The following is a 57,671-nucleotide window of genomic DNA, read 5'->3' on the forward strand; positions in this document are numbered from 1 at the left end:
TAGGCCGATGCTTTAAAGGCAAACATGCCGCTATTCCACAGGTAACTGCCGCTATCCACATAGCGCTTAGCAGTTTCTAGGTTGGGCTTTTCAACAAACTCAGCAACCTGAAGTGCACCCTCTACAATGCCGGCGCCTACCTCACTACCAGTTTGGATATAACCATATCCGGTGTGCGGCTCGGTTGGCACAATACCAAAGGTGACCAACTTGCCATGCTCGGCTAGCTTAGCCGCCTTTTCGATTGCAACGTGGAAAGCCGCTTCATTCTGAATTAGGTGGTCGGCAGCCAACACTAACAAGGTTGGGTCTTCGCCATCTTTCATTGCGTGCAACGCTGCCAACGCAATAGCAGGCGCGGTGTTGCGGCCAAAGGGTTCAAGCAGAATACCATCGTGTGCCACACCAGCTTGGCGGAGTTGCTCGGCAGCTAAAAAGCGGTGGTCTTCATTACACACCAAAATTGGCTTAGCCAAGCCTTCAACACCCTCAAGGCGCGATAGCGTAGCCTGCAACATGGTCTCGTTCCCTGCCAGCTTCAAAAACTGTTTTGGCAACGCCTTACGCGACATCGGCCATAAACGCGAGCCAGAGCCACCCGCCATAACAATAGGTTTCATCTGATATTCCTTTGTTTAGGCAGCCATTCCCGCAGTTTGTTAGCGGGAACCTAGCCTAGGTATTAACTAAATTCTATTCTCGTAAAACCAAACGTTTCCCAAACCTTCACCAAACCCGTCATTCCCGCGTAGGCGGGAATCTAGTTTCCCAAACCTTCGGTTTGTAAAACCTACGCCAACCCGTCATTCCCGCAGTCTTTTAGCGGGAATCTAGTTTCCCAAACCTTCGGTTTGTAAAACCTACGCCAACCCGGTCATTCCCGCAGTCTTTTAGCGGGAATCTAGTTTCCCAAACCTTCGGTTTGTAAAACCTACGCCAAATCGTTGGCTGCACGGCTCTGCCGGGCAACATGTATCACCCTTAAATCTGCGGATTACGCTTCACGTAATCAACATACCAAGCAACGGTTTTTGCCACACCCTCGGCTAATGGCGTATCCGGTTTATAACCTGTTACCTGCTCTAACCGCGTGGTATCGGCGTAGGTCACTGGTACATCACCAGGCTGAATATCCATAAAGTTCTTTACGGCTTCTTTACCAGCAGCTTTTTCAATCTCGCGGATAAACTCCATCAAATCAACCGGCTGAGAGTTACCGATGTTAAACACCTGATAAGGCGCTGAACTTTGTGCTGGCGATGAGCGCTTTACCGAAGCGTCTGCTACCGGTGGGCAAGCAGCGGTTTTCAACACACCATCTACAATATCGTCGATATAAGTGAAGTCGCGGCGCATATTGCCGTGGTTAAACACCTTAATAGGCTGATCATTCAAAATGGCTTTGGTAAACAAGAAAGGCGCCATATCTGGGCGACCCCATGGGCCATACACGGTAAAGAAGCGCAAACCCGTGGTAGGAATGTTGTATAAGTGGCTATACGAATGCGCCATCACCTCGTTCGACTTCTTCGTTGCGGCATACAACGAAACAGGGTGATCGACACCATGATCTTCCGAGAATGGCTGCACCTCATTTTCGCCATACACCGAGCTAGACGACGCATACACCAAATGCTTAACCTGCTGCTGACGCGCCAACTCAAGAATATTGCCAAAACCGACTAGGTTTGAATCCACATAGGCATTAGGGTTTTCGAGCGAATAACGCACACCGGCCTGCGCAGCCATATGCAAGATCACATCAAACTGATGCTTTTCAGCTAACTCGGCCATACCCGCACGGTTTTCAACGCCTAGCTCAATAAATTCAAAGTTTTCAACCCCAGCCAAACGCTCTAAGCGGTCGTGCTTGTACTGAACATTGTAATAGTCGTTAAGGTTATCGATACCCACAACCAAGTGGCCTTCCTTAACTAAACGAAGCGCAACTTCGCATCCAATAAAGCCGGCAGTACCGGTTACGAGGTATTTCACTTTAGTACCTTTCCTATTCCATGGCAGCGAGCAATGTAACACAACTCAATTAATGTTTAACACTAGTGGTGAAGTAGGCTCACGCCCGCTCAATCACTGCCAAATTATCTTTGAAATACGCTTTCACGTTCTCATGCACATTTTCATCAGCCAGCAAAGCCGCTTCACTTAACCAACGGTACTCGCCATGTTCTTTAGTTGGCAATATCAAATCAGCTTGCTTAACTCGTAGCTCGTAGCCAAACACCAAATAGTGCTGCGACACATCATCGCCAACGTGCGAGTCTTCGTACAGGTGCTCAAACATACCAATAAAGGTCGCATCACTAGGCGAAGAGCCCTGTCCTAACTCTTTTAAACTAAGTCGCTGAAACGCTTCGGCAAAACGTTCGTCTTTAACAATTCGGCCACCCGGCACAAACCAATAACCCTGTGCAGGTTTGTTGGTACGCAAGCCAACAAGAAGTTCACTTTGCTCATTGCGCACAACAAAATCGATCGACACCAGTGGCGTCGATTTAACAACCGTTTTAAAGTCTTCGAATGGCAGCATATTTTCTAAGATTACTATTTTCTAAAAGAGTCTTGATTCGCCAAAAACCACTGATAGGTTTCAGCCAAGCCTTCTTTCAGCTGAATACTCGCCTGCCAACCCAACGCTTTTAGGCGCGATACATCCATAAGCTTGCGTGGCGTACCATCTGGCTTCGATGTATCCCATACGATTTCGCCTTCAAAACCAACCACTTCGGCTACTGTTTCGGTCAGCTCTTTAATGGTGCAGTCGATGCCTGTACCCACGTTAATATGGCTAAGCATTTCTTGCGTGTTGGCCTCGTAGGTTTCTGAGTCCAAGTTCATAACGAACACAGAAGCAGCTGCCATATCATCAACATGCAAGAACTCACGCATTGGCGAGCCAGTGCCCCAGGCCATTACCTCTTTGTCGCCATTTAACTTGGCTTCATGGAAGCGGCGCAGCAGTGCCGGAATCACATGCGAGTTTTCTGGGTGGAAGTTGTCGTTCTCGCCATACAGGTTAGTAGGCATTACTGAGCGATAATCGACACCATATTGGCGGTTATAGCTTTCGCACATTTTGATGCCAGCAATCTTGGCGATCGCGTATGGCTCATTGGTTGGCTCAAGCACGCCGGTTAGCAGTGCATCTTCGCGCATTGGCTGTTCGGCGAACTTTGGGTAAATACAAGAAGAGCCCAAAAACAACAACTGTTTCACGCCCGCTTTAAAAGCACCGTGAATAATGTTGTTTTGAATGGTCAAGTTTTCGTAGATAAACTCAGCTGGGTAAGTGTTATTTGCAATAATGCCGCCCACTTTTGCCGCAGCAAGGTAAACCCGATCAACCTGCTCTTGTTCAAAAAACTCAAACACGGCTTGTTGGTCGAGCAAGTTCAGTTCGTCACGCGAACGCGTGACAACTTCTACATTACCTTGTTGGCTTTCTAGCTGGCGAACAATCGCCGAACCTACCATGCCGCGATGGCCTGCTACAAAAACCTTCATTTAGCGCTCCAAAGCTACCGATACATTATGACCGTGCTTTTTAAGCAAGGCATGCTGTTTGGCTTTGTCTAGATCTGCTCTAACCATTTCGGCGCACATTTCTTCAACGGTGATTTCTGGCACCCAACCTAGCTTCTCTTTTGCTTTAGCAGGGTCGCCAAGTAGTGTTTCTACTTCAGCAGGGCGGAAGTAACGCGGATCAACACGCACAATCACATCACCAACGGTTACCTCTGGAGCGTCATCACCATTTACTGCTACAACTGTGGCAATCTCGTCCACACCCTCGCCAGTAAATTCAAGCTCGATGCCCAGTTCTTTGGCGCTCAAACGCACAAAATCACGTACCGAGATCTGCTTTCCAGTGGCGATCACAAAGTCTTCTGGATTATCCTGCTGAAGCATCATCCACTGCATGCGCACGTAATCTTTAGCATGGCCCCAGTCACGCAGCGCATCCATATTGCCTAGGTGCAAACACTGCTCTAAGCCTTGTGCAATGTTTGCCAAAGCACGAGTAATTTTGCGAGTTACAAAGGTTTCACCGCGTCGGGGCGATTCGTGGTTAAACAGAATACCGTTGCAAGCATACATGCCGTAAGACTCACGGTAGTTAACCGTAATCCAATAAGCATACATTTTTGCCACAGCGTATGGAGAGCGCGGCCAAAATGGCGTGGTTTCTTTCTGCGGTACTTCTTGAACTTCACCAAAAAGCTCAGAAGTTGAAGCTTGGTAGAACTTAGTCTTTTTTTCTAAGCCCAAAAAGCGAATTGCCTCTAACAAACGCAATGTACCCAGAGCATCTACATCAGCTGTATATTCAGGTGATTCAAACGAAACCGCTACGTGCGACTGCGCACCTAGGTTATAGATTTCGTCTGGCTCAACTTCTCGAACAATTCGAATAAGGTTCGATGAGTCGGTTAGATCGCCATAGTGCAAATGAAACTTTGGGTTTGGCTCGTGAGGATCTTGATAAATATGGTCTACACGCTCAGTATTAAAAGACGACGCACGGCGCTTAATACCGTGAACTTCGTAGCCTTTCTCGAGCAAAAATTCCGCCAAATATGATCCGTCTTGGCCGGTTACACCGGTAATAAGAGCCACTTTCGCCTTAGACATTAGACTTCCCTAATTTGTGTTTAATTAACTGTTTTGAAAAATGGTAGATGAAGCGTGGATTTTGCTTTAAATAGCGCTTCCATAACCTTTTTGGTTCAGACAGAAGCCTGAATAACCACTCTAAACCAACACGTTGCATCCACTTCGGTGCGTGTTTTTTACTACCAGCAATAAAATCGAAAGCCGCCCCAACACCCAGCATTACGCAGCTCAACTTTTCTTTATGGTCAGCCATCCAGAACTCTTGCTTTGGGCAGCCAATACCAACAAAAAGGACATTCACACCAGAATCATTAATTTGCTGACAGACTTCCGCATCTTCTTCAGCTGTAAGTGGCCGAAATGGCGGCGAATACGCATAGACAACCTCTGCACTTGGGTTGTCTTCAATAATTCTCGCCTTAACTTTATCAAGTACGCTTTGGTTGAAACCACCATAAAGGCCAATCTTAATGTCTGAACTAGGCATGGCACAAAGCGCATTCATCAAATCTTGCCCACGTACTTGTTCTGTGTCTTTGCGGCCTAACAGTTGTTTCGCCCAAAAAATAGGACGACCATCAGCGACAACCAAATCTGCACTATTTACGACATCGGCAAACATTGAAGAATCAAACACTTCCATGCACATATGCACATTAGATACACACACGTAACTGCCAGTTTTGGATGTGGCTAAAGATACTACACGATCTAATTTTTGCTGAAACGAACCAACATTCACCAGCATTGAAATAACTTTTTGCTTTTTAGTTGCCACGTTGTTTCCTGTTTTCTTCAATCGCTTCAGCATAAATTGCCTCTAGCATTTCCAAATTCTTTTCCGGCGTGTATTTTGCTTCGTATTCAGCACGAGCATTACGACCCATTTCACGTGCCTTTTCTGGGTTAGCTAATAACCAATTAACCTTTTCAGCTAGATCTTCTGCATTGCCAGGCTCAAAGTGCAAGCCCGTAACACCATCCTCAACAATTTCCGCCATGCTGCCTAAGCGTGAACATACGACTGGAGTGCCGCAAGCAAAGGCCTCAACAATTACAAGGCCAAACGACTCTAAACAGATAGATGGTACAACTACCAACACAGAGCGCTTCATCGCACCTAAAACTTCTGATCTGTTTCGTTTTCCCTTGAAAACGAGATTTTTACAAAAATTGGGCTCACCTTCACCATAAACATGTACCTCAGAGTTAATCTGAATAGATGCTGCGCCCAATACAGCCAAGCCCTTTTCTGGAGAAAGGCGCCCAACAAAAACAACTCCTTTGCGTGATAACTGTTCGAAGCCTGGATCGTAAACAAAGTTGGGCTTAACTCTAATTAGGCTGCTATGTAAGCCGCCTGAAATGGCCTTACTTTTATAGAAGTTTGTCAGTGCTATAAACAGTGCCACCTTTCTATTCCAAAAATTGATTGCTCGAAAAAATTTAATCATGCTTACTAAAATGATTGTCCCAACCAACGACCCTCGATAAACCCTATCTCGTATGCTCCAGAGGTGCCGTCCCTCAAGACCACTAAGCACTACTTTTCCTTTACTCATCAAAGTAGCTGTTGGGCAAAAGATGCGGTAGTTATGCAAAGTAAAAACAACCGGAATTCCATATTTTTTACAGAAGAAAAAAACCGATGGCGAGATCAAAGGAAAAAAGTTGTGTACATGGACGACATCTACACCTGAGTGTTTCGCTATCTTGGCGATTCGATGGCCAAAAGGTGAAAAAAACAAATATAGTGACACCAGCAATTTTGCTGCCAAGCCATGTATTTGATCATTGCCTACTCGCACAGTTTTTACTGCATAACCTTTCGATGTTCGCAAAAGCTCACTTTCTTGAGCAACGACAAGATCTTCCCCACCGAAAATCTGATAAGCATTGTGAACAACTAGTACTTTTTTCATTTAATTAAACTACAGTTTCAATTTGGAGAGAATTCGGTAGTAAGCTCTTCTAGGTAATGAGAACTTCGCTCTAAACTGCTTTTCAACCTTGGGGTCTACTACAACGTCATCTGGAAGAATGAAATCAGTTTTACCACTCTGGTCTAGAACTGTCCTAAACCGTTTATCCATACCGGTAGTATGAGTTGCATCAGCGGTGAACCCAGCGCTTTCAACTTTTGATACCGTGGGAAAAACGTCATACATTTTGTTTTTAAACTGCGCATAACAAAAACGAATGGCCCAAGAGCTAATCTTGCCGTCTCTATAATCCCTAAGCATTTTGACTAAGTCACTACCGCCACGCTTAAACTCTTTCTGCGCTTTAGGATCCGCAAGAAATTCATCTAGATCCGGCATATCCCAGTCAACTTTATCCCATCGATCTTTCCATGTAGCCCAGCCCCAGGATGCTGCACGCAAACCCGCCACGATATCCGAAGCATTAGAGCCCAAGCCCTTTAAGTCATAGGAAAACCCCGAAACACTCCATACTAGCCTGTTGTACCTGTATTTTTCTAAACATTTGTTCATAAACACAAGGAAGTTATCAGAAACGACCAAATCATCTTCGACTACGATAACGCTACCATACTCATCAAGAACCGCATCAACACCTGTTACTATTGAATTAGCTAGCCCCATATTTACATGGGATTCGTGTACTACCACAGACGCAAAACCACTTACAGTCCGTAAATACCTTCGAACAGCATCTACGCTTTCCTTATCACTCTCGTTTCTAGCTCCATCTGAAAACACTATTAAATCTGTTTCATCAGCACCAGTGCAGGACTTGAGGCTTTCGATACAATCTTTCGCCAACTCGCACCTTTTGTAAACAAAAACAACAACCGGAGTCATTTCATCCTACCAGACCGAATAAATCGATGTAATTAAAAACCCCAAATGGTAAAAATACCACGCCATCCCAAAACGAGAAACCATATTCGAAAGGAGACATCTCCATTCTAAAGTTCATATAAAATATAGAAGAAAAAAACAGAACAAATAGCGCCAGAAACTTGCCCAGTGAGTTCAACGAAACAGCACTTAATAAGAAATAAAATGGGATCCACCTCAGAAAATCCATATAAAAATAGTACCTAAGGCTCAAGAATTCAGAATAATGAGAAACCACTAGAAACCCAACAAAAGAAAAATAAGCATAAACTAACACCAATTTCCTGCTACCACTTTCAGTGCCAGCCTTATTCCTGAGCGCAAAAGACATCCCCAAAAGCAATATGAGATCAAAAGACTTTACTACCCAAGAAACACTTCCATCATCTATATAAAGCCGAGAAGCCTGACCAAAAATAAAAAAAGAAACAATATATATTACAGCTACTACGCCACCTAAAAAAAACGCAGCAAAAATCGAAAATAACAACCCTTCATCTCTCAGCTTCCTCGATACTAATACCACCCCTAATAAAAAAAGAGGAAGAAAAACAAAAACTGAGTTGTGAGTCAAAAACGCCAAAATAAAAAACAAAAACATTCGCTTATTTCGCCCTTCAAAAAAGAACAAAAATGAAAGCAAAAGAAGAACGCACGCGATGTATTGCCTTATAAGATTAAGTGCTTGAGAAAACAAAATACCAAAAAATATAAAAAAAACTAAAACTAGAACAACGTCGTCGGAATAACTTACAGCAAGAACATTCAACAAAATTTTCGCGACAAACAAAGCACTTAAATAATAGATAATAAAAGTTACTGTAGCTACAAAATAAGACTCACTCCCCCCCGTCAAAACTGACAAAATATAGGAGAAAAAGTGGTATAAGGGCTCCGTAAGCTTCGCCCTATAATCATAAGAAAAGTAGTCAAAATACCCAAAATACAAAAAATCGGCATAATCTTCCAAATACCAAGCAAGGTCTCCTTCAACAACCTTACTTAAATTCACCACTGAAAAAAATACCACTAAAAAGGAAGTAGCTAAAAATGAATACTTTACGTCCTTATTAATCATAGACACAACAAACAAAAAAAAGGAAAGAACTACTGGAAAAAGCCACCCAACAGGTAATAAAAATAAAAATATAAGCAGCGCTACTCGATTTGAAATCACTTGCGTTGACTGCATAAAACCACCAAGGAGCATAAGCGCAAAATATATGAAACCGAAAAAAAAGAAATATAATCTAAAGGGTTCAAATTTCTACCTTTTACCACTCTAAATAACAAATGAAAAGGAGGAGCAAGGTTTAAAAAAACGAACTTCCAAGTAAAACCATACCGATCTATGTAACTAGAATTCACTCTAATGGCTTTTTTCAGAAGCTGCTTTAACGTATTGCGAGCTGGGTGTAACACCCTTACATTACTATCATAGCTAATTGAGAGCCCCATGCTAGAAGCCAATTTATTCCATGCAACATCTCCCCCAGACATCCTAGTAGCATCAAATAAACCAACAACCTCGAATAGTCTCTTCCGCACTATCAGGTTTGCAGTTACGCAGTAACCATTTTTAACATTTTCCAATTGATTGAAGGCAAAGGCACGATCATAGGCCTCAACTAACTTTTTTGACTTGCCCTCCGAAAAAATATCAACTGGCCCAGTAATCCTGTCTATATTTTCTACTTCCATTATTGCAACTGCGCTAGCAATCCAATCAGCAGCTGGAATACAATCAGAGTCAGTAAACGCTATCACGTCACCCTGAGCTATTTTAATACCACTATTTCTCGCAGCATACGAACCAGGCTGCCATTCAGAAATATACTTGACTCCAGGCATGGGGTTAGGAGGTGTAGAAGCAACATCATTATTTACTACTATGATTTCAAAAGAATCCTTTGGATAGCTCTGGTTACGAAGGGCATGCAAACACTTATCTAATCTCTCCCAATCCTGATAAGTAGGAATTATTACACTTACAAACATTATTTGCGCCTCATATCATTGTAAGATTCATACAGCCGACAGAGTTCGTAAAGCCTAGCCCGTGTCAACACTATATCAGGGCTTCTTTTAAGCTTACCATCATCATATGAATTTAGTTGAAGTAGAAGCCATCTTTCAAACGTACTCTCGTCAAACTCGGGCAGACATAACAAAGCCTCACAAATTTCAAATCCAGATGGGTTATATAGCAATCCATATCTATTGTACTCCATCTCTTTCAACAAACTTTCGCCACGAACCGAACTTACTAGTCTATCCACCAATTTCCTCAAACCATGAATATGATATAACTTTGCGAACGGCAGCATGTTAAATCCCTGATACCCGACAGAACGCTCCCTCTGCTTATTCCAACCTTTTGAAATGACATATGCTTGACACGCATCCTCGAATACATCCTTTAAAGAATAATTAAACTTTTTAAAAAATGAATCGTGAACAATGACTCCATCTCGGTAAAACCGAGTACGAGGCAATACATTCATACAGAACAATTTACATTTTTCTTCTGCACCATCTGTATCCTTCAACTGACTGGCTACATACGCGAACCACAACTGTTGATTGAAAGTCCTCCCCAATCCCTTATCACGCCCTTGCAAGTCAACTTCATGCCATGCGCAATTCTTCAAATCAAATGAATGACACTTAAACAATTCCTCGGCTTTTAGATAAAGCTCACCTCTATTAAGAACTTTTGATGAAAAGATAAGGCTTTCCATAACCCATGCTTGACCAATAAGACCATTAGTCTTCGATTTCCCGGGCACATCTCTGAAATAGTATGCAACACCATAGGGGGTAGCAGCAGATGACATCAAGTAATTAGCAGCATTATTTGCAGCTTCTAAATACTGATCGTAGCCGTTTTTAACTAGCCAGCACAACATATACAACATATATGCTGTACTCCTAACAGGAGTCTCTCTATCAAAGTGAGGCCCATTATTGGAGCATTCAAAGCTTCCATCCATTGCTTGTGGCAAGTTACACAATGCAACACGCTCAAGTAGTAACTTTACTTCTTCTATTTTCAACACTGATCAAATACCAAAAGACAAAAAACAAAACACAAATATTTATTACAAGTCCTACCAATGAAATCACTGCAACCATATGCACTGCACTGAAAGAACTTAACACAAAAAATACAATCACGGCTGATCTAGAAAGGAGCTTAAGAGTTGAAATATAGAAATTGAATTGAGCCTTATCTAACATCAAGAATACATTAGGGACCAAACACACCACAAACATAGACGATGACCATAAAGCAACCCAAACCATATACTCTCCTGCTTTACTCCATTTTTCTGAAAAAACAGCCTCTAGTGCCCATTCACCAAAAGCAAATACTAAAACCGTGAGCAGTAAACCCAAAACAATTTTCAAAAATACTAACTTTAACAACTCCTTACTTATCTTTTCGCGTTTAGACCACTTAGAAACCATAAATGGAAATAAAGAGTCAACTAAGGACTTTGACAACACTGACATAGGCATCACTAGGATTAGCTTTACCAATGCATAGTAGCCAGCAGCCTCAGCAGACCAAAAAACACCTAGAACAATAATAGGAGCACCTTGGGAAACCAAATTTATAAAACCTTCAGTAGCTTTGAAAACAGGCAATTTCCAGTATTTTCTCAGAAAACTACAAACACCAGCCAAATTAACTTTAGAAGCAGTATAAAAATTCCTTTCTCTACGAAAGTAAAACAACGCAGTAAGGACATAAATTAAAAAACCAAAAACATTACCTAATGCCGCAAAAACACCACTGGAATAAAAATATGACACCCAAACCCTAAAGAAGACAGTAGAGATGGCGCAAAACAAAAGACACTTAACATGCAACCTCGTAAATCTCAGGAATATAATAGACTGCTCACAAACCTGATATAATGCGATCACAAAAACAAAAACCCAAAGACTTAAAAAGTACACCCAAAATGATAGAGTTATCCCTCTAAAATCCAGATAAAACCAAATCGGAACAACCACAACTATAATAGCCAAAACACTCAACAAGCCAGAACCGAAGGCTAAGCTATAAATCGACTCTCTTCTGTTTTCCAAGGGTATTGAATATGCAAAGGAAAAACATGCCAAAGGTAGCATCCAGCCCAAAAGGGTAGTCATCTCATTTAGCAGACCAAACTCACTTGGCGAGAGGATCTTCGCTACAAGGATTCCACCAATAAATAATACAATTTGAGAAGCAGCGCTTGAAGTTAATATAGCTATAAACCTTTTTAGCATATGCCCTCACTCAATACACTGCTGACTACGAGCTAGTACTAACGATATAAAACACATAAAAATCAACATACCAGCCGGCGCCTGCATACTAAAATCAACTGTTGAGTGGAATGCCATATAAATAATCGCCATTAAGCCAGCAAAGGCCGCGCCTCGCTCAAGCCTGCCTCGTTTAGTCATAGCAGTTAGTTGCTGCCAAGCGATGGCAATTAGCATTACAAGCAGCATTAGCACTACAGGTGCACCGAGTTCGGCTACGAACTGTAGGTAGTCATTATGGGCATGGTCATAAAAGCCAAAGTAAACAGCGGGTTGGTAATTTGGGAAGGTAGAATAGAAACTGCCTGCGCCAGTGCCAGTTAACCAGTATTGCTCTAGCATTGGCATTGAATCGATTACCACTTCATCACGTGCTTCACTAGCGAAGCTGGTAGTTTCTAGGCGTTCGCGTACTTTGTCGATGCCGAATACGGCGCCTACTATGGCAATGTCTAATATAAATATTGAAATAATCAGGGTTTTGAAATGTACCGGCTTGTTGCGGTAGAAGAATAAGGCGTATAAACCAACCATGGTTAGTGCAGCGAAGAAGCCAGCATTACCCATGCGGGATTTGGTGAGTATGAGCGCGATAATCATCACAATGGCGCTTAGGCGAATGATGATTTTGCTGCTTAGTACAAACTCGTAGAAACCCCTTAGCTTTTGGCGCCAGTTGGTGTCTTCGCGTTCGGTTTTCATTTCGTACATTAACAGGCCGAGTGCGGCGGCAATACACAAGCCCATATAGTTGGCTAGGTGGTTGTGGTAAATAAAGCTGCCGTTGGCTCTGTCGGTTAATGGTGCTACGAACAGCCAGCCTAAGCTGCCGTCTAGTAGTATTTCGAGCGAGGCGTAGCCTGCTTGAATTAAGCCACTTAGAACAATTATTTGCATTAACCGCTTAATGCGTGACTTTTTATTTACATATATAAGTAGTAACCAAGCCCACATGGTGTAGCTTATGCCTCTTAATAGGCTAATTTGGCTTTGGGCTGGGTCTAGGCTGATGGCGCCTGAAATAGAGTTAGGTGCTATGGGTAGGGTTTGAATAAATACCCAAAGCTGGGTAATGGCTAGTGGTGCGAGCAGCCAGTAGGCTTTTTTGTTTTGTGGCAGTAGTGGTTTAGTGCCGCGCCATGCGTTGAATAGGTGCAAGGCGAAAGTGATGGCAATGAGCAGCTGCAGTAAAGACCAAGCCCAGGGCCGGTTGGAGCCAAATGGAATGGGTACCCAGATGATAAGGGCGCATAGAATAACGAAAATAATGCGGCTCATGGTACGTTCCGTTGTGTTGGCCGGGGGTTTTGTAGCTTGTTTAACTAGACTCCCGCCTTCGCGGGAGTGACGCTTTTGCCTTGTGGCGATACTCGTCTGCAACCTCGCTTCGCGAGAGTTACAGACCTACGCTAGTTCATGTAACTAGACTCCCGCCTTCGCGGGAGTGACACACATACGCTAGTTTGTGTAACTAGACTCCCGCCTTCGCGGGAGTGACGCTCGGGTTTTAGTTAGGCGATGCGGTGTTGCCGCCGTTGCCTGAGCCTGCGCCGATGCCAATGCTACCTGGGCGGGTTGGCACGGTTGGCTGTGCTGGTGTTGCAGGGGTAGCTGGTGCTGCGGCTACGGTTTCTGCTGGTGTTGCTGGCTCGCCTGCTGCTGGTGTATCACCACCGGCTGCTGTCGTTGCTTCTGGGTTCAACGCTGCTACGGCTTGCTGGCCTACGTTGTTTGCTTGGGCAACGGCTACTAGTGAGTCGTTGTCAACGCCTTGCTGCTGAGCTGCGGTAAGTGCCGATGCAACTTCTGCATCACTCGCGCCAGCGGCTTTAGAGCCTTTTACTACCGCGTTTACCGTTGCTACGGCGTCGTCGTTGCTGCCGCCTTCGGCTTTAACAGTTGCTACGCTTGCACGGGCTACGGCTGCTGTTAGCTCGGCGTTACCAGCTACGGCTGCTGAAGAGGTTTCAGCCACTGCTAGCACTGCTGCGCGGTCACCAGATTTAACCGCTGCACGTGTTGCACCCGCAACTGCTTTTTCAACTGCTTCGGCATTGCCTGTTGCAGCCGCTGCTTGCACAGCAGTAAGGGTAATTTGTTGTAGGCTTACAATTTCACCGCCAGCTTCTGCGTTAGCTGCGGCTTGTACTACAGCAGCTTCTACGTATAGGTCGGCAATGGTTGGGTTGGCAGCAATAGCTTGCTCGAGTGCTTGCTCAATGCTTAAGCCTTGCTCTAGGTAGCTTGCAAGTGTGGCGTTAGTGGTAACGTCTGCAGCACTTGCAGATACTGCGATACCGGTACCTGCAACGGTCAATGTTGCAGCAATCAGCCCTGAAATAAGTTTGCGGTTCATATCATCCCCTGACGGCGTAGTAAATTGTTATCGGTGCGTAGCATAACAATGAAATCGGTGTCTAACAAGCCACCTTTAAACACTGTTACAAAAGGTTCACAGTGGCGCTCATCCCGCGCCAGCCGCCTGTTTACAAGTGCTGCGCAGGTACTGCTAGCAGCCTTGACGCCAAACATTTGACGGCTTTTATTGAAAGTTTTCATTGGCATGGTAGCACGCCTAAAGCAACTATTGCCTCTTACCAAGCATTTCTTTTTTCTGTTAATAAATAATGCGGGCCGGTGGCACAATGGCACGCCCTTGTACCATGTCTACATTCAGCTGGCGGCAGTGCTCTACCAAGGTTATGTCTTGAACTTGGTTAACAATTACCAACATAGAAGCACTGTGCGCCATATTAATAATGGTGCGCAAGAATTCACCTTCTATGTCTTCTTCTAAAATTTGCTGCACAAAGCCTGCATCTAGCTTTATGAAGTCTACATTCAAGTTATGCCAGTAGCGCATGGAATTTAGGCTGGTGCCAAACTTATCAATACACACCTTGGCGCCTAGGCGAGTCACTTCGTTAATAAAGTGCCTTGCTGCGGTAAGCGCTTTAGTAATGGCTTGCTCGCTAATTTCTATTACCAACTGTCGCTCTTTTAATGCTGGCTCAAACTTGCGCAACATTGTCAGGAACTCTTGGCTTTCAAGTGTTTGTGGGCAAATATTAATGGCAAAGCAGTTATTGGTGGTAAGGGCGCTGGTTAATGCTCGGTTGAGTACTGCCATATCTAATTGTGGGCCCATACCGAAGCGGTCGGCCATGGCAAACATGGCGTTTACGTCTATGTCTTGTGCGGTATAAAAGCGGGCAAATAATTCACCGTAACTGGTCGCTTTGGCGCTAATTTCGGCGCTGTATTGAACATCTAACCCTAGCTGGCCATTGTCTACCAACCCAGAAATTAGGCTATGCCAATTAATACTTGCGCCTGCTAGCGGCTCGTAACTTTCTATCAGTGCTTGGTTGGTTGGCTCTTGTTCGCGCAGGGTTAACTTGGCATCAATGGCCATCATGGCCTCGGAAAAGTCACTAGCACCCCGGCAATCTACGGCGGCAATTACAAAGCAGCGTGCATGGCTTGGTTCAATAAAGTTAAGTTGCTGCTCTACATGAACTAACTTGGCATGATTCACTTCTACACTGCTTGGTAAAAGCAATGCAATTTCAGCGCCGTTTAAGCGGTAGCAGGTCGGTTCCGCAAACGCTGCGCACAGTTTGGTGGCCGCCGCTTTTAACGTTTCATTAGCGGCTTGCCTGCCTATGCGGTTGTTTAGTTCACTTAGGTTAAATAGTCGTATTACTACAATTCGCCGAGCCGCTTGTTTTTCGTTTGGTTCGCGCTGCAGGGCGGCTAGAAATGCTCTGCGGTTCATGCCGCCAGTTAGTGGGTCGGCAAATAGTTTTTTCTGTAGCTGATCGGCGTGCTCACTTTGCTCTTGGTAGGTTTGTTTAATTGCCGCCACCATGCGGTTGAGCGCGTTCACTACGTTCACAAATTCTTTGGTGTGGCTTTTTGCTTGCGCAGTTTCAAACTGCCTGCTCATTACGTTTTCGGCTAGTTTGTTAATGGCATTTAGTGGGTTTAACAAGTTTGAGGCAAACATGCTAAAGCCCAATACCGCTAGCGCTAGCACTATTAGGTAACCCATAAGTAGCGCTTGCGTTTGGCTCCATAGCTGCGAGTACACCACATCTAAACTTGGGCTTACCACTACCACCCCGTATGGCACCCAACCGTCGGATATCTCGGCGCCAGCTTGTACTTCGGCAAGGGGCACCAGTGCCTTAAACCATTTAGGCACCGAAACTGAAACTTGGCTTGTTTGCCCGGCTATTTGGCTACCATCACGAGCCACTACTTCTATCGAGCTGTAGGCGCCGTTGTCGAATACGGCATTTACGCGCGTTTGCACGGCGGGCAAGTTGTTTTCGCTAACCGCCTTCGACAGCGTTAACGCCAAACTAGAAGCAGTATTTTGGCTGTCTTGCTGCACTTGCTGCTGCAAGAAATCACGCGCATTGGTGACCGAAATAAACAATGTGAGTAAAAAACCAGCCAGTACTATTATAAGTAGCATGCCAAATAGCTGGCTACGAAGGGTTAGCGTTTGTTTTTGTGTCATTCGTTAGTCCTTTAAAGGTTGAACCCCTCGGGTAATTTTTCTAGTACCGCTCGCCACTTTGGCACACCTGCGTGCCCTACCACCTCACCGCCAAGGCCGGCTTCACCAGCCAACCAAAAGCCCTGTGCATTAAAGCTGTAAACTGGTATTAAGTCGGTGCGCTCATTGGCGGGTTTAATCTCTTCTATTAGGTTGTCTAAAACTAGCGGTGCGCCCTGTTCTGGTATGTATATCAACACCATATGCGCCTGATTCCAAGCCGGCGCATCTACATACATTAATCTCAACACCTCTGGATCTACACCCAATAGCAGCAAGGTCATGTATTTGCCAATTACATAGTCTTCGCAGTCACCTGCACCTACAATGAGTGCCTCGAAGGGTGTGGCCCAGTAATCTTCGTATTGCCACAACTGCGCATCGGTTTGGTATGCCAGTTGTGCGTTAAAAAAATCATTCACCGCCTCTAGTTGCTGGGGTAATGGCTTACCTTGCAGCCGCTTTATGGTTCGCTCCCAACTGGCAATACGCGCCACCGACCACCCCGGATAAGTTTGCCTTAGCTCGCGCCAAATCTGGTTATTAAAGCCACTAAATGGTTGTGGCACCGTGGCACTTACCATTAGCCATGCCGATGCCAATCCTATTAGTGCCGCTTGTGTTAGTGCTTTTATCCGCAATGGCGCGCCCTAGTAACTACCTACTACGTTGAAGTTTACTCACGTTAATAGCATTTCGAGCAAAGTTAGCTTGGCGGTTACAAAATGCTGATTTCTTATTAAGTCTAGCCAAATGTTTGTCGGCGTTTGTTAAAAAGTCTGAAGCCTCATTAGCATTTGTTTACCTTATGTAACTATGCAACGGTGATTTTGCCGCTATACTAACGCGCTTTCTACCATCATTAGGTAGCAAACATGCGCCCTGAAATGGGTTTCAAGCAATGGTCGATTTACCGCCGCGTTTGCGCTACGATGGCCTCTAGGTCTAGAAGGACTACTTGCTAGCAACATGTTTGCACTGTAAAGGGAACGCATACTAAACATGCCTTTTAATTCACGAAAAGCATCTCAGTGGCTACCACTGGTTAGGCTCATCGACATCGCCTGTATTTTTTTTGGGCTTGTTGTGGCCGTTTATCTTCGTGGTTTGGAGTTCAACCTTTCCTACCTCGCCGTTCTGGGTGTAGCGTTATTTACCTACCTGTACGTGGCCGAAGCATTAAACCTTTATACGTCGGCTAACCGCATGGCAAACCTAGCCCGCTTAGCTCGCATTAGTGCCGCGTTTTGTATTGCTTATATTGCTGTGGTTACGGCACTATTTTTCTTTAAGGCATCGGAAGAGTTTTCACGTTTAGCGCTGACTATTTGGTTCTTGATGTCGCTCTTCGCGCTTAATTTGTGGCGTTTTATTCACAACCGAGTGTTAATGGCTTTGCGCCGCGCAGGCTACTTTCAGCGCCGAGCAGCCATTTATGGGCTAACCGATGCCGGCTTACAAATTGAAGACGAAATCATTAATAACGATGCTCTAGGCATTCAGTTTATTGGCTTCTACGACGACCGAGCCCCCGAGCGTTTCACCGAGTTACATGCCGCGCAGCTACTAGGCGACGCCGAACAACTACTGGCCGACGCCGAGCGCGGCGACATAGATGTACTCTACCTAGCTATACCGTTTGTTGCCGATGTGCGCATTAAACAAATTATGCAGCGCCTGGGTAACTCCACGCTCGACATCCACCTGGTATTCGACCACGAGCTGTTAGACCTAATGCATGGCACAGTCACCGACTTCGGGCCGGTGACTACTGTGTCGGTTTTCGACACGCCGTACAGTGGCAGCATGGCAATTATCAAACGCACGGAAGATATAGTATTATCCATAGCGTTTATTTTGGCGTCTGCTCTACCAATGTTAGTCATTTATTTGGCGGTCAAATTAACGTCACCTGGGCCGGGTATCTTTAAACAGCGTCGATATGGCATGAATGGCGAGCCGATCGAAGTTTGGAAGTTCCGCTCGATGACTACGCAAGATAATGGTAGCAAGGTAGCGCAAGCAACCAAGAATGACCCCCGCATTACGCCTGTGGGTAGGTTTATTCGCAAAACCTCGTTAGACGAACTGCCGCAGTTTTTTAATGTGTTAACTGGGCAAATGTCTATTGTGGGCCCACGCCCGCATGCGGTGGCGCATAACGAGTTGTATCGCCAACAAATTCCGTATTACATGATTCGCCACAAGGTAAAGCCTGGCATTACGGGCTGGGCACAAGTTAATGGCTGGCGTGGCGAAACGGATCAGTTGTACAAAATGGAGCGTCGCATTGAACATGATTTGTATTACATGCGTCATTGGTCGCTGTTTCTGGATTTAAAGATCGTGTTTTTAACGTTCTTTAAAGGATTTATTGGAAAAAACACTTATTAAATGGAGCCCCCATGAAGCTGTTACCCCTTTCTATTCTTGCTGTATCTAGCCTGGCAGCGGCAGAGTTTGCACCCGATGCAATTTCTGTTGCTGGCGGTGATTTAACGCCTACTTTGCTAAGCAAGGCTGGCTTTGCGCAAACTGGCGACAACGGCGAAACGTCGGTTTCTTTGGCACCAGCGGTAAACTACACCTTGGTTAGCGGCGCGAGCACTTACACAGTAAATGCTGGCTTAGACGCAGGCCACATTGCTGGCGATGGCTACAGCGAAAACTACCTAGACGGCTTTGCTAATGGCGAAGGCTTGTTCGACTTATCTGCTTCTACGCGCTTAATTGCTGCAGCCGGTGTAGTAGTAGAAAGCGACGGTACGGCCGTTGCAGGCTTTGATGCCAAAACAACCGTTTCTGCTGGTGGTGGCGTACAGCTAGGCGACGAAGCAGCATCAGACCTTGTTGTGGTAACTCGCCTTGGTGTGGAAGCGGTTTCTTTTGATACCGACGCACGCGAAGCCGAAGAAAGCTTTGCAGTGAATGCTCTGATCGAATCAAACTACCGTTTAGATGCTACACTTGCTTTATTAGCAAATGTAAGCGCTAGCAGCACTACGTTTGAAGAGAACGACACAGCCGATTCAGTTGATTATGCTGCCGAAGCCGGTGTTGCTTGGGTTGGCGTTGCTATGTCGGAAGGTTCTTTCTTGGTTGGTGTGAAAGGTGATTCCTTTGCCAATAACTCAGCGGCAGACTACTCAAACATTACTGTGAAGCTAAACAATGTGTGGACACCCACCGAACTGTTAGCGGTAACACTTAATGCGTCGCATGTACCAACTGGTGTTAAAGCCGACGAAACCATTCTTGGTTTAAGTGCAAACTACGCGGTTGCTAGCAACCTAGGTGTAAGCGCTGGTGTGACACACACGCTAGACGACTCTACCGAAGCAAAACTAGGCGCGCTGTATAGCTTCCGCCGCAATGTTCAACTAGGCGGTGGTTTTACGCATACAGCACCTGAAACAGGTGATGCAACCAACGCTGTTGAATTAACTTTAAATGTTGGTTTGTAAGGAGTAACCCTTGATAAGACTTATCTGTATCGTCTTATCGCTGGTGATCTCAGGTTTGGCCCTCGCCGAGGGCCAAACTGATTACCGCTTAGCAGCTGGCGATGAAATTTCTATACAAGTATTTGGCCAAGACGACCTGAGTTTGGAACTGTCGCTAGGTGAAAGTGGTGTTATCAACTACCCATTTTTGGGTGAAATTCAAATTGCTGGCAGAACAACCCGCGAGATTGAACAGGAAATCACGGCGGGCCTAAAAGGCGATTATTTGATTGACCCTGCTGTTCAGGTGCAAATTATTGCTTACCGGCCGTTTTTTATTTTTGGCGAAGTGAAACGCCCTGGTAGCTACCCTTACCAACCAGGCCTAACTATTACACAGGCCGTGGCATTGGCGGGTGGTTTTACGGAACGTGCCTCTAATAATGCCATTACGGTGTACCCAAAAGACAGTGCCGAAGCACTCGAAAGCGCGCCACTTAACCGACCTGTCGCACCTGGCGACACCATTGATGTAGGCCGTCGCTTCTTTTAGGAATAGTTATGCAGCAAGAAAAAATTCAACAACCGCCGGCGGAAGAACTCATTGATTTGCGGGCGATTTGGAACACTATTAACGCTTACAAATGGCGTTTATTGTCTTTGTCACTCCTGGTTACCTTTATTGCTGGGTTGGTTGTACTTCAGGTTACGCCTACCTATCGTGCTACCTCCACGCTGTTAATCGAGTCGGAGCGCAATAATTTATTGTCTATCGAAGAAGTGGTTGGCATAGACACCAGTAAAAAAGAGTATTTTCAAACTCAGTTTGAGGTGCTTAAAAGCTCAGCCATAGCCCAACGCGTAGTAGACGAACTTCAGCTCGATGAACATGAGCTATTTATTGGCACGGGCGAGCCAACGGGTTGGCAGGCTACTTTGCGTGGCATCTTTTCGTTTATTCCCGAGCCTGTTACCGAGGCATTGTCGGCTGAAGAGCAAGCGGCAGAAAACCGCCAAACCGCCATAGATGTATTAAGGGAAAACCTTTCTATTTCACCTATTCGCAACACCCAGTTGGTGAAAATTTCTTTTGAGTCGCCAGACCCAGAACTTGCGGCACGTATTGCCGATGAGGTTGGCGTTCAATATATCGAAGCAGATCTAGAGTCGCGCGTTGAAAAAACGGAAGAAGCCAACGCTTGGCTGGAGGAGCGCTTAGAGGAGCTTTCGGTTGAGTTGAATAGCTCTGAAAACGCACTCAACGCCTTTCGCCAAGAAAACGATATTGTAGACGTAGAAGGCATTAAAGGCTTGGTCAGCCAAGAGCTAGTGGATTTGTCGCAGCGTATTTCGCGTGCCGAAGACCGCCTAAACCAAGCTGAACTAGTGTATGGCGTTATTCAAGCCAACCGCGACCAGCCAGTGGAAGTTCTCAAAAACATTGGTGAACTAGCTAGCGAGGGTTCAGTTAGTGCGGTAAACAACGAGCTGGTTAGAGCCCGGGCGCAGTTTGAAGAGCTTTCTAAGGTTTATGGCCCTAAGCACCCTCGTATTTTGGGTGTTCAGGCACAAATTAACTCGCTGGATGCCGAGCTTACCGCGGCAATTCGCGAGCTAGTCAATAATGCCGAGCGCGATGTTCTTAGCGCTCGTGAAGAAGTTAATGTACTGCGCCGCCAGTTAACTGACACGCGTGCCGACTACCAAGCGCTTACAGCGCAAGAGTCGCAGTATCGTAGGTTGTTACGCGCTGTGGAAACGAATCGAGGGTTGTACGATACCTTCTTGTCTCGCATTAAAGAAACCGAGCTAGCCGGTGATTTTGGCAACGCCATCGCGCGCTTTACCGACCGAGCGGTCACACCAAAGTTCCCAGTTAAACCAAATAAGAAACTAGTGGTTGCGTTAGCGTTTGTTGGCACACTCGGATTGGGTATTGTGGTGGTATTCCTACTAGACGCCCTAAACGATACCGTGCGCTCGAAAGACGACGTGGAGCAAAAACTACAACAGCGTGTGCTTTCAGCCTTGCCAGAGCTAAAAATTGGCCGCAAAAAGGTACTTTCGCCGTACCAGTTCTTCGATGCCAATACGCCGAACTTTGCCGAAGCGGTGCGCACCATGCGTACGGCATTAACCCTAAGCAAGCGCGAGAAGAACAGCAAAATTATTGCCGTTACCTCAACATTGCCTAACGAAGGCAAGTCGACTGTATCTGCCAACCTAGCCATTGCACTAGGCCAAATGCAAAGCACCCTGTTAATAGACGCCGACCTTCGCAAACCAAGCTTGGGCAAACGCTTCGACATAGACCAGTTCAACGCTGGTTTAACGGATATGATCAACGGCGATGCCGAGCTAAGTGAGTGCATTGTTCGCGATGAAAAAGATACGATCGACATTTTGCCAGCCGGCCAGTTTACGCCAAACCCGCTTGAGTTACTGAGTAGCGAAGCGTTTGCCACTGTGCTTAATTCGCTACGCGAACACTACGACCGCATTATTATCGATACGCCACCTGCTATGGCGGTGTCGGATCCACTAATCATTGCTGAACATGCAGATGCCGTTTTATACGTAGTGAAGGAAGACAGCACACGCTTGAAACCTGCACAAGAAGGCATTAGCCGCGTAATTGAAGCACATGGCCGGGTAGCTGGCGTAGTATTGAACACCGTAGCCGCCAAGCGCAGCAAAACCTATGAGTACGGATACGGCTACGGCGCGGGTTACGGAGATAATTACAAGTAGGTTTTACGAACCAAAGGTTCGGAAAACATTGACCGGTGGCGATACAGATCTCCACACAACACCAATGGTGCACGATGATCGATTTACACTCGCATATTATTCCGGGCATCGATGATGGTGCTCGAAGCATTGAAGACAGCATTGCTCTGTTGGAGCAAAGCGCTCAACAAGGGGTGAGCAAAATACTGTTCACCCCTCATATTACGCCACGTGCGTTCGACAACGACTCCTACAGCATTACCACAGCATTTACTGCTCACGAATCGGCGTTACGCTCGGTTGCCGGTATAGAAGTCGCCTTCGCCTGCGAGGCACGTATTCATGCCGACTTACCATTCGCCATCAGCAGCGGCCAAGTACCGCTAATTAAAGGCCACAATGGTAATAAGTACTTACTTCTGGAACTACCTACTCGCGAAATACCTGTTGCCACAGACTTGGTAGTCGACTGGTTATTAGATGAAGGCATTACCCCAATTATTGCGCATCCAGAGCGCAATACGGTAATACAAAACAAGCCAGGTGAGTTGCGTAAGCTTGTGCGCAAGGGGTGCATGTCGCAAATTACAGCAGGTTCTTTACTTGGCAAATTCGGCCCAACGGCGCAAGAAAGCGGCTGGACGTTTATTGAGAAAGAACTTGCTCATATAGTTGCAAGCGACACGCACAATTTGCAGTACCGGCCTAACCTAATGAGCGATGCACGCACTGCCGTAGCCGAAAAGCTTGGCGAAAGCGTGGCTGAAGCTTATTTTATTACTACTCCAAAATTGATTAGCGAAGGAATGTTCAACCAATGGTAAAGCGCATTGGCATTGTGGCGCTGGCAGCGCTTACGTTAGTAACCATTTACTTATCTTGGCAGTGGGGCACGGCTAACCTTTACTACAAAAAAGCCGACTACTACTTAACCTACTGGCAGGATGGTGGTGATGTAGAAGCAAACATTTACCAAGACGCGGTAGATGCCATCAATGTGGCGCTCAATCGCCACCCTCAGCACCCGCACTACCTAAATGTGCGCGCCAAAATTTACCAGTGGGGCGCGTTTAGCAATATGGCAGACCCGGCTGAACTGTTAACGGCTGCCAAAGCGGATTTTTTACGTGCTACCGAGTTGCGCCCACTCTGGCCTATTACCTGGATGGACCTTGCACAAGTTGAGGTAGACTTGGCTGGTGGCGAGTTTACCGAGCAAGCGCAGGCCTATTTTGATCAAGCGAACGAAGTGGGCCCCTACCTACACGAGTTGCTGCAAACTGAACTAGCATTGCTAACCCGCGTGTGGCCACAACTCTCTACCGATTATCAGCAGCACTACTATCAAAAAGTAGAAGCCGTGAAAGGCAACTACAAACTAATTCGCTTTGCCTTCGAGGACGCCAAAGCAAAAGACCGCCTGCGCGGCATTTGCACGTTCACCTTACTGGATGAAGATATGCAGAGTGTTCGGGATGGCTGGTTATACCGCAACTACTGCACAGGCTAGTTACATTTCTATGCGAACAAAATGATACGCTGGCTCCTCGTAGGGGTGAGCCGCTTTGAGCGCTTGTAGTACGGCATTGCGAAGATGCTCTGGGCAAAGCATTTCTACTTTTACCTCTTCTACGCGCTCTAATGCACCAGGCTCGCCAATAAATGGGTTAGCACTGGCCATTGGCTTAAACTGCCCTGTGCCAGCATACTCGAATGCACAGTGCTCGTAATCACCCTGTGTACCCGCCCCTGCCTCAAACAATGCCAGCTTAACCTGTTCTTTATGAGTAACCGGTACATACACCACTAATTGCAACACTTTAACGCTCCTGCAAGTTTGTTCAGCTAGTTGATGCTACCATTGCGACACATTTTACCGCGAGGGAGCATGATGAAAAACTTATCACTCATTAGCATACTGCTAAGCCTGTTTGTATTAACTGCCTGCGCAACGCAGGGCGCGAACAAACAAGCCAAGAATTTTTGGCAAGCAGTAGAGCAAGAAAACTTCGACGCCGCCGCTCGGCTCACTATCAACCCGTCGCCAACCAAATTGCGCCTGCTTACTGCGCCGGTGCGTGGCATGAGTGCTGAAATGATCGACAGCAAGGTAGAAGGTGACAAAGCAGTGGTACTTACCAAGCTTGTGGGCAATGGCAATAGCGAATACCTGATGACCATTATGGTTAAACACGACGGCGCCTGGCTGATTGATGACCAAGCAATGCTAAAAAGCGCAGTCACCTATCGCCTTAACCGCTTTGCTAGCGAAGTAAGCGTAGAAGCAAGTGCTGTGCTCGAGCAAGCCATGCAAGACTTAGAAGACAGCTGGCAGGACATTCAGCGCGAGCTAGAGAAACAAGCAAAATAACTCTGCTTAGCCAATATTAGAGCAATGAACTGGGCAAGCGCTGGTTAACTTATTGATTTTTATGGGTTTTGCCAATTTTTTTCCAAATATCCCTAGACAACCCCAATAAAATCAGTAACATAGCCAGCGCTTTCCACGGAGGAGTGGCAGAGCGGTTGAATGCACCGGTCTTGAAAACCGGCGAGGGTTAACGCCCTCCGCGAGTTCGAATCTCGCCTCCTCCGCCATTTACTACTTTTATTAGTAGCTTTTTGGTTTATTAATTCAATACATCAAAACTAGTTACAATAAACAGTAGAGCTCTCGCGATTACCCTGCGTAATCAACTCTTTAGGAGGAGTGGCAGAGCGGTTGAATGCACCGGTCTTGAAAACCGGCGAGGGTTAACGCCCTCCGCGAGTTCGAATCTCGCCTCCTCCGCCATTTAGTAAAACAGTCAACTCAATAGCACGTCATCCTAGCAAAGCACAATCGGTTCCACGCCGTTCAACATATATTAAAAGATTTTGCAATTAGACACAGTACTTCAGCTAATTACTAAAGCACTCTCACAGCAACCCTGAAAGCAGAAACTGGGATCGAAACTCCTTTACATCTGCATCTAAGAAACTCAAGGCTGCACCACCAAGCAACACATGCAACTCTGTCCAACTCCCATGAATGGTAATACCTAAGAGAAGTGAAGTAGCACTTAAAAACACTAGCCTCCTACTGACCTTAGTGCTTCTTACTCTTATTGGCTAATCAAAACTATATCCACCACATTGAGTTACAAAGCCATTCATACCTCTCCAAGAAACCGCCGTAACATCGCCACATTACAACCTAGACTCCCAACATAAGCGAGCCAAGTTTACTTAAAGAACACTCGATCAATTGGACTCGCCAGTTTCGTTAAACAATAAAAAAGACGTCGAGCATTATGCACGACGCCTATAAATCCTAACTGGCTAAGTATTTACTTAAGTCAGTTTATTAACGACAGCTAGCAGGTAAATACCTAGACTCAATACCGTTTGTTGATGCTGTTTGACAACGCCAGCCCAAAATTGGGTTGTTTGAAGCTCGCGCAAAATCTGCGGCAATCGCTGGTGTTGTCAAGCTTGCATCAGTATACGGAACAAACTCAAGGTTCACATTGGCACCTAACTGAGAGATGTTTTGCGCTTCTACAGTAATAACACCAGCCGCTGAAGTACTAACGGAAGCGACATACTGTGAGGTTGTTGCACCTTCACCACAGCCGAATGAGTCAGCAGCTGTCGGAGCACTTACAAAACCTGTCTGCGAGGCTTCCGATATAGCAGTTCTGCAAGTTGACGCAGCAAGCACTACTTCTGACACCTTAGCACGCGCCGTATAGTCTTGATATGCTGGCAACGCTACCGCTGCTAGAATACCGATAATTGCAACAACGATCATTAGTTCGATAAGAGTGAAGCCTTTTTGAGCTTTCATAATTTAACTCCAATTTTCTTTATTTGATGTGCGTTCTGCACTGGACGAGTAACAATATACAACTAGCATGCCAACTTCCAAAGCCCCCAATTACTGGCATTTTGTTGAGCACTTTAGGTAAATATCGTCACTAGCTGTCGATTACTGACAAACTTTGTCAACACTAGGGTTACAGAGCCAGTTTTGTAACCTAGAGTCGAGTACTAGGTTTCAATTTAGTAGAAAACGACGGTTTCACACCAGATTTAGCGCGATGCGCTAGACTCAAAATTTAATCAAGCTACTATGTAAGCCTTAGTTAGGGGCGAGGTTAAGATGTCTAGTTTCACAGGGTTACCAAAGCGTTTATTCGAACTTGCAGTCGTTGACGAGAAAAAGCTAGTTGAAGCAGTTGATGCCGCAAGGCAAAAAAAGTTGTCTCTGGTTAGCCTACTGGTTGAAGAGTATGGCGCGAGCGCTAAAGACGTTGCCATGGCTGCTGCTGAAGAGTTTGGTATGCCGTGGTTCGACCTTACTACTTTTGACTTCACTCAATGGCCTGAAAACCTTGTCGATAGCAAACTGATTGAAAAGCACAAAGCACTGCCGTTATTAAAACGTGGCAACCGGCTGTATGTTGCGATATCAGACCCTAGCAACCAAGTTGGCTTAGATGAGATTAAGTTCAATACTGGCTTAACGGTCGACGGCATTCTAGTTGAACATAACAAGCTAGCACAGGCGCTCGAAAAGGCGTTAGATGACACGCCAGCCTCACTTGGTGACTTCGATGACGATGAGCTCTCCGGCATTGAAGCGGCAGAGCAAGAGGACAGAGACGCACAACAAGATTCCGCTGATGCCGCCAATGATGCGCCGGTAGTAAAGTTCATCAACCAAATGCTGTTATCCGCTATTAAAAAGGGTGCCTCAGACCTGCACTTTGAACCCTATGAACGCTCTTATCGTGTTCGCTTTCGTATTGATGGCGTGCTAGAAACCATGAGCAAGCCGCCTATCGCCTTGTCACCCAAGATATCGGCTCGTTTAAAAGTACTGTCTAGCATGGACATCGCCGAGCGCCGAGTTCCGCAAGATGGCCGCATCAAGCTTAAAATATCAAAAACCAAATCAATCGACTTTCGTGTCAACACATTGCCTACTTTGTGGGGCGAGAAAATTGTTTTACGTATACTAGATTCCAGCTCAGCCAAGATGGGGATTGATGCGCTCGGTTATGAAGAGGTGCAGAAAGAGATGTACCTAAATGCCTTGTCGAAACCACAAGGCATGATTCTAGTGACTGGCCCAACGGGGTCGGGCAAAACGGTATCCCTCTATACTGGCTTAAATATTCTCAATACCGAGGGAGTCAACATCTCTACAGCAGAAGACCCTGTTGAGATCAACTTAGAAGGTATTAACCAGGTTAACGTTTCGCAGAAGGTGGGCTTGGATTTCGCACAGGCACTTCGTGCCTTCCTTCGCCAAGACCCAGATGTGGTAATGGTTGGTGAGATTCGTGACCTGGAAACCGCCGGCATTGCAATTAAAGCAGCACAAACGGGTCACTTGGTGCTCAGCACTTTGCACACTAACAGTGCGGCAGAAACTTTAACTCGTTTACAAAACATGGGCGTACCGTCGTTCAACCTTGCCACGACTGTAAACCTAATTATCGCCCAGCGCTTAGCACGCAGGTTGTGCAAACATTGCAAGAAGAAAGCTGATATACCAAAAGAAGCGCTTCTGAAAGAAGGCTTCACTGAAGAGCTGTTAGAGGCTGCGCAAATTTACGAACCTATAGGCTGTGAGCAATGCAATAAAGGCTACAAAGGCCGTGTTGGTATTTATGAGGTGGTAAAAGTGACGCCGGCCATATCCAAGATTATTATGGATGAAGGTAACGCTATTACACTTAACGAACAGTTTCAGCGTGAAGGATTTAATAACCTTCGCCAATCCGGTTTAATGAAAGTGGCACAAGGGGTTACCAGTTTGCAAGAAGCAAACCGTGTAACCACTGAGTAAGGAGTCGATTTATGACAGAAGCAAAGCAGTTACAGTTTGCTTATAACGGCACTGACCGCCGTGGTAACAAGGTCAAAGGTGTAATTTCGGCTCCTAGTGCAGCAGCAGCAAAAGTTTTACTGCGCAAACAAGGCATGAAAACCGCCTCAGTTAAGCCGAAAGGCAAAGAAATTAACCTTAGCTTTGGCAATAAGGTTGGCAGCGAAGACATTACGATTTTTGTTCGCCAAATGGCGACCATGATGAAAGCAGGTGTACCACTTGTCCAAGCATTTGACATTGTTGCGGACGGCCTGAAGAAACCCGAAATGCAAAAGATGGTACGTCAAATTCGCGACGACGTTTCTGCTGGAGGCACTTTTGGCTCGGCCCTACGCGCGCATCCCAAACATTTTGATGATTTATTTTGTTCTTTAGTTGAAGCCGGCGAGCAATCAGGTGCACTTGAGACAATGTTAGACCGCATCGCGCTTTATAAAGAAAAGAATGAATCAGTTAAGAAAAAAGTTAAAAGTGCAATGACCTACCCAATAACTGTTCTTGTCGTTGCAGCCGTTGTAACAGCAATTTTGTTAATCAAAGTAGTGCCTACTTTTGAAGAACTATTCAGCAGCTTTGGTGCTGACTTACCTGCACCAACAAAAATGGCCATCGCAGCTTCCGAATGGATGCAATCCTCTTGGCTATTTATCCTTATAGGAATAGGTGCTTGTGGGTTTGCTTTTTCGCAAGGTATGCAAAGATCTGAATCATTCAAACACTCTGTACAACGCTTATCATTAAAATTGCCTGTTTTCGGAAAAATATTCGATGTAAGTGCAATTGCTCGGTATTGCCGCACTATGTCAACTACTTTTGCAGCGGGGGTACCGTTAGTAGATGCGCTCGAATCGGCAGCAAGCGCAACGGGAAACATTGTCCACGAATCCGCTATCATGCAAATTAAGGAAGACGTTTCTTCTGGTACGGAACTAAACGTAGCAATGAGACATCAGCCTGTATTTCCAGTGATTGCTGTGCAAATGGTTGCCATTGGAGAACAATCTGGTGCTTTGGATACCATGCTAGAAAAAGCCGCCATCATGTTTGAAGAAGAGGTTGATTCACTTGTGGGGAGTCTCACAGCTATGCTTGAACCTATGATCATGTCATTTTTGGGCGTGGTCGTTGGTGGGCTGGTTATCTCGATGTACCTACCAATCTTCCAGATCGGCCAGGTTGTCTAATGCTAGAAATAATTATCGCCCTCATCCTTGGCGGCTTAGTTGGTTCGTTTTTGAACGTAGTTGCGCACCGCCTGCCAGTAATGATGAAGCGTGAGTGGGTGGCGGAGTGTGCCGAGATAGACGGTGCCAAAGTTGAGTATGCTGATGAGTACCCAGAGCGCTTTAATATTGCAGTGCCTGCCTCACGCTGTCCTAAATGCAATAGTCAAATAAAGCCTTGGTTTAACATTCCGGTATTCGGCTGGTTAATGCTGCGCGGTAAGTGTAACGACTGCTCGGCGCCTATTTCAGCCCGCTACCCTATTGTTGAGGGTGTTACGGCTATTTTAAGTGCTGCCACTGTTTGGCAGTTTGGCGCCACACTTGAAGGGTTATTCTGGTTGGGGTTTGTTTGGTCGCTGGTAGCACTCACACTTATCGACCTAGATGAAATGATTCTACCCGATAAGATTACCTTGCCACTTGTATGGGCCGGTATTCTTTGGCATTTATGGTCACAAACGCTGCCACTCGAAACCGTTATTATTGGTGCCATGGCTGGATACTTGTCATTGTGGTCGGTGTACTGGCTCTTTAAGCTGATCACGGGCAAAGAAGGCATGGGCTATGGCGACTTTAAGTTGTTTGCCGCCTTTGGTGCTTGGTTTGGCTGGGAAGCTTTACCTCTGATTATTCTTCTGTCTGCCGCCGCCGGTGCGGTGATAGGGTTAATTCAGCAACGCATTCGAGCAGGTCAACCTATGGCGTTTGGCCCTTACCTTTGTGTTGCCGCCATTGTTTATTTGTTCTTTGGAGAGCAAATTATGGCCTGGTACTTGGGTAGCATGTTCTAATTCTCAAGATTGGCACTGGGCAAAGGTAAAATGATTGTTGGATTAACCGGCGGTATCGCCTCTGGCAAGTCTGTTGCGAGCGCTGAGCTAGAGCGCTTAGGCTGCTGCATTGTTGATACTGATGTACTGGCGCGTGAAGTGGTTGCTGCAGGCTCAGAAGGGCTTGCAAGGCTTGTAGACTGCTTTGGCGAACAGATACTGACCGATGAACGAGCGCTCAATCGCCCTGCCCTGCGCGAACTGATCTTTGCCGATGCTACAGTTCGAGAACAAGTGGAATCCATTGTTCACCCGTTGGTGTACCAGCGCATGGATGAACTACTTGCCACACCCACTGATGCCTACCATGTGTTGGTTAGCCCACTTCTTGTGGAAAAAGGCCAATACAAACGTTGTGACCGAGTGCTGTTAATTGATGTACCTGAGTCAGTACAAGTTGAACGGGTTATGGCACGCGATGGGGTGAGTGAAGCACAAGCGCAGAAAACCTTATCAGTACAAGCATCAAGGCAGCAGCGTTTGGCAGTAGCAACCGATGTCATTGAAAATACTGGCAGTATCGGCGTGTTACTTGATACCCTTCGAGCTAAACATCAGCAGTATTTGGAGATGGCCAATGAAGGTTAATTGCCCCACTTGCCAAACCTCACATGAGTATAAAACCGATAACCCTTTCAGGCCGTTTTGCAGTGAGCGTTGCAAGCTGATTGACCTTGGCGAATGGGCCAGCGAAGGGCACCGCATTGCCGGTGAAGATGCCCCGCAACAAGAAGATGAGCGGGATATTCATTGAGCCCTGGGTCACTCCCGCGCAGGCGGGAGTCTAGTTTCCGGCGTTTAACCCAGCGACTGGATCCCCGATAAAAGCACTCGGGGATGACTGGCTTTTTGCACTCGGGGATGACGGGCTTTTTGCATCCGGGGATGACGGGCCTGGTACATCCGGTGACGACGTCGGTCACTCCCGCGCAGGCGGGAGTCTAGTTTCCGGCGTTTAACCCAGCAACTGGATCCCCGATAAAAGCACTCGGGGATGACTGGCTTTTATCGGGGATCACGGGTGGGTTTGTTTCCCGAACCTTCGGTTCGTAAAACCTACGGGAAACATTGACCGGTGCGGGCTTATTCGCCGTCTACAATCTCTAGCAATTCAACTTCGAATAGCAATACCGAGTTGGCTGGAATCGCAGGAGATGGCGATTGTTCGCCGTAGGCTAGCTCAGATGGAATGGTGAAGTTGAACTTGTCACCTACTTCCATTAACTGCAAGCCTTCTACCCAACCAGGAATCACACCATTTACTGGGAAAGTTGCTGGTGTACCGCGCTCTACTGACGAGTCGAATACAGTGCCATCAGTTAGGGTACCCGTGTAGTGTACGCGCACTGTATCAGTCGCTGCTGGTGATTCACCAGAACCTGATTGCGAAACCACTTCATACTGCAAGCCAGATTCAGTCGTTACCACACCGTCACGTTGAGCATTTTCTTCTAAATACGCGTCGTTGGCTGCTAAACGTTCAGCTGCAGCGGCTTGCTCTTGTGCTTCACGCTCTTCCATCATGGCTTGGTAAGCCGCTGAAAACGCTTGCGCTTCCACTTGTGGATCAGCTTGTGTCATCGCATCAATCACTGCAGCGGTGAACACATCTAAATCAAACTCGCCGTCAAATTGGCTCTCTACTTGCAAGCCAAGCTGGTAACCGAAGCCATAGCTTAGGATTTGGTCATTGTTGAATGACTCTGTATTGAGTTCAGTTGGCTCTAATGCAAAAGCCGAAGTAGATAATAAGGCTGCTGAAGAGAGAACTGCAGCGGGTAAAAACTTAAGTTTCATTGTTATCAACCATTCTTAGAAGTTGTAGGTCGATGGTAACAGCTATAATTGTTTCTAACAGCCTGCAAAAGGCAAAAAATATGATTCATTCAGCAAAGTTGTTGGTGCTGTGGGCTTTGTTGGCTGTGCTGTTCAGCTCGCTGACAGCTTGTACAGAAGAACCGCCGGTTGAAGAAGGAAGCGCCGAGGCGACGCCAACGCCTTACCCAACACCAGAAGGCTTAACCGAACTGCCAGAAGGTGACAATACGCTGCAAGGCACAGCGGCTTATGGTGCCGCTGCCGCCTACGCCGATGTATGCCTTGTCGGCAGCACACGCTGCACGCGTGCCAATATAGATGGTGAGTATAACTTAACGCCCATTGAGCCCGATTCTGGCTACTTGTCGGCGAACTTTCTTAACGCCTCTGGAGCAAGCCAAACGCTTTATAGTTATTTCGCTTTTACCGATGCGCCAGCTGAAACCGTGCATATCAATCCAAGCACCGATACCATCGCGCGAATAGCGGCAATTCTTGACTGCACAACGGGCTTACCACCGGCAACCGATTGCCTTGCAGCGCCAGAAACTATTGCCAGCACACTAGGCGGCATACAAACCTTGTTAGGCCCATTATGGCCGGAAGGGCGAAACCCGTTTACTGGGCCATTCGAAGCCAATCCAGATACCGACGAGCTCGACCGCTTACACGAAACCATCGACTATTTAATCAACGGGCAGCAATTAGAAATTGTTGATTTAAATGGCACCCTACTCGCTCGTGCCGATTTACTCCAGCTCGACGATTTAGCACTCGGCACGATTCCAGCTGGTGCGCAGGTTGTTACGGAGGAGCTAGCCGAGTTAGCCCGCAGTGCCTACCAAACGGTGCAACCGCCGCAGCAAAATGAACGCTTTGAAATGATTGTGTCGGTCAGCCCAGCGAATGCCACGGGCCCAACTCAGTTTGCTAGCCAAGTGCGGGTGCGTGCTAACCCAGCACAAGAAACCAACGAAGCCGCCCGCGCCCGATTTACCCTGTTGTATTTTGATGGCCGTACCGCCGAGTGGGAGCAAGATTTTGGCCAGCCGCTTAATCAGTCGTTTACCGATATCGACAGTGGCAGTTTTTGGTTAACGGAGCCGGGGCGCTATGAGTTAATTGTCGACTTATTGATTATCGACAACCTAGCAGCGGAGTCTTTGGTACTCACTTCTAGTCAACAGGTCACAGTTGGCCTAGTTGATGGCGCAGACCCCATTACTTACCAATATGGTGCAGAAGGCAGTTGTTATAGCCAGCCAGCCGACAATACGCGCGATTTTTACTTCTGCTTTGAATCGGCAAATGGCTTAACCTACAGCGATGGCGAACAAAACAACGGGTTAGATGCGCTATGCAGCATTACCGATGATGACTATCCATTCTTGCGCCAACCGGGGCGCTGCCCTACTACGGTGTTGCACGGCGGCTTTTATTCTGGCTACTGTACGTTAACGGCGGGCTATGGGCGTATTTATTTTTACCAATCACCCGTGCGCGATTATGGCGCTGTTGGTGGCGCGATCGCATTGGCCGAGTTGCGATGCACTAGTCGTGGCGGAGCGTGGACGCCGGTGAGGTGATTGCCATCCCCGAGGGCAACCCACCTGTCATCCCCGAGTGCAACCCACCCGTCATCCCCGAGTGCAACCCACCCGTCATCCCCGAGTGCTTTTATCGGGGATCCAGTTGTTAGACTGTTGCCCGGCGCGAAAACATGCGCCGTACAACCTACGGTATGGCGTAGGTTTTACAAACCGAAGGTTTGGGAAACATTTATCGGTGGCGATACGTGTTGGTTATGATGCTGCCTACCAGCGCTGCACAAAGTGCCATTGTTCATCGCGGTGCTGCAATAATAACAATGGGGTGTTGGGCGTTAGGTCGCTGCCGTAGCGCAGCAGGCCAGATGCGGTTTCGATGGCTCGGTTGGCGATGGCGGCGTCTTGGCTTAGTTCGAATGCCACGAGTACAGAGCGAAATGCCGCTTCTACTACTTGGTCTGGGTAGCGCTGGGCGCGTTTTAGGGTTTCTAGTACTAGGTAGTCTGAAACTGGGCTGCGTTGCACATTATGATGCCAATCCGTTAGTTGATACGCACCTTCGGGTAGGCTTGCCAAGCTAGTTTGGTTAACAAATCGGCTGAACACATACAGGCGCTCGGCATCTAGGCTAGTCAAGTCTGGCAAATCACCGGTCCAAATAACCAATACCGGGCTGTTTTGGTCCTCAATATCGGCAACTGTGGTAAAACGCTTGTTATGATCGGGTTGAATGGTGGCGGCTAGCTCTTGGCTTTGCACAACGTCGTTGTGCAACACGATTGGGTCATCGAAGTGCTGGCGTACTTTTGCTTCAATGGCCTGCATGCCTGGCAGCGCCCCAATTACACCATCTTGTGAGTGCCAAAAAGACAGCCCGGCCACGCTTTGTTCTGGTGCTTGTTCGTCTAGTGGGAAGTCTGGTGGCAGCACGTAAACTTTTTCGCCGCCCCATTCTAGGTTTTGCTCACTTAGGTAATCTAGGCCTATCTCAATACCGAGTTCATGATAGGCCGACAATGGCGACTGTGGGTCGGTTGGTGGTATTAATACTGGTTCGGAATAAGCACTAAAGGCTATAAAAACAGTTAATACCGCCAACAATCGCATGGTTATTCCTCTTTGTTACGTGCCGTTTTGGCTTGATGATATTGTTCTACGTAATAAAGTGGCCGCTGTTTCGATTCATTATACACTCGGCCCAAATACTCCCCGAGGATACCAATAAACAGTAGCTGCACGCCACCAATGAACAGAATTGCCACCATTAATGACGGATAACCCTGCACCGGCTCACCCCAAATAATGGTTTTCGCCACAACAAATAGCGCATAAATAAAGGCGAAAAAGGCGATACTGCCACCCAGGTAAGAGGCAATTTTTAGCGGAGCAATGGTAAACGAAGTAATGCCTTCTAGGGCAAAGTTCCATAACTTCCAGTAATTAAACTTGGTTTCACCTGCTGCGCGTGCATCACGGTGATACACCAAGGCTTTCTGAGGGTAGCCCACGTAGGCAAACAAACCCTTCATAAAACGGTGTTGCTCACGCAGTTCGTTCAAGGCATCCACAGCGCGGCGGCTCATTAAACGAAAATCGCCGGTATCTTTTGGGATTTCAACACGCGAGATACGCTGAATAATACGGTAGAACCAGCTTGCCGTGGCTTTTTTGAAGAAGGTTTCACCATCACGCTCTGCACGCTGGGCATACACGACGTCGTAGCCTTCGCGCCAGTGTTTTACCATATCTACAATGAGTTCTGGCTGATCTTGCAGGTCGGCATCAATAATCACCACAATGTCGCCTTTGGCATGGTCAAACCCGGCGGTCATCGCCGGCTCTTTGCCAAAGTTACGGCTTAGGTTAATCGCCGACACACGCTCATCTTCTTCGCACAAGCGCTGCATAATGGCATAAGTGCCATCTTTTGAACCGTCGTTCACATAGAGAATTTCGGTCCGAATATCTTCATTCGCTTGCAGCTGCTCGGCCACTGCTGCTGTGCGTCTGTGAAACTCTTCTAGCACTTCTTCTTCGTTGTAGGCCGGTACAATAATCGACAGTAACGTACTCATGACTGTTCCTTAAACGTCCACAGACGGTTACAAATAAAGTTAAACACCAGAACAATGCCGGTCGCTAATACTTGCGCTAACAAATACCAAATATGTATGTAGGTAATCATGGCATGCATCAAGGATGCATTTAATATCAAGCCAATGGCGGCAATAGTAAAGAACCTAGGTACCGCTCGTTTATGGTCTGCCTGGTTAGAAAACGTCCAGTGGAAGTTCAACCAATAGTTTACTAACGCGCCCACCATGTAGCCTAGCGTGGTAGCCAGTACAACCTCTACCCCTAGAATCTCCCTAAGCACAACCAGGGTGGTGTAGTGCGCAACCGTGGCAATTGCCCCTACGCTGGTGAACTTGGCAAACTGCTTACGCCAACTCATTGTGGTTTCCTTACAAATACGCCAACCCTGTTTTGGCCTTGCTCATAGAATGGCTGCCAATAAAACTCGTCTTTAATTTGGTCATATACCTTCGCCCAAGGAGAAGGCTGTACCCGGTTGGTATCGCGTGGCATCCAGCTTATGTACTCAATGCCTCGTGAACGCAACCAATTAAGAGGCGCTTCCATTTCGCCACGATAGAACTTTTTCGTGTCTTCAAACTTAATACCCAAATGCGTACCACCGCCATACCAAGTGAGGTAGTGGTTATACCAGCCATAGGCTAGCGGTTGATTGGAGAACAAAGACATCACACCAGACATCGAGTAGGCATTCTTATCCGCCGACTCTAGCACCACGCCTTTTGGCAGGTTCTGCATAAACGCAATTTTGTCGCGATTGGTCGCGTCACGGTCAAGCCATTGGTGGCCATGCAGATGCCCCATAGATGGTTTTTGACCATTTAACGCCACTATGAGCATGGTTGGTGCGTAAGTCATTAACGCGAGCAACACAACCGTTGTCACGCCCTGCATCCACTTCTTCTTGCTAGCTAACCCTAGCGCACCAAGCATCAAAATTGCTGCTACCCATAAGTAGCCCCACCACTTCATGGTGCTGTTGGTGCGCACATGTTTGCCACCCGTTGGGTCATCCACATAGATGCCTTCTGTAATGGCAATCAGGAAGAAAATGGTCACCGACATGGTGATGTATAACTTGCGGTTAGTTTTATCGAACCAACCCACAACACCCAGCACTAACAATGGCCAAAACAGCATCAACAGCTTATTCGCTGGGGTGCGGTCCATTTCCGCCACAATTCGGAATGGTGTACTGAGCGAGCGGTCGGCAAAGTGCGTCATAAATGGTTGAATTAATACAAAGCCAATTAATCCAGCACCCAAAAGTACCGGCCAATCTGGTGGTATGCGCCGCCAGTGTCGGTAAATTGCCCAAGCCACACATATGATGCCGTGCAATGGCAACACCCAGGTGTTCGACAGTAAAATCGCCGGCACCGTTAGTGCCATGAGTGCCTGCGCTGGGCGATTATTTGGCTCGCGCTCTAGTACGGCAATACAAGCCAACAGAATAAGCACCAGGAAGAAACCAGCCAGCGGTGGATGGTAGTCACCAACATAATACTGATAACTGAAAATTTCCGACGGCATCTCACGTGCTTGCCAGTTTTCAGGCACGTCACCTTGCCAGCTCATCTGCGGATGAATCAGCCATAGAATGGTCTTCTTAAACATTCCCACTTCACCATCGCGTACCGCTTGCGCTGTTTCATCATCCAGCTCAGGCATAAACACATCAGTGATCGGCTTGCGAATTTCACGTGGGTCGTCTGGGCGCATCCAGCTGCTTTCAAAGTTACCAATAAAGCGCGTTGCCGAAGTAGTTAAAATGGCATTGCGATACCAATAATCAGCGTTGTGAATGCCATCTTTGTTGACCATCACCGTAATAAACGGCGAAATACCCGTACCACCAAATACCATCACCAGCGTTAATAACAATGGCTTCCAGCGGGTTTTGAACCATACCGGAATATTAATCAGCAGTACTTTCAGAACGCTCAACAAAATCTTCAGTGCGCTGTGGCGCTGTGGCGGGTGCTCGTTCATTGGCAACTTAAGCGTGCTCGCCATGCTTAATAGCCACTTACCGGCAGTGGCATCTGCTTTCACCAGCATCACTTTACTAAAATGCCAAGCCAGTGCGATGGTAGATGCCTGAATCAACGAGTAGGCAATGTTGTAGGTGTAACCGCCGTCTAGGCCAAACAACCGCCCCATAAACGCCGCAGCATAGTGCATAAAGGCGTAGTAGAAATCGAAATTGTATGGGTAGTGCCACTTGTCTTCTGGTGGTAGTTGCGCCCCGTCCATATAGTTATTGATGAAATATAGGTCGGTAATGCGCTCAGACTGAATGTTGATGTCTGGGTACATGTAGCGCCACCACATGGAATAGGCAAAGCCCATAAAAAACGCTACTTCAGCCCAATGAAAGCCAGTTCGCCAAAGTGTGTTGCGACGACGATACAGCACATACAAAGCCGCAACGGTCGTTAACGGCCATGCCCAGCTGATATCACCAAAACCGACAAAGTGCTCTATAAAGAACAGCACCATGGAAATAATCAACACAGCGCCAGCACGAGCAATGGCATAGTGCGGCAACCATTTACCAGCTGCCGCCGTTAAACCAGCGAGATTGATTAAAATAAGCGCAATGATGAAAAAGTTATAAATATGCAGCATGACTTACCTCACTCGCTGCCATACGCCGACTTTATGGAGCTTGCCGCCGAACTCAGAATCGAAGAATGGCACCCAAGCAAAGTCTTCTGCTAGGTAGTCATCCACAACAAGCCATTTTTTATCACGCGCCTGCACGTCTTCTGGCGCCCAGATCACGTAGTCGATGTTTTCCCCATCAATAAACTGCTTGGCTTCCACTGCCGACATTTCACCGTTGTAGAAACGCGTTGCCTTTTGCACACGCATGTTAAGGAAGTTAGGTCGCCCTAACCAGCCACCTTGGTGACCATGCCAACCAATATAACTTGGCAGCTCGGCAAAGAGCGCATAGCGCGTGGTGAAGGTGTAAGCTCCCGTGGTAGGCGCTTCTAAGACTATGCCTTTTGGCAGCTCATCCAGGTAATTCTGCAAGTCTCGGTTCGAGGCATCCTGCGTAAACCAGTGGTGGCCAGCAATAACGCCACGCGAGTTATGATCGCTGTTTAGCAAGAAGCTAATCGAAAACGGCAAATAGCTTAATAACGCCACCATTACAGCGGCCGACGCCCACTTATAGCGCGGCAGCGTCAAACCGATGGCAACGCCAATGACCATTAGAAGATTTAAGTAAGACCACCACTTCAACGCCGTATTAAAGCGCGCGTACTGTCCACCCATACCATCGCTGAAGTAGAAGAACAGGGTAAAGATTAGGCCGACTAATATTGTTGCAACCACGGCAATGAGCGCCGAGTTTCGGTAGTGCCAAATCAAAATAGGCAGCAGTACCAATAACGGCCACCATTGCAGCACGGCTTGCCAAGGTGTGCCGCCTTGCACCGCTGTCAACGCTGGTGATAGCGACGAACCAGCAAAGTAGCCCAAAAACGGTAGTAACAAGCCAATCGCAATGGCACCACCGGCTAACACCGCCACATAATTAAGTTGTTTTTGCACAGCGCGAACCGCTAACCAAACCAACACAAATAGCGCATGCAACGGGAACACCCACGCATTGACGGCAATCATTAACGGTGCACTTGCCGTGGCATAGGCTGTAAGGCCCATACTGGCTTTTTTATCAACGCCTTGTTGCACCCATAACATGGCCGCCGCAGCAGATAGTGCTAATAAAAAGCCTCCCAATGGTGGGTGTAAATCACCGTTGAACAGCAAATAGGCGGTCGTTTCAATTGGCAAAATTGGCATTGGCGACGAGGCACCAGCAAACAGCAATTCACCTAAAGGCCCATTAGCACGGTCGGCAAAACCACCAATGGCACGCACGCTCGCCCACAGGTACTGGCTTGCCACACTGGCGTTTGTCGCCCAACCATCAAAGTTCCAAATGGCTAAAGACAGCACTGTTATACCAGAGCCGCCAAGCAAAACTGCGGCAGCAAACAGGCCATTCCAACGTTTTTTAAGCTGTAAAGCTGAGCCAATCGACCAAGCCAAGCCAGCCAATGAACCCGCCACAATTGGCCAAGCTAGGTTGTAGTTAACACCGATATTAAAATCGAAGATGCGGCCATATAAGGCAATGGCATAGTGTTGAAAGGCGTAGTAGAAATCGAAATTATAACCCGACAACCAAACATCCGGTGGCGGTAGCGTTACCCCTTGGCGGTAGTTGGCAACGAAGTAGAGATCGGTCATCTCCTCGGCAACCGGGTTGATGTCGGGTAGTAGGAAGCGCCACGCCAGTGCATAAATAAACGCCAGTAAAAAAGCTGCCTCTGGCCACCAAAATTTGGCAGTGAGTAGCTGATCTTGATGGCGCCAGAGTATGTAAACAGACAGCGCGGTAATCAGTGGCCATACCCAAGCCAAGTCGCCTAGCCCTATGATATGTTCAACGAAGAACAGAACCAGACTGATGCCAATGATGCCGATAAATCTGGCTAGGTTGCGCTCAGGTACAACTTTTTGCACTAAAACGCCCAGTGCAATGAGGTTGGTGAGCACTATCACAACCGATAGTGATAAGTAGATCAGGGTGATCATTCCCGCGAGTCTCCGCCTTAGGTTTACCGCTCAGTCATCCAAACATACGCGGCCGCACGTACTCAATATGGGTAATAGTGGACAGCATGACTGGGCGTGTTGTTAGCTATTTTTATAATCACCCGACATATAAACACAAACTATTTAATGATGCATGTGATCATGTCGTCAAATCAGCCTTAGGGAGAGTAAAGAAGCATTGTTGGCGATGTTTTTTTGAACCGCTTCAAGCTTTGTTGGTGCCCACAGGTAGCGCATCTTCGACCAATCGCCACGCGCATACAGCTCATGCCAGTTTGGTACCTGCACACAATCGATGAACTTAGCACCTATACCTTGGCAAACTTTTTGTGATGCTTTGTTTTCTGGGTTGGTGGTAATCCACAACGGCCAGATGTTGGCCGCTTGCGCATAAGGTAAGAGCATTTTTACGCCTTGTTGGGCAAATCCACGGCACCGATAAGCAGGGTCGATACCATAGCCAATATGCCCACACCAATGGCGCAAGTCTTGGTTTTCACCAAAGCGTAAATCAAAAGAGCCAACAAAGTGGCGTTGAAAATAGAAGCGAAACATCAGCGCTGGCACATTTGCCAGCGCGTCTTCAGCCGCTAACCAGCGGTGCGGCACAAGCCGAAAGTCACCACTTTGGTAAGCTGGCGGTAGAGGTTTACTTGCCCGATTCCAAGGCGCCGTAAGCCATGAGTCGATCATAACGGCGATCTACCAAGTCTGCTAGGTTAAAGCCTTGCAATTCTGCCAATTGGTTTTCCAAAATAGCTTTAATGCTGGCCGCGGTTGCATCGTAATCACGATGTGCACCACCTAGTGGCTCATCGATTACGGTGTCAATTAAGCCTAGTTCATGCACACGAGCTGCAGCAATACCCATTGCCTCAGCTGCTTCGGCAGCTTTTTCGTTCGTGCGCCACAGAATTGATGCACACCCTTCTGGTGAAATAACCGAATAAGTTGAGTACTGCAGCATATTTACGTAGTCGCCTACGCCAAGCGCCAAAGCACCACCTGAACCACCTTCACCGGTAACGGTGCAGATAATTGGGGTTTTTAGCGATGACATTTTCAGCAAGTTATACGCAATGGCTTCACTTTGACCACGCTCTTCGGCGTCTTTACCTGGGTAAGCACCGGCGGTATCAATAAAGGTGAATACTGGCATGTTAAAGCGCTCAGCGGTTTCCATTAGGCGTAGCGCCTTGCGGTAACCTTCTGGGCGTGGCATACCAAAGTTGCGTTTTACTTTCTCGTCTACTTGGCGGCCTTTATCTTGACCAATAATCATGACTGGCGTGCCGTTTAGGCGAGCCGTACCACCAATAATGGCTGCATCGTCAGCAAAGTGGCGATCGCCATGCATTTCATCAAAATCGTCAAAAATGCGGTCAATGTAGTCCGAAAAATATGGACGCATTGGATGGCGAGCCAGCTTCATAATCTGGCCTGAGTTCAAGTTAGCGAATAGGTCGCGTGTTAACTTGTCGGATTGCTGCTTTAAACGAGCAATCTCTTCACCAATGTTTAGGTTATTGTCGTTACCAACTAAACGAAGCTCTTCAATTTTGGCTTCTAGTTCGGCAATCGGTTGTTCAAAATCTAGGTAATTAAGGTTCATAAGCGCGTGCTGTCCCTCGAAACTAAGTGCAAGCGTACTGAGTTGTGAAACTCGAGGCAACCTGTTCTAAGTCATTGTCTTGTGCGCATTTGGAAATAATTAATATTCGGTTAGCGATTTACGGCCAAACCGGCATTACTTTCGCGCCTAAAGCCTGCCACTGTCGCAATAAATAGGCCCAGTTGTCAGGCAGATCAACCACAATATCCACACGCTCTTGGCTATACGGGTGTTCAAAGGTTAACCGCTTGCAGCGCAGAGCTAAGTCTTGCCAGTGGAAGTTGTCACGAAATAATCGATTGTGGCGCCCTTCCCCATAACGCGTATCGCCCACTATTGGGTGCAACAAATGTTTAAGGTGGCGGCGAATTTGGTGCTTGCGCCCAGTATGCAAGCGACACTCAATACGGCTATATCTAGCTTCGGGGAACTGACCAACGCTAATCGGCAAGCTAATATGAGCAAGTGGAACAAAAGAGGTTTGCGCCGCCTGCACAGGGCTGTTTAAGCGATCAAACTCTGCATCATCGCGGGCGTATTTGAGCGGATAATCCAAGCATAGTTTGTCCATCATCCAACCACGGGCAAAGCAGTCATACACTTTTTCCGTGCTTGGCAGATGCCAAATGGCTTGCATATCGCGCGCCGCCTCGGCGCTTTTCGCTAATACCACCGGCCCCGTCGTGGGCCGGTCAAGACGATTCACTGCTCGCAAGCCTTTGCCAAGGCGAGTGATTAATGTGTCGGTAACTTTTGGATCCATCGGGCTTGGATGAACAAAAAGCCCGGCAGGTTTATTAGCAATTAAATAATGTTGATCTTCAAAGAGAATCTCGACGGGTTTAGAAGTCTTCGTCGTCATCGGATAGTTCAGTAATAATAGGCGAGTTGCATTTGTTACATAAGCCTTCAATGATCACAACGCCGTTGAGTTCGTACTCTTTTGGCTCATGCATGCCAAGATCTACCTCCATACATTCGCCACACCATGTATACTCGAGGAACTGAGCTTGCTCCTCTTCTGGTCGTGCGTAAAAATCACGTTCAATGATTTCATCTGTCATGGATTTTGACCTCAAGGCCGATAAAATGGAGCTCCATTATAGACTTATACACGAGCATTACCATGAGATTTCCAACGATCATTGCATTTGAATCGGTGAATGATGAGAACCCCATCCCAACCGCCATTGCTTGGACCCTGCCTGATGGTCAATATAAGTCGGTACTGGTAAAACCTGCTGAAACTTGGCGCGAAGACATTGAAGAACACGGTGTGGCATTTGGCCGCGCGGTAGAAGAGCTTGATGACCTAGGTGAAAACATTGTTGATATTGCTCGCGAGCTAACACACGACCTAGGCGATGAAACTGTCTACAGTGACCAGCCAGACGAAGCCCAAGCCTGCCTAGAAAAGCTGTTTGAAACCGTAGTGCAAGAGTGCCCATGGGAAGTCACTGGTATGCCTGAGCTATTTGGTGACTGGCAACGGGAAGAGTACGAGGACGTGCGCCGCGAGGAGGTAGACGCTCTAGCGTTGAATTTATCTACCGCAGAAGAACGTTTGTTAGTCGATCGCAGCATGGTAGCTCGCCATCTAAACCCTTTGCCCAACACCGCCGATTGGTATTTAGACGACGAGTAGCATAAAGATTACCCGGTGGTGGCCCAGCGCGTGTTTTCGCTGGGCCACACTGGCCGGAAACGGTCATTCCCGCGAAGGCGGGAATCTAACCGCCAAATTTGAAAACAGGAAATTAGACACCCGATAAAAGCACTCGGGTGTGACGAATGGGTTTGTTTCCCGAACCTTCGGTTCGTAAGACCTACGCCAAACCAACCCGTCATTCCCGGCAACAAAACCAACCCGTAGGTTGCACGGCGCGTTTTTTTTTGCGCCGGGCAACATGCGCACAAACAAAAATACCGGCAAGCGCCGGTATTTTTAGCAGATGCCCGATTCATCTAATCGGGCGAACAACGATCAATCGCGATTAAGCAATGCCGTTGATGATTGCGTTTAGCGTTGCGCTTGGGCGCATTACCTTATCCGCTTTTTCAGCGTTTGGTAGGTAGTAACCGCCAAGGTCTGCTGGTGCACCTTGCACTTCGGCTAGCTCAGCGACAATTTTCGCTTCGTTGTCAGAGAGCTGCTTGGCAACCCCTTCGAACTTGGCTTTTAGCTCAGCGTCGTCGTTTTGTGCTGCCAACGCTTCTGCCCAGTACAATGCTAGGTAGAAGTGGCTACCACGGTTGTCTAGCTCACCGGCTTTACGCGATGGCGACTTGTTCTCGTCTAGGAATTTGCCAGTACCCTTATCTAGCGCATCAGCTAGTACTTGCGCACGCTTGTTGTCGGTTACTTGTGACAAGTGCTCAAGCGATGCAGCCAATGCTAGGAATTCGCCTAGTGAGTCCCAACGTAGGTGGTTCTCTTTTTCTACCTGCTGAACGTGCTTAGGTGCCGAACCACCAGCGCCCGTTTCAAACAAGCCGCCGCCTTTCATTAGTGGCACGATAGATAGCATTTTCGCCGACGTACCTAGCTCCATAATTGGGAACAAGTCAGTCAGGTAGTCACGCATTACGTTGCCAGTAACCGAGATGGTGTCTTGACCTGCTTTAACACGCTCTAGCGTAAAGCGAGTTGCTTCAACGTGATCCATAATGTGGATCTCTAGGCCGTTGGTGTCGTGCTCAGGTAGGTACTGGTTAACTTTTTTGATGAGCTCAGCATCGTGCGAGCGCTTCGCATCCAACCAGAATACCGCTGGCATGCCACTTAAACGTGAGCGGTTAACCGCAAGCTTAACCCAGTCACGGATTGGCTCGTCTTTCGTCTGACACATACGGAAGATGTCGCCAGCTTCAACCGTTTGCTCAAGCAAAGTTTCGCCAGAGTTTTTGTCAACAATCTTCACGGTACCGGCTTCAGCCACTTCAAACGTTTTGTCGTGCGAGCCGTACTCTTCTGCTTTTTGTGCCATCAAACCAACGTTAGGCACGGTACCCATTGTTGTTGGATCGAATGCGCCGTTTTCTTTGCAGAACTTGATGGTTTCATCATAAACCCAAGCAAAAGTGCGATCTGGGATCACAGCTTTCGTGTCTTGCGTTTCGTCGTTGGTGTTCCACATCTGACCAGAGGTGCGGATCATTGCAGGCATAGACGCATCGATGATCACGTCGCTTGGTACGTGCAGGTTTGTGATGCCACGGCTAGAATCAACCATCGCCAGCGCTGGGCGGTTGGCATAAACCGCTTCAAGATCCGCTTCGATCTCAGCTTTTTTGTCAGCTGGCAGCGATTCGATTTTGCTGTATAGATCGCCGATACCATTATTAGGATCAACACCCAGCTCAGCAATCACATCAGCATGCTTTTCAAAAACATCTTTGAAGAATACTTTTACTGCGTGACCGAAGATGATTGGGTCAGACACCTTCATCATGGTGGCTTTCATGTGCAGCGAGAACAAAACTCCTTTTGCTTTCGCATCTTCAATTTGCTCTTCAATAAACGCTTGCAGTTTTGCAGCACTCATTACTGAGCAGTCGATCACTTCGCCTGCTTTCAGTGGCGTTGATTCTTTTAGAACCGTACCGTTTAGCTCGATGCGAACGTCCGTTGCTTCAGCAACCGTCGTCGACTTTTCAGAACCGAAGAAGTCACCGTCGGTCATTGAAGCGACGTGTGACTTAGAATCAGCTTTCCACTCACCCATGCGGTGTGGGTTCTTCTTAACGAAGTTCTTCACAGCTGCTGGTGCGCGACGGTCAGAGTTACCTTCACGAAGTACAGGGTTTACTGCTGAGCCTTTGATCTTGTCGTAAACCGCTTTGGCAGCCGCTTCTTTGTCGTTGCTTGGGTTAGCAACATAGTCTGGTACGGCAAAGCCTTTGCTCTGAAGCTCTTTAATGGCTGCATTCAACTGCGGAATAGAGGCAGAGATGTTTGGCAGCTTGATGATGTTTGTCATCGGGTCTTGCGTTAGCTCACCTAGCTCAGCTAGGGCATCACCAATGCGCTGATCTTCTTTTAGGTACTCTGGGAAGTTGGCAAGAATACGGCCAGCCAGAGAAATATCGCGCGTTTCAACACCAACACCTGCTGGCTTAGTGAAAGCTTCGATGATTGGTAAGAAAGAATAAGTCGCCAACTGTGGCGCTTCATCGGTAATCGTATAGATGATCTTTGGTGTTTGCGTTGTCATCGCTCGTTCCAACTCCGTTGATTGTTATTTTTGTACCGCTAACAGACTAGACTGCAGCCTGTGTGCACGCCAACGAAACCATAGAAATCAACTGTCTATTTCATCTAGCCGCTGGGGTCGCGAAAACGGTACACTAATACTGCCCTAAAAACTGCTCGGCATTATATCAGAGCCAAGTGACATTTACGCCCGCCTAACATTCAGCAGATTTATGATCAGCATAACCTTATTTAATAAACCATTTAATGTTCTTTGCCAGTTTACCGATCAAGAGGGCCGTGAAACCCTTGCCGATTTCATTAAACAACCCGGTATCTATGCAGCAGGCAGACTAGACAGAGATAGTGAAGGCTTACTTCTGCTTACCGACAACGGGCCGTTAAATGCACTCATCACCCACCCGAAAAACAAGATGTGGAAAACCTACATCGTACAGGTAGAAGGCGCACCAAACCCTGAAGCAGTGGCGCAGCTATGTAAGGGGGTTGAGCTAAAAGATGGCATGACCAAACCTGCCAAGGTGCGCGTTATCGATGAGCCAAGGTGGCTATGGCCACGCAATCCACCGGTACGCGAGCGCAAATCTATCCCAGACCATTGGCTAGAAATAAAAATCAATGAGGGGCGTAACCGGCAAGTTCGCCGCATGACCGCCCACGTTGGCTTACCAACACTAAGGCTGATAAGAACAGCAATTGGCCCTTTTGAGCTAAACAACTTAGCGCTAGGCGAATACTGCACTCAACCTGTGCCACAAAGCATTTTGACTGAGTTGGCCAATAAAAAAACCTCACCAAGGCGCCCCACTAATAACCAGCCAGCCACGCGCGGTAAGAGCCCTAAGCAGTTTAAGAGCCCTCAGCCGGTAAAGAGCCCTCAGCAGCGTCCTGGGCGAAGAAATCGACCTTAAAAATACGTACCTGCTCGCGGCGCCAGTCTTGCCAAGCCGCCTCCCCCATACGCTCTTTTTGCTGAATTAACTGATGCTCAAGCTCGGCTAACGCGTCTTGATAGCGCGCAACCATTTCTTTTTGATTTGCTTGAGTTTGTGCCAAAAATTGATAGCGCGCTTGCTCTGTTTGATTCAGCAACTGTGCTGCTAGTGCTTTTTTTGTGGCCGCAGACAACTGGGGAATTTTTTTCACCAAAAACTCATATTGTTGACGGCCGCTTTGCAAGCTAGGAATGTCCGGCAAGCTGGCAATTAGCATGTCGGTATCTTGGTGGTTTAGCTGGTCAACTGCCAGTTGCCAGTCGTACAGGGCATATTGGTCGGCATGTAGCCACATGGCATGTTCTCCCCAAACCGCGTGATCAACTGCTTTTATAGCAGCAACTTTATCTTGCAATTGTGTGTCGCTAGGCAAAATTAATTGGCCCATCCGCTGCTCATGCTCAGCCTTTCTTTGCTCATAAGTGCTAAGTAAATCCTGTAATTTATCTGGCATATCGGGTGAGACACAATCAACGCAGGTGCCTAGCCACTGCTCCACTTCATGCTGCAGGGTAAGGCCCTCAAGCGCCAGCAAGGGTTGCCAAGCTTTACTAACCGAAGGTTCAGGCGCTGGTGAAGGCAAAGCATCTAGTACCTGTGGTATGTCAATTTGCTTCTTGTCCCGCACAGGGCTCAGGCTTGCCTGCTCAACACTGGTTTCTGCAACGTCGTCCACAGCCACGCCAACAGGCTGCAGGGCTAGCAATAAAAGGCCGCCCAATAGGGCGACCGTGGTTACAGCATAGATACGACGTCTGTTGATCATTTCTGCAGATCTACCGAGACTGGGAAGTGATCAGACAGATCCCAATGCTCCCACAAGCGAGCATCGGTTGAGCGCGGCACCGTCACCTCATTAATATTGCTTTGACTTTGGTCGTACTCGTTACTCACGAGGATATAATCGAGGTATTCAACCACATCATATTCTGCTGCAAAGCTGTTAATGCGCGGGTCAAACGTTGAGGCAGTGTAACCAGCATATCCTGGCTCACTCGCATTCAAGTTCGCTAGCATTGCTGGGTAGTCGCTGGTGGCAAACTTAAGTTTATTAACATTAAAATCGCCGCCATAGATCACCATCTCGTTTTGTGGAATGCCTTGATCACGCGCAAACTTGCGCATCATTTGGAACTGCTCTTGACGTAAACGGCGGGCTTCATCGGTATCAAAAGACGCTGCATGCGTGGCGAACAAATGATACGACTCACCATTCTTCACCACTTCTGCATAGTTAATGCCTTTATCAGCAAAACAGTCGGTGCCCGAGCAATCTGGGAACACTAACTGCGCCTGATTAACAATTGGATAGCGGCTTACAATGGTGACACCGCCATCAAAGATGTTCACACTATTGTTATCGAGCATACGCGTTTGATACGGATATTCACGTGCTAGCTCAGCTAAAAACGCATCACGGCCAGGGGCAAACACCTCTTGTAGCATCACCACGTCGTAGCCTTTCATGTATTGCGGCAATAAATCTAGGCGATCATCAATGTGCGACGCCACGAGTGGCAATGCCCAGATGTTATACGTCATCACCGATAACCCCTCGGCTACAGGCGCTTGTGTCTCTGGTGATAGGGTGTAGTAAAGGTCATCGTAGCGGACAGTGAAGTCTGCTTTGGTTGCTAGTTCAGCGAGTTGGTTTTGATCGAACCCAGTATCAAACCGATGGATCGTTCGATCTGAAAACCAGCGTGGCGACAAATCATGGGCTTGCACGCCATGTGCTAAGTTTGAACTCCACCAAGTGCCTGTCATTTTTTGATTTAGGCGGTATTGCAAGCCTTGCGGAGACGTTAGGCGAGTTTCGAAATAGTAGTCATCGCCCCATTTCACGCCTACATAACGATTAAAACTCAACACCATCTTGGTTTCATAGGGGGCGATGGTGTCCACATGTTGAAACCACTCGTCCCCCTCCACCAAACGATCACTGCCCCAGTGAAATACATCTACTGTTAGTGGTTGGTCACTATTATTAGTGAAATAGACATCCGTGTCGGCTTGTGCAAACGCTGCCATCATCGCAACGAGCACGATCATTATTTTTTTCATCTCTCAGCCTTGGTCTATACCAGTTAATCGGAATAGTCAGGCTAAACAACAATTGTGGCAATTCGATAAAGCGCTCATTTCAATTCAATGATGTACGTTATTAGAAAAACGCACCTTATTGTTGGATGTCCCCCATGGCACTAGCCTCTGGCATTCGCGTATCAGTAAAATAGTGATAGGCTCGTTATTGTGGAGCGTTGAGGAGTCTGTATGTCATTACTGGTTGGTCCAATTGTTCGTCGTGTTTCGTCTACACAGGCGTGCATTTGGCTATGCAGTCAAACAGATGCTGTCGCGGTTTCAGCAACCGACGCCAAGGTGCACCTACACACGTTAAAAATTGGAGAGCACTGCCATGCTCATTTGGCCACGCTGGATTTTGCTAACGCCTTAATCCCAGGCCAACGTGTTGATTACGATATCGTGATAAACGAGCAGACCATCGCTCAACACAGCCCTTATTTACTGCTACATGGCGAATCAACTCCTTATTTTTATTACCGGCCCAAGCTGTTAAAGGTATTGCATGGCTCTTGTCGCAAACCACACCACGATAGCATAGATGGACTAGTCCAAGCGGAAAGTCTGTTACACGAAGATTGGCCGGATTTACTAGTGATGACCGGTGATCAGGTTTACATCGACGATGTATCACCCGATATGCTGCACCGTATTCACGAGCTTATCACTCATTTGGGGATTGCCGATGAGCATCTACCGAGTGAAACTGTGCCCCTCGCAAGCAAGTTGCATGATGAGCAACATCTCAATAAACGCCCTGATTTGCTGCCCGATACCCACGCGCAAGCTCAGTTTTTTGGTGGAAAGAAAAAACCCATTTTTACCTCTGCTTACGCCGACAACCATTTAATTAGCTTTGCTGAAGTGGTGGCCATGTACTTGTTAACCTGGTCACCGGCCACCTGGCAGCTAGTGGGCGAACCAGAAACCGACGTCATTAAACGGTTTGCCGAGGGCATGCCAAAAGTAGCTCGACTGCTTGCGCATATCCCAACAGCAATGATTTTTGATGACCATGACATCACTGATGATTGGAACCTTACCGCTGGTTGGGAGCGTGCGGCCTACAACCATCCACTATCCAAGCGCATTATTGGAAACGCGTTGTTAGGCTATTTTATCTTTCAGGGCTGGGGCAATCAGCCAGAGTCATTCGACCAAGCTTTGTTAACCAAGTGCCAAACAGGCCTGCAGCAGCTCGGCGAACACGACTCGCTCATCGACGATTTATTAGCATTCGATCAGTGGCATTACAGCTTAGATACCCAACCTAAACTTGTGGTACTTGATACTCGCACGCATCGCTGGCGTTCGGAGCGCAATGAAAACAAGCCATCTGGCCTAATGGATTGGGAGTCTCTGACTAATTTCCAGCAAAGCATACTTGGTGAACCGGCGGTGATTGTTGTTTCACCATCGCCGATCTTTGGGGTGAAACTGATTGAGGCCATTCAAAAACTATTTACCCTGTTTGGCCAACCACTGATGGTAGACGCCGAAAACTGGATGGCACACCCAGGCTCGGCCAACACCTTAATGAACATTTTTTACCACCCTAAAACGCCGCAAACCTTCACTATTTTGTCGGGCGATGTGCACTATTCATTTGCCTATGATATTGAACTGCGCCAGCGCGAGGATGGCCCAGATATCTGGCAAATTACCTCCAGTGGTATCAAAAATGAGTTTCCGGCTGGGCTGTTGGCTTTTTTCGACCGTGCTAACCGTTGGTTATATGCCCCCTACTCGCCACTAAACTTATTTACCAAACGCCGCCATATGCGCGTTACCCCACGCCGCCCAGTGCCTGCCAGCAAAGGGCGTCGGTTGGCGAATCAGGCGGGCATAGGTTTAGTAAAGTTTAATCAGCACGGCCAACCAACCGAATTGGTAGACATTGGCGAAGAAGTGATTCGCTTCGAGTTAGAACAGCACGCAGGGCGGTGGGAATAACAAGCATCTGAGGGAATTAATCAGTCGAGCGCTAGCTTAAAGCTCACACCAACATTATCAAACGACAGTGCTGGTGTGAATATGAGCTGCCAGTTCTAATACCGTTATGGCCTTTGGCAGCCGTAGTTGTGTGTTACAACTTGGCTTCGATGGTGACGCCCAAGGTCGATACGATCAGCAATTCACTGGCGTATTCATCTTCAGGATCAATGGTTGCCGTGGCCATCGAGTATAAGCCTGCTTGAATATTGTTAGTAATCTCGTAGCCCACTTCAAACTTTGCAGCACTACCGACTAGCAGATCAGTCTGGCTTTCTTTTAAATCGAAACGCCCGAGTCCAAACGCAAACCCGAAATATGGTTCACCAGAAGTTTGACCAAAATAATAGGTGTAGCCAATGCCCGACAACGAGTTAGCCACCGGCACTTCAGCTGTGTAGTCACTAATTGTGAAGTTTGAACGGTGATGCGTTAAATAGAGAGCATGTTGATTGTAGCGGCCGAGAGCAAAGCCAAGTTTGCCTGTGAGGCCATAACCAAAAGCGGCTGGCAGTTCAGACATACCATAGTCATTAACATAGGTAGTGCTGCTGCGCTCTAGCCCCGCACCCGCAGTCAGGTAAAACCCTGAGCGCTCTGTTGCTTGACCTTCTACAACATAATCTGCCGCTAGGGATGTTCCCGCTAGTCCTAGCGCCAAAGCTACTAAAGAAACCGATTTCATGATTCTATCTCCTAAAAAATCGGCGCAAGATTACAGGACTTTTATGAATAGTAAAAGAATATTGGCCTAAGCCATTAAGATGCGCGCCGCCTGGGCGCGCCTTATTTTCGATAGCAGTTAGAAGCTAAACGAAGCTTGCATGGCAATTCCACCATCAATGGTTGGCATCACTTGCACACTTAATGGCTTGGCAACGCCAGCTAGCGCTTCTTCTTCGCTAGACTTAAAGATAACATTCTTAGCCGACAATCCAGCCATCACAACGCTGCTGCCAAATAATACGGGAAAGCCCGCACCAGCAGCAATGGTTAAATCGCCTGACAACTGGCGCGAAAATCGTTTTTCTTGTGCCAGTAATTCTAGGCTGCGTGCGGCACTAATTTCCGGCGGATTCGCTTCCACCTCATTCGACGCGGCTGCGGCCGAAGCAGCCGCTGCAACGAATAATGCAATGATCCTTTTCATTGAATTTCCTTTCATGTGAGTACTGAGTCTTCAACTATTACAACTGAGCTATGCTCTAGATGACTGAGAATAAAATTGTACCGAACATAGACTGAACGAAGGCGAGGCAATGCGCACAATTATTGCATTTATGTTTCTAAGCACACTCTGCTCTGCTGAGCACTTTGTTCTTGGTGATTACAGCAGTGAAGGCGAAAGAGAAATCGTTAGACGTGACATGATTGCGCAAGCATTTGAATTAGCAGGCCATACGATAGAATTTGCCCATCGCCCAGCAGAACGTTCTCTACGAGAGGCAAACCTAGGTTTACTGGATGGTGACGTGATGCGCCAGCCTGACGCAGTTACTAGCTTCAATAATTTACTAATGATCGACACGCCACTTACGTTTTATCAGTACTGGGTTTATATGGCAGCAGACACGCCTTGCCCCACCGAGCAATTAGATATTTGGGAATTTAAGCCCGTTGGTCTGGTAGGTTTTCGATACTTTGATGCCATTTATGCTCAATCTCGCTCGGGTTATCAGCAAGTAAGCAACGTGAGCAGCGTAATGGATATGCTAGCGTCTCAAAGAGCTGACTATAGCGTTATGTCTGCAGAGGCGTACGACATACTATCAGTGCGATACAACCTAAACTTAACTAGATGCTTTGACTCACCACTACTGAGTTACCCTGTTTACACGTATCTACACAGCAAACATGCGCACCACATCCCATCATTAACAAAGGCTTACGAGCAAGTATTTGGCGAGTCAGACCTTGGGGAACCGTAAAAACTCCCCAAGGCCCTTGCTCAATAGCCTAACGTGGCACTTTTACGATTTGTGGTGCCACCCAATCTAGCTCGATATATTGCCAATCGTAGTTGCCTACGGCTGAAACGGTCGTTTGAACAATATTCTTGCTGGAAGCCTGCATGGCAAACGTTTGATAACCCGCAACCGCTAGCTCAAACTCCCGCGGAGAGAACTTAATCACCACCGATGATTCAAATAGCTTCTGCCCGTTTGGCGCAGCATTACTACCCGTATAAGAAGTGTCTTCAATAAAGCTTAATAGCGCGCCACCATCGTCTACGTAAGTGATGTTGACAAAACCAGTTTCACTAACTCGCTCGGCTGAGGTTGTTGGCACTACCAACATGCCACCAAGCGACTCATCAACAAAGTCTTGATTTAACCTAACGACCCACGGATGGCGCCCCAAACGTAAACGACTACCAGCGCCAGCAACTAGCCAACTGCCATCCGGAAGCTCTTGTAATCGTTCTGCACCACTTTTGGTGTAGAAATCTTGTGCACCTGCTGCAACAGAAATATTTAGCTCTTTCATCGACAATACAGCGCCGGTGTCGGCAGCCACTTTTAACACATTGTCCTCGCCCCCACTGCCTCTTCCTAGTAGGTAGAGGTTGCTATCGCTTTGTGATTGTTGCGCATCGAGTGGGTAAATAAAATCGGTAAAGCGGTCATCCAGCACGTGTAACCATTGCAATTCACCCTCTGTGGTCATGCGCATCATAAAGGCTGGCGTTCGAGACTGGTTGGCTCTGTTGTGATAGCCATATATTAGAAGTCCACCGTCCATTAGGGCCAAACTTCCTTTCGCATAGAGCGATTCGCTATCTGGCAAAGTTAACACTCGGTTCCAAAGTAACTGCCCTTCATGGCTAAACTTGCTGGCTAACACATAAGGCGTTTCACTAAGGTCGATATTGGCGACTAAAATCACCCCTTCGCTGTCGGCGTGCAGATTTACGTCGCGAACTTTGTTAAAGCTGTAGTCACTATTGTTCAACCGGCGCGCCCATAATGGCTGCCCTACCGACCCTACTTTGACCAGTTGGAATGGGTAACCCAATACATAGCGCCCATATGGCGTGTCTTGAATAGGCCCCTGTGTTAAATACTCATCGGTTGTAGTGTCCCAAAAACTGCCGTTCGGTGGGTTGGTAGATAGGTAGCGGTCTTGCTGCTGCAAGGTGCCTGCGGTTGAGACCTTGGCAGAGGTTAAATGAGCGGAGCTGCTAACCCAGAAGTTGCCATCTACGGCAGGCGTAATAAACCCTTGTCCTACATAACTTTCGAAACCAGCCTCGTACGACGAAGCGCCTGCAATTAGGCGAGTGGACGGTTTTGGCGCTTCTGGAGATGGGTGATCACTTTCAATACGCAACAACCACGGCTCTATTTCAGCTGTTTCGAGCAACAACTGCTGTGCTTCAGTAATGATCGCATTTTGCCCAAGTGGAAGTCCGCCAAGATTAGTGAACTCAGGTAAGCGCAACATATCGCATGAGCCTTGCGCTAATGTTTGCGGCGCTATCAGATTCACCCTTGCGAGCTCTAGTTTGGGTTCGGGTATATTTAAACTAAATATTTTATCGGCACCAAAGGTGGTTTGCGCTAGAGCATTGGCCCAATCGAAGTTTGTTGTTAGCCCCAAGCGCCCATCAGCAGAGCCTAGTAGCTTGACGCATTCATCATGACGGTTCTGGTCGGCGTCCAGCTCAATACTACTGTAAAGCCCGCCTGTTGGGCCTGCCAAGCCATAGATCAGCATAGCGACTTCAGCACCTGCGGTAATTTTCACGTTGGCATTGTTCGACAGTTCAACATTACTAAGTGATGCATCTAGCTTGGGTGCGGTCACATCAATTTCACCGTTAATCCCACCTTTGTTACCGAACTCTGTAGATACGCCAGCGGTTAATTTAGCATCGGCAGAAATATCAAATCGGCTCGTTGAACTACCCTCAACATCAACAAAGGCTGTGAGATTGCCAGTAATGGACAACGGACCAACTGGAATCGGCCCAATTTCACCTATTTTAAAACTTGCTGGTTCCGACAAACTAGATTTACCGCCACCATATAACCTCAGGCCAGCCCCAACATCACCCGATAAGCCTACCTCTAGCTGAAACTCGGGCATGACCAAGGCTAGCGTTTCAATAAACTGATCACATGGATCATCGCAAGCATCAACGATATCAAGCCCGTCCACGAAACAAAATCCCTTTGCAATGTCGCCTACTACAGGCAACCCGATAATAAAATCGGCCATATCGTTTAGGGTTTCAGTTACCTCTTCTACCGTCTCACCCAAACTATGAGCGAGCTTGCCTGCGCCAACAGCATCAAACCCGTCGAGCACCAGGTCGGAAGCGATCTTTTTGGTGTAATCAAGTGCAATTTTGTGCAAACACTGGGCAGCATTAGATGGCAAGGCAACAAGGTTAGCCAACCCTTCAAAAGATAAAATGTCTCGCACGTCTGCGGCTGTGAGGTTCCAAGCAAAGTCGATGTCTAACTCAGCCACTAAACCCGCTGCGATATCAAGATTCACATAGGCTTTATCGTCGGTTGTTGCATCATTGCCATCGCCGTCGTAAAACTCGTAGGTAAACTGCTTCTCCACACGGCATCCTAACCCCGTGCAATTAGCGGGTGTCGCAAAGGAGCGGCCCGACAAGTCCACGGTTTGTGGTGCTTCATAATCAATTTTTCGAGCTACCTGGGCGGTTAGGTTCGCTAGGGCGAACTGAGGTGGAGTGTACATCACCTCAATAATTCGACGCCCTTCATAAACAGCCGTTCGCCGTGCAATAAGCGTAATGCCTTGCGGGACCGCTTTGGTAGCAGGCACCACCAGTACGGCGACCTCCGGTAGCTGATCAAAACTTGGTTGCTGAGAATCAAATACCAACAGATTCTTGTTAAGCGCCAAAGCTACGATATCGTCAGCTTCGGCTTGCGACAGCACTCTAGTAAAAGAGAATGGCGTACTTTCAACTTGATCCGTTCCTACCGTTGTAACACTCAATCCAGGTACAGCAGTAGGGGTAGATACTTGTGTTACCACCGGCGTAACAGTAGGGCTGATACTAGGTGTACTCGTTTCATTGCTAGGTGGCTGAGTACAGCCTACAAGCATGCCAGCTAAGACGAGGGTTATTAAGAATCTCATTGTAAATCCTTTTACTTAAAGGGGAACGTTCCCATATTAGCCGTAAAGTTATGACAACCAAATTAATTGCCAAAAAAAACCACCCAATTGGGTGGTTCATCACAAACTAGCGTTTACTGATTAAACAATTGGATTCACATCCGCATCGTAATCAACACCTTCTACACCAAAGCCAAATAGCTTTAGGAACTCGTCTTGGTAGCCTTTTACATCGGCTAGGTCGTTAACGGTTTCGGTGGTGCACTGAGGCCATAGTGCTTCTACTTCGCTTTGTACCTTGTCGTCTAGCTCCCACAGGTCAACACGAATGCGGCCTTGCTCGTCTAGCGTTGGTGCACGTCCACCGTACCACTCTTCACCCAACAAGCGATAAATTTGCTCAATACAACCTTCGTGAGTGCCCTGCTCTTTCATTACTTTGTACAACAAAGGAATGTAGAGCGGCATAACAGGAATAGCACTTGATGCCTGAGTAACCAGCGCTTTCAACACGCCAACGCGGGCTTCAAGGCCTTTGGCCGAGAACTTGTCGTTCATTGCTGAGGCTGCGCGGTCTAGATCTTCTTTCGCTTTACCAATGCTTGCCTTGCCATAAATTGGCCAGGTTAGCTCTTTGCCAATGTAGGTATAAGCCGTGGTCTTTGCGTTATCAGCCAACACACCCGCTTCATCTAGTGCATTAATCCAAAGCTCCCAGTCTTCGCCACCCATCACTTTAATGGTTGCATCGATTTCTTCTTGTGTTGCAGGCTCAAGCGTTACTTCGCTAACTTCCTTGGTGTCGGTGTTGTACGTTTTACGCGTTACTGGCTCGCCAACTGGTTTAAGTACCGAGCTGTACACTTCACCTGTAACTGGGTCTTTACGACGCGGTGCAGCAAGTGAGTAAACAACTAAATCGATCTGACCGACGTTTTCTTTAATCTCGGCAATGACCTGCTCTTTGATCTCATTAGAGAACGCATCGCCGTTAAACGTTTTATTGTAAATGCCCGCTTCATCGGCTGCTTTTTCAAAAGCGCGCGTATTATACCAACCGGCTGAACCAGGGCGTTTT

General features: G+C 47.3%; 53 protein-coding genes and 2 tRNA genes (2 of these 55 cut by a window edge). 19 read left to right on the plus strand and 36 right to left on the minus strand.

Annotation, left to right across the window (positions count from 1 at the left end; all coding sequences use genetic code 11):
• From DUW71_RS05485 to DUW71_RS05565, 17 genes are all read right to left on the minus strand, one after another.
• On the minus strand, positions 1-620 hold the 5' portion of the coding sequence (locus DUW71_RS05485) for a mannose-1-phosphate guanylyltransferase/mannose-6-phosphate isomerase (protein WP_119394242.1). It extends 814 nt beyond the left edge of the window; the window shows 620 of its 1,434 coding nt (coding positions 1-620); its start codon is at positions 618-620; the stop codon falls past the left edge of the window.
• Positions 621-981: 361 nt separating this feature from the next.
• Positions 982-1,995: an NAD-dependent epimerase gene (locus DUW71_RS05490; RefSeq protein ID WP_119394243.1), complete on the minus strand. Its 1,014-nt coding sequence runs from the start codon at positions 1,993-1,995 to the stop codon at positions 982-984.
• Positions 1,996-2,074: 79 nt separating this feature from the next.
• Positions 2,075-2,548: a GDP-mannose mannosyl hydrolase gene (locus tag DUW71_RS05495; RefSeq protein WP_119394244.1), complete on the minus strand. Its 474-nt coding sequence runs from the start codon at positions 2,546-2,548 to the stop codon at positions 2,075-2,077.
• Positions 2,549-2,562: 14 nt separating this feature from the next.
• The gene (fcl, locus tag DUW71_RS05500) at positions 2,563-3,522 is read right to left on the minus strand and encodes a GDP-L-fucose synthase (RefSeq protein WP_119394245.1); all 960 of its coding nucleotides are present in this window, start codon (positions 3,520-3,522) and stop codon (positions 2,563-2,565) included.
• Positions 3,523-4,650, minus strand: coding sequence for a GDP-mannose 4,6-dehydratase (gene gmd, locus DUW71_RS05505; protein WP_119394246.1), 1,128 nt, complete (start codon positions 4,648-4,650; stop codon positions 3,523-3,525).
• On the minus strand, positions 4,643-5,443 hold the full coding sequence (locus DUW71_RS05510; RefSeq protein ID WP_119394247.1) for a WecB/TagA/CpsF family glycosyltransferase: 801 nt from the start codon (positions 5,441-5,443) through the stop codon (positions 4,643-4,645). Before DUW71_RS05510 ends, gmd begins: the two co-directional genes overlap by 8 nt.
• Positions 5,400-6,554, minus strand: coding sequence for a glycosyltransferase family 4 protein (locus DUW71_RS05515; protein ID WP_119394248.1), 1,155 nt, complete (start codon positions 6,552-6,554; stop codon positions 5,400-5,402). The genes DUW71_RS05510 and DUW71_RS05515 overlap by 44 nt, the downstream gene beginning before the upstream one ends.
• 9 nt (positions 6,555-6,563) lie before the next feature.
• A complete protein-coding gene (locus tag DUW71_RS05520) occupies positions 6,564-7,457 on the minus strand; it encodes a glycosyltransferase family A protein (RefSeq protein WP_119394249.1) in 894 nt (297 codons plus the stop codon).
• 1 nt (position 7,458) lies between these two features.
• A complete protein-coding gene (locus tag DUW71_RS05525; protein ID WP_158583889.1) occupies positions 7,459-8,688 on the minus strand; it encodes an EpsG family protein in 1,230 nt (409 codons plus the stop codon).
• Positions 8,670-9,494: a glycosyltransferase gene (locus DUW71_RS05530; RefSeq protein ID WP_119394251.1), complete on the minus strand. Its 825-nt coding sequence runs from the start codon at positions 9,492-9,494 to the stop codon at positions 8,670-8,672. The genes DUW71_RS05525 and DUW71_RS05530 overlap by 19 nt, the downstream gene beginning before the upstream one ends.
• Complete coding sequence (locus tag DUW71_RS05535; RefSeq protein WP_158583890.1) at positions 9,494-10,552, minus strand: hypothetical protein; 1,059 nt, start codon at positions 10,550-10,552, stop codon at positions 9,494-9,496. The genes DUW71_RS05530 and DUW71_RS05535 overlap by 1 nt, the downstream gene beginning before the upstream one ends.
• Positions 10,521-11,777 (minus strand): lipopolysaccharide biosynthesis protein, encoded by a 1,257-nt coding sequence (locus DUW71_RS05540; RefSeq protein ID WP_119394253.1) that lies wholly within the window; start codon positions 11,775-11,777, stop codon positions 10,521-10,523. Before DUW71_RS05540 ends, DUW71_RS05535 begins: the two co-directional genes overlap by 32 nt.
• A gap of 6 nt (positions 11,778-11,783) precedes the next feature.
• Positions 11,784-13,094 carry an O-antigen ligase family protein gene (locus DUW71_RS05545; RefSeq protein ID WP_119394254.1) on the minus strand — a complete coding sequence of 437 codons (1,311 nt, stop codon included), beginning with the start codon at positions 13,092-13,094 and terminating at the stop codon, positions 11,784-11,786.
• 229 nt (positions 13,095-13,323) lie between these two features.
• Positions 13,324-14,172: a hypothetical protein gene (locus DUW71_RS05550; protein WP_119394255.1), complete on the minus strand. Its 849-nt coding sequence runs from the start codon at positions 14,170-14,172 to the stop codon at positions 13,324-13,326.
• Positions 14,169-14,381 carry a hypothetical protein gene (locus tag DUW71_RS05555; protein ID WP_119394256.1) on the minus strand — a complete coding sequence of 71 codons (213 nt, stop codon included), beginning with the start codon at positions 14,379-14,381 and terminating at the stop codon, positions 14,169-14,171. The genes DUW71_RS05550 and DUW71_RS05555 overlap by 4 nt, the downstream gene beginning before the upstream one ends.
• A gap of 52 nt (positions 14,382-14,433) precedes the next feature.
• The gene (locus tag DUW71_RS05560) at positions 14,434-16,344 is read right to left on the minus strand and encodes an EAL domain-containing protein (protein WP_119394257.1); all 1,911 of its coding nucleotides are present in this window, start codon (positions 16,342-16,344) and stop codon (positions 14,434-14,436) included.
• An 11-nt stretch (positions 16,345-16,355) separates the two neighbouring features.
• A complete protein-coding gene (locus tag DUW71_RS05565) occupies positions 16,356-17,024 on the minus strand; it encodes a transglutaminase-like cysteine peptidase (protein ID WP_199671160.1) in 669 nt (222 codons plus the stop codon).
• A gap of 361 nt (positions 17,025-17,385) precedes the next feature.
• Here DUW71_RS05565 and DUW71_RS05570 point away from each other — a divergent pair, with 361 nt between their 5' ends.
• The 6 genes from DUW71_RS05570 to DUW71_RS05595 all read left to right on the plus strand — a co-directional run bounded on the left by DUW71_RS05570 (position 17,386) and on the right by DUW71_RS05595 (position 24,066).
• Entirely contained in the window at positions 17,386-18,777 is a 1,392-nt protein-coding gene (locus DUW71_RS05570) for an undecaprenyl-phosphate glucose phosphotransferase (RefSeq protein WP_119394259.1), read from the plus strand.
• Between the two features lie 11 nt (positions 18,778-18,788).
• Positions 18,789-19,847 carry an outer membrane beta-barrel protein gene (locus DUW71_RS05575; RefSeq protein WP_119394260.1) on the plus strand — a complete coding sequence of 353 codons (1,059 nt, stop codon included), beginning with the start codon at positions 18,789-18,791 and terminating at the stop codon, positions 19,845-19,847.
• 10 nt (positions 19,848-19,857) lie between these two features.
• Positions 19,858-20,379, plus strand: a complete 522-nt coding sequence (locus DUW71_RS05580; protein WP_119394261.1) for a polysaccharide biosynthesis/export family protein — start codon at positions 19,858-19,860, stop codon at positions 20,377-20,379.
• An 8-nt stretch (positions 20,380-20,387) separates the two neighbouring features.
• Positions 20,388-22,577 (plus strand): GumC family protein, encoded by a 2,190-nt coding sequence (locus tag DUW71_RS05585; RefSeq protein ID WP_119394262.1) that lies wholly within the window; start codon positions 20,388-20,390, stop codon positions 22,575-22,577.
• A gap of 74 nt (positions 22,578-22,651) precedes the next feature.
• Positions 22,652-23,380 (plus strand): tyrosine-protein phosphatase, encoded by a 729-nt coding sequence (locus tag DUW71_RS05590; RefSeq protein ID WP_119394263.1) that lies wholly within the window; start codon positions 22,652-22,654, stop codon positions 23,378-23,380.
• Positions 23,374-24,066 carry a VpsP family polysaccharide biosynthesis protein gene (locus DUW71_RS05595; RefSeq protein WP_119394264.1) on the plus strand — a complete coding sequence of 231 codons (693 nt, stop codon included), beginning with the start codon at positions 23,374-23,376 and terminating at the stop codon, positions 24,064-24,066. Before DUW71_RS05590 ends, DUW71_RS05595 begins: the two co-directional genes overlap by 7 nt.
• On the opposite strand, the gene DUW71_RS05600 is transcribed toward DUW71_RS05595, so the two are convergent.
• A complete protein-coding gene (locus DUW71_RS05600) occupies positions 24,067-24,375 on the minus strand; it encodes an NGG1p interacting factor NIF3 (protein ID WP_119394265.1) in 309 nt (102 codons plus the stop codon). It lies immediately after the preceding gene.
• Positions 24,376-24,444: 69 nt separating this feature from the next.
• On the opposite strand from DUW71_RS05600, the gene DUW71_RS05605 reads away from it, so the two are divergent.
• From DUW71_RS05605 to DUW71_RS05615, 3 genes are all read left to right on the plus strand, one after another.
• The gene (locus DUW71_RS05605; RefSeq protein ID WP_158583891.1) at positions 24,445-24,927 is read left to right on the plus strand and encodes a hypothetical protein; all 483 of its coding nucleotides are present in this window, start codon (positions 24,445-24,447) and stop codon (positions 24,925-24,927) included.
• Positions 24,928-25,064: 137 nt separating this feature from the next.
• A tRNA-Ser gene (locus DUW71_RS05610) sits at positions 25,065-25,154 on the plus strand.
• Positions 25,155-25,260: 106 nt separating this feature from the next.
• Positions 25,261-25,350: transfer RNA gene (locus DUW71_RS05615), tRNA-Ser, on the plus strand.
• Between the two features lie 552 nt (positions 25,351-25,902).
• On the opposite strand, the gene DUW71_RS05620 is transcribed toward DUW71_RS05615, so the two are convergent.
• A complete protein-coding gene (locus tag DUW71_RS05620) occupies positions 25,903-26,385 on the minus strand; it encodes a pilin (protein WP_119394267.1) in 483 nt (160 codons plus the stop codon).
• 315 nt (positions 26,386-26,700) lie between these two features.
• Between DUW71_RS05620 and pilB the strand changes: the two genes are divergently transcribed.
• From pilB to yacG, 5 genes are read left to right on the plus strand one after another with little or no spacing between them, the layout of a single operon-like run.
• On the plus strand, positions 26,701-28,395 hold the full coding sequence (gene pilB / locus DUW71_RS05625) for a type IV-A pilus assembly ATPase PilB (RefSeq protein ID WP_119394268.1): 1,695 nt from the start codon (positions 26,701-26,703) through the stop codon (positions 28,393-28,395).
• An 11-nt stretch (positions 28,396-28,406) separates the two neighbouring features.
• Entirely contained in the window at positions 28,407-29,621 is a 1,215-nt protein-coding gene (locus tag DUW71_RS05630; protein ID WP_119394269.1) for a type II secretion system F family protein, read from the plus strand.
• On the plus strand, positions 29,621-30,454 hold the full coding sequence (locus DUW71_RS05635) for a prepilin peptidase (RefSeq protein WP_119394270.1): 834 nt from the start codon (positions 29,621-29,623) through the stop codon (positions 30,452-30,454). Before DUW71_RS05630 ends, DUW71_RS05635 begins: the two co-directional genes overlap by 1 nt.
• 30 nt (positions 30,455-30,484) lie before the next feature.
• On the plus strand, positions 30,485-31,081 hold the full coding sequence (gene coaE, locus DUW71_RS05640) for a dephospho-CoA kinase (protein ID WP_119394271.1): 597 nt from the start codon (positions 30,485-30,487) through the stop codon (positions 31,079-31,081).
• Positions 31,071-31,247: a DNA gyrase inhibitor YacG gene (yacG, locus tag DUW71_RS05645; RefSeq protein ID WP_119394272.1), complete on the plus strand. Its 177-nt coding sequence runs from the start codon at positions 31,071-31,073 to the stop codon at positions 31,245-31,247. The genes coaE and yacG overlap by 11 nt, the downstream gene beginning before the upstream one ends.
• Before the next feature lie 329 nt (positions 31,248-31,576).
• On the opposite strand, the gene DUW71_RS05650 is transcribed toward yacG, so the two are convergent.
• A complete protein-coding gene (locus DUW71_RS05650) occupies positions 31,577-32,290 on the minus strand; it encodes an FKBP-type peptidyl-prolyl cis-trans isomerase (protein WP_119394273.1) in 714 nt (237 codons plus the stop codon).
• An 80-nt stretch (positions 32,291-32,370) separates the two neighbouring features.
• Here DUW71_RS05650 and DUW71_RS05655 point away from each other — a divergent pair, with 80 nt between their 5' ends.
• Positions 32,371-33,897 (plus strand): hypothetical protein, encoded by a 1,527-nt coding sequence (locus DUW71_RS05655; protein WP_119394274.1) that lies wholly within the window; start codon positions 32,371-32,373, stop codon positions 33,895-33,897.
• Positions 33,898-34,125: 228 nt separating this feature from the next.
• Here the strand turns inward: DUW71_RS05655 and DUW71_RS05660 are convergent, their stop codons facing one another.
• From DUW71_RS05660 to DUW71_RS05700, 9 genes are all read right to left on the minus strand, one after another.
• Complete coding sequence (locus DUW71_RS05660) at positions 34,126-34,965, minus strand: hypothetical protein (protein WP_119394275.1); 840 nt, start codon at positions 34,963-34,965, stop codon at positions 34,126-34,128.
• A 2-nt stretch (positions 34,966-34,967) separates the two neighbouring features.
• Positions 34,968-35,933: a glycosyltransferase family 2 protein gene (locus tag DUW71_RS05665; protein WP_119394276.1), complete on the minus strand. Its 966-nt coding sequence runs from the start codon at positions 35,931-35,933 to the stop codon at positions 34,968-34,970.
• On the minus strand, positions 35,930-36,313 hold the full coding sequence (locus tag DUW71_RS05670) for a GtrA family protein (RefSeq protein WP_119394277.1): 384 nt from the start codon (positions 36,311-36,313) through the stop codon (positions 35,930-35,932). The genes DUW71_RS05665 and DUW71_RS05670 overlap by 4 nt, the downstream gene beginning before the upstream one ends.
• Positions 36,310-38,586, minus strand: coding sequence for a DUF2298 domain-containing protein (locus DUW71_RS05675; protein ID WP_119394278.1), 2,277 nt, complete (start codon positions 38,584-38,586; stop codon positions 36,310-36,312). The genes DUW71_RS05670 and DUW71_RS05675 overlap by 4 nt, the downstream gene beginning before the upstream one ends.
• Positions 38,587-38,589: 3 nt before the next feature.
• Positions 38,590-40,572, minus strand: coding sequence for a DUF2298 domain-containing protein (locus DUW71_RS05680; RefSeq protein WP_119394279.1), 1,983 nt, complete (start codon positions 40,570-40,572; stop codon positions 38,590-38,592).
• Positions 40,573-40,740: 168 nt separating this feature from the next.
• Positions 40,741-41,286: a GNAT family N-acetyltransferase gene (locus DUW71_RS05685; protein ID WP_119394280.1), complete on the minus strand. Its 546-nt coding sequence runs from the start codon at positions 41,284-41,286 to the stop codon at positions 40,741-40,743.
• The gene (locus DUW71_RS05690; protein ID WP_119394281.1) at positions 41,243-42,205 is read right to left on the minus strand and encodes an acetyl-CoA carboxylase carboxyltransferase subunit alpha; all 963 of its coding nucleotides are present in this window, start codon (positions 42,203-42,205) and stop codon (positions 41,243-41,245) included. The genes DUW71_RS05685 and DUW71_RS05690 overlap by 44 nt, the downstream gene beginning before the upstream one ends.
• A gap of 118 nt (positions 42,206-42,323) precedes the next feature.
• Positions 42,324-43,067: a pseudouridine synthase gene (locus DUW71_RS05695; protein ID WP_119394282.1), complete on the minus strand. Its 744-nt coding sequence runs from the start codon at positions 43,065-43,067 to the stop codon at positions 42,324-42,326.
• Positions 43,048-43,269: a hypothetical protein gene (locus tag DUW71_RS05700; RefSeq protein WP_119394283.1), complete on the minus strand. Its 222-nt coding sequence runs from the start codon at positions 43,267-43,269 to the stop codon at positions 43,048-43,050. The genes DUW71_RS05695 and DUW71_RS05700 overlap by 20 nt, the downstream gene beginning before the upstream one ends.
• A 62-nt stretch (positions 43,270-43,331) precedes the next feature.
• Between DUW71_RS05700 and DUW71_RS05705 the strand changes: the two genes are divergently transcribed.
• Positions 43,332-43,850: a hypothetical protein gene (locus DUW71_RS05705; RefSeq protein ID WP_119394284.1), complete on the plus strand. Its 519-nt coding sequence runs from the start codon at positions 43,332-43,334 to the stop codon at positions 43,848-43,850.
• A gap of 349 nt (positions 43,851-44,199) precedes the next feature.
• Here DUW71_RS05705 and DUW71_RS05710 read toward each other — a convergent pair whose 3' ends face one another.
• Positions 44,200-46,419 (minus strand): NADP-dependent isocitrate dehydrogenase, encoded by a 2,220-nt coding sequence (locus DUW71_RS05710; protein ID WP_119394285.1) that lies wholly within the window; start codon positions 46,417-46,419, stop codon positions 44,200-44,202.
• 211 nt (positions 46,420-46,630) lie between these two features.
• Between DUW71_RS05710 and DUW71_RS05715 the strand changes: the two genes are divergently transcribed.
• Positions 46,631-47,329, plus strand: coding sequence for a pseudouridine synthase (locus tag DUW71_RS05715; protein WP_119394286.1), 699 nt, complete (start codon positions 46,631-46,633; stop codon positions 47,327-47,329).
• Here DUW71_RS05715 and DUW71_RS05720 read toward each other — a convergent pair.
• Entirely contained in the window at positions 47,268-48,179 is a 912-nt protein-coding gene (locus DUW71_RS05720; protein WP_119394287.1) for a hypothetical protein, read from the minus strand. The genes DUW71_RS05715 and DUW71_RS05720 overlap by 62 nt on opposite strands.
• Positions 48,176-49,477: a sphingomyelin phosphodiesterase gene (locus DUW71_RS05725; protein WP_119394288.1), complete on the minus strand. Its 1,302-nt coding sequence runs from the start codon at positions 49,475-49,477 to the stop codon at positions 48,176-48,178. Before DUW71_RS05725 ends, DUW71_RS05720 begins: the two co-directional genes overlap by 4 nt.
• 210 nt (positions 49,478-49,687) lie before the next feature.
• Between DUW71_RS05725 and DUW71_RS05730 the strand changes: the two genes are divergently transcribed.
• Positions 49,688-51,451, plus strand: coding sequence for an alkaline phosphatase D family protein (locus tag DUW71_RS05730; protein ID WP_119394289.1), 1,764 nt, complete (start codon positions 49,688-49,690; stop codon positions 51,449-51,451).
• 133 nt (positions 51,452-51,584) lie between these two features.
• Here the strand turns inward: DUW71_RS05730 and DUW71_RS05735 are convergent, their stop codons facing one another.
• Together DUW71_RS05735 and DUW71_RS05740 are read right to left on the minus strand one after the other, a co-directional pair.
• Positions 51,585-52,175, minus strand: a complete 591-nt coding sequence (locus tag DUW71_RS05735) for a hypothetical protein (protein WP_119394290.1) — start codon at positions 52,173-52,175, stop codon at positions 51,585-51,587.
• 117 nt (positions 52,176-52,292) lie between these two features.
• A complete protein-coding gene (locus DUW71_RS05740) occupies positions 52,293-52,640 on the minus strand; it encodes a hypothetical protein (protein WP_119394291.1) in 348 nt (115 codons plus the stop codon).
• 109 nt (positions 52,641-52,749) lie between these two features.
• On the opposite strand from DUW71_RS05740, the gene DUW71_RS05745 reads away from it, so the two are divergent.
• Positions 52,750-53,418, plus strand: a complete 669-nt coding sequence (locus tag DUW71_RS05745; RefSeq protein WP_119394292.1) for a hypothetical protein — start codon at positions 52,750-52,752, stop codon at positions 53,416-53,418.
• Positions 53,419-53,446: 28 nt separating this feature from the next.
• Here DUW71_RS05745 and DUW71_RS05750 read toward each other — a convergent pair whose 3' ends face one another.
• Both DUW71_RS05750 and fabV read right to left on the minus strand, forming a co-directional pair.
• A complete protein-coding gene (locus DUW71_RS05750) occupies positions 53,447-56,614 on the minus strand; it encodes a hypothetical protein (protein WP_119394293.1) in 3,168 nt (1,055 codons plus the stop codon).
• Positions 56,615-56,734: 120 nt separating this feature from the next.
• Positions 56,735-57,671, minus strand: the 3' portion of a protein-coding gene (gene fabV / locus DUW71_RS05755) for an enoyl-ACP reductase FabV (RefSeq protein WP_119394439.1). Its footprint extends 242 nt past the window's final position; 937 of the gene's 1,179 nt are visible here — the last part of the coding sequence; the start codon falls outside the window, past its right edge — the gene reads right to left on this strand; its stop codon occupies positions 56,735-56,737.

The organism is Salinibius halmophilus (assembly GCF_003577475.1).
Lineage (GTDB): Bacteria > Pseudomonadota > Gammaproteobacteria > Pseudomonadales > Natronospirillaceae > Salinibius > Salinibius halmophilus.

Excerpts from the sequence above, each read along its gene's own strand:
- DUW71_RS05585 (WP_119394262.1), top strand. The coding sequence starts at position 20,388 with ATGCAGCAAGAAAAAATTCAACAACCGCCGGCGGAAGAACTCATTGAT.
- gmd (WP_119394246.1), bottom strand. The coding sequence starts at position 4,650 with ATGTCTAAGGCGAAAGTGGCTCTTATTACCGGTGTAACCGGCCAAGAC.
- DUW71_RS05570 (WP_119394259.1), top strand. The coding sequence starts at position 17,386 with ATGCCTTTTAATTCACGAAAAGCATCTCAGTGGCTACCACTGGTTAGG.
- DUW71_RS05745 (WP_119394292.1), top strand. The coding sequence starts at position 52,750 with ATGCGCACAATTATTGCATTTATGTTTCTAAGCACACTCTGCTCTGCT.
- DUW71_RS05735 (WP_119394290.1), bottom strand. The coding sequence starts at position 52,175 with ATGAAATCGGTTTCTTTAGTAGCTTTGGCGCTAGGACTAGCGGGAACA.
- DUW71_RS05575 (WP_119394260.1), top strand. The coding sequence starts at position 18,789 with ATGAAGCTGTTACCCCTTTCTATTCTTGCTGTATCTAGCCTGGCAGCG.
- DUW71_RS05665 (WP_119394276.1), bottom strand. The coding sequence starts at position 35,933 with ATGAGTACGTTACTGTCGATTATTGTACCGGCCTACAACGAAGAAGAA.
- DUW71_RS05695 (WP_119394282.1), bottom strand. The coding sequence starts at position 43,067 with ATGACGACGAAGACTTCTAAACCCGTCGAGATTCTCTTTGAAGATCAA.
- coaE (WP_119394271.1), top strand. The coding sequence starts at position 30,485 with ATGATTGTTGGATTAACCGGCGGTATCGCCTCTGGCAAGTCTGTTGCG.
- DUW71_RS05520 (WP_119394249.1), bottom strand. The coding sequence starts at position 7,457 with ATGACTCCGGTTGTTGTTTTTGTTTACAAAAGGTGCGAGTTGGCGAAA.
- DUW71_RS05605 (WP_158583891.1), top strand. The coding sequence starts at position 24,445 with ATGATGAAAAACTTATCACTCATTAGCATACTGCTAAGCCTGTTTGTA.
- DUW71_RS05495 (WP_119394244.1), bottom strand. The coding sequence starts at position 2,548 with ATGCTGCCATTCGAAGACTTTAAAACGGTTGTTAAATCGACGCCACTG.
- DUW71_RS05715 (WP_119394286.1), top strand. The coding sequence starts at position 46,631 with ATGATCAGCATAACCTTATTTAATAAACCATTTAATGTTCTTTGCCAG.
- DUW71_RS05540 (WP_119394253.1), bottom strand. The coding sequence starts at position 11,777 with ATGCTAAAAAGGTTTATAGCTATATTAACTTCAAGCGCTGCTTCTCAA.
- DUW71_RS05675 (WP_119394278.1), bottom strand. The coding sequence starts at position 38,586 with ATGCTGCATATTTATAACTTTTTCATCATTGCGCTTATTTTAATCAAT.
- DUW71_RS05725 (WP_119394288.1), bottom strand. The coding sequence starts at position 49,477 with ATGAAAAAAATAATGATCGTGCTCGTTGCGATGATGGCAGCGTTTGCA.
- DUW71_RS05680 (WP_119394279.1), bottom strand. The coding sequence starts at position 40,572 with ATGATCACCCTGATCTACTTATCACTATCGGTTGTGATAGTGCTCACC.
- DUW71_RS05510 (WP_119394247.1), bottom strand. The coding sequence starts at position 5,443 with ATGCTGAAGCGATTGAAGAAAACAGGAAACAACGTGGCAACTAAAAAG.
- DUW71_RS05685 (WP_119394280.1), bottom strand. The coding sequence starts at position 41,286 with ATGATCGACTCATGGCTTACGGCGCCTTGGAATCGGGCAAGTAAACCT.
- fcl (WP_119394245.1), bottom strand. The coding sequence starts at position 3,522 with ATGAAGGTTTTTGTAGCAGGCCATCGCGGCATGGTAGGTTCGGCGATT.
- DUW71_RS05545 (WP_119394254.1), bottom strand. The coding sequence starts at position 13,094 with ATGAGCCGCATTATTTTCGTTATTCTATGCGCCCTTATCATCTGGGTA.
- DUW71_RS05655 (WP_119394274.1), top strand. The coding sequence starts at position 32,371 with ATGATTCATTCAGCAAAGTTGTTGGTGCTGTGGGCTTTGTTGGCTGTG.
- DUW71_RS05705 (WP_119394284.1), top strand. The coding sequence starts at position 43,332 with ATGAGATTTCCAACGATCATTGCATTTGAATCGGTGAATGATGAGAAC.
- DUW71_RS05560 (WP_119394257.1), bottom strand. The coding sequence starts at position 16,344 with ATGACACAAAAACAAACGCTAACCCTTCGTAGCCAGCTATTTGGCATG.
- DUW71_RS05630 (WP_119394269.1), top strand. The coding sequence starts at position 28,407 with ATGACAGAAGCAAAGCAGTTACAGTTTGCTTATAACGGCACTGACCGC.
- DUW71_RS05650 (WP_119394273.1), bottom strand. The coding sequence starts at position 32,290 with ATGAAACTTAAGTTTTTACCCGCTGCAGTTCTCTCTTCAGCAGCCTTA.
- DUW71_RS05550 (WP_119394255.1), bottom strand. The coding sequence starts at position 14,172 with ATGAACCGCAAACTTATTTCAGGGCTGATTGCTGCAACATTGACCGTT.
- DUW71_RS05660 (WP_119394275.1), bottom strand. The coding sequence starts at position 34,965 with ATGCGATTGTTGGCGGTATTAACTGTTTTTATAGCCTTTAGTGCTTAT.
- DUW71_RS05670 (WP_119394277.1), bottom strand. The coding sequence starts at position 36,313 with ATGAGTTGGCGTAAGCAGTTTGCCAAGTTCACCAGCGTAGGGGCAATT.
- DUW71_RS05700 (WP_119394283.1), bottom strand. The coding sequence starts at position 43,269 with ATGACAGATGAAATCATTGAACGTGATTTTTACGCACGACCAGAAGAG.
- DUW71_RS05595 (WP_119394264.1), top strand. The coding sequence starts at position 23,374 with ATGGTAAAGCGCATTGGCATTGTGGCGCTGGCAGCGCTTACGTTAGTA.
- DUW71_RS05530 (WP_119394251.1), bottom strand. The coding sequence starts at position 9,494 with ATGTTTGTAAGTGTAATAATTCCTACTTATCAGGATTGGGAGAGATTA.
- DUW71_RS05710 (WP_119394285.1), bottom strand. The coding sequence starts at position 46,419 with ATGACAACGCAAACACCAAAGATCATCTATACGATTACCGATGAAGCG.
- DUW71_RS05620 (WP_119394267.1), bottom strand. The coding sequence starts at position 26,385 with ATGAAAGCTCAAAAAGGCTTCACTCTTATCGAACTAATGATCGTTGTT.
- DUW71_RS05590 (WP_119394263.1), top strand. The coding sequence starts at position 22,652 with ATGATCGATTTACACTCGCATATTATTCCGGGCATCGATGATGGTGCT.
- DUW71_RS05730 (WP_119394289.1), top strand. The coding sequence starts at position 49,688 with ATGTCATTACTGGTTGGTCCAATTGTTCGTCGTGTTTCGTCTACACAG.
- DUW71_RS05720 (WP_119394287.1), bottom strand. The coding sequence starts at position 48,179 with ATGATCAACAGACGTCGTATCTATGCTGTAACCACGGTCGCCCTATTG.
- DUW71_RS05740 (WP_119394291.1), bottom strand. The coding sequence starts at position 52,640 with ATGAAAAGGATCATTGCATTATTCGTTGCAGCGGCTGCTTCGGCCGCA.
- DUW71_RS05525 (WP_158583889.1), bottom strand. The coding sequence starts at position 8,688 with ATGCAGTCAACGCAAGTGATTTCAAATCGAGTAGCGCTGCTTATATTT.
- pilB (WP_119394268.1), top strand. The coding sequence starts at position 26,701 with ATGTCTAGTTTCACAGGGTTACCAAAGCGTTTATTCGAACTTGCAGTC.
- DUW71_RS05515 (WP_119394248.1), bottom strand. The coding sequence starts at position 6,554 with ATGAAAAAAGTACTAGTTGTTCACAATGCTTATCAGATTTTCGGTGGG.
- DUW71_RS05750 (WP_119394293.1), bottom strand. The coding sequence starts at position 56,614 with ATGAGATTCTTAATAACCCTCGTCTTAGCTGGCATGCTTGTAGGCTGT.
- DUW71_RS05555 (WP_119394256.1), bottom strand. The coding sequence starts at position 14,381 with ATGCCAATGAAAACTTTCAATAAAAGCCGTCAAATGTTTGGCGTCAAG.
- DUW71_RS05635 (WP_119394270.1), top strand. The coding sequence starts at position 29,621 with ATGCTAGAAATAATTATCGCCCTCATCCTTGGCGGCTTAGTTGGTTCG.
- DUW71_RS05690 (WP_119394281.1), bottom strand. The coding sequence starts at position 42,205 with ATGAACCTTAATTACCTAGATTTTGAACAACCGATTGCCGAACTAGAA.
- yacG (WP_119394272.1), top strand. The coding sequence starts at position 31,071 with ATGAAGGTTAATTGCCCCACTTGCCAAACCTCACATGAGTATAAAACC.